Annotated in this window: 51 protein-coding genes, 1 tRNA gene and 2 pseudogenes (2 of these 54 only partly in view); 33 read left to right on the top strand and 21 right to left on the bottom strand. The window is 70.0% G+C overall.

Annotated elements, in window-relative coordinates; all coding sequences use genetic code 11:
• From ACFLIM_RS22815 to ACFLIM_RS22805, 3 genes are all read left to right on the top strand, one after another.
• On the top strand, positions 1–373 hold the 3' portion of the coding sequence (locus tag ACFLIM_RS22815) for a DUF3224 domain-containing protein (RefSeq protein WP_393168509.1). The gene continues 20 nt to the left of window position 1, outside the view; 373 of the gene's 393 nt are visible here — the last part of the coding sequence; its start codon lies off the left edge, out of view; it ends in the stop codon at positions 371–373.
• Positions 374–494: 121 nt separating this feature from the next.
• Positions 495–1,121: a TetR/AcrR family transcriptional regulator gene (locus tag ACFLIM_RS22810; RefSeq protein ID WP_393168507.1), complete on the top strand. Its 627-nt coding sequence runs from the start codon at positions 495–497 to the stop codon at positions 1,119–1,121.
• A 78-nt stretch (positions 1,122–1,199) separates the two neighbouring features.
• The gene (locus tag ACFLIM_RS22805; RefSeq protein ID WP_393168505.1) at positions 1,200–1,967 is read left to right on the top strand and encodes an SDR family NAD(P)-dependent oxidoreductase; all 768 of its coding nucleotides are present in this window, start codon (positions 1,200–1,202) and stop codon (positions 1,965–1,967) included.
• Between the two features lie 9 nt (positions 1,968–1,976).
• On the opposite strand, the gene ACFLIM_RS22800 is transcribed toward ACFLIM_RS22805, so the two are convergent.
• Positions 1,977–2,717: a DUF2071 domain-containing protein gene (locus tag ACFLIM_RS22800; RefSeq protein WP_393168503.1), complete on the bottom strand. Its 741-nt coding sequence runs from the start codon at positions 2,715–2,717 to the stop codon at positions 1,977–1,979.
• A gap of 87 nt (positions 2,718–2,804) precedes the next feature.
• Here ACFLIM_RS22800 and ACFLIM_RS22795 point away from each other — a divergent pair, with 87 nt between their 5' ends.
• Positions 2,805–3,893: a methyltransferase gene (locus ACFLIM_RS22795; protein ID WP_393168501.1), complete on the top strand. Its 1,089-nt coding sequence runs from the start codon at positions 2,805–2,807 to the stop codon at positions 3,891–3,893.
• Here ACFLIM_RS22795 and ACFLIM_RS22790 read toward each other — a convergent pair.
• Positions 3,883–4,854, bottom strand: a complete 972-nt coding sequence (locus tag ACFLIM_RS22790; RefSeq protein ID WP_393168499.1) for a helix-turn-helix domain-containing protein — start codon at positions 4,852–4,854, stop codon at positions 3,883–3,885. The two genes, ACFLIM_RS22795 and ACFLIM_RS22790, sit on opposite strands and share 11 nt — an antisense overlap.
• A 6-nt stretch (positions 4,855–4,860) precedes the next feature.
• Between ACFLIM_RS22790 and ACFLIM_RS22785 the strand changes: the two genes are divergently transcribed.
• From ACFLIM_RS22785 to ACFLIM_RS22770, 4 genes are all read left to right on the top strand, one after another.
• Positions 4,861–5,916 carry a type III polyketide synthase gene (locus ACFLIM_RS22785; RefSeq protein WP_393168497.1) on the top strand — a complete coding sequence of 352 codons (1,056 nt, stop codon included), beginning with the start codon at positions 4,861–4,863 and terminating at the stop codon, positions 5,914–5,916.
• On the top strand, positions 5,913–6,431 hold the full coding sequence (locus ACFLIM_RS22780) for an isoprenylcysteine carboxyl methyltransferase family protein (protein ID WP_393168495.1): 519 nt from the start codon (positions 5,913–5,915) through the stop codon (positions 6,429–6,431). Before ACFLIM_RS22785 ends, ACFLIM_RS22780 begins: the two co-directional genes overlap by 4 nt.
• A gap of 141 nt (positions 6,432–6,572) precedes the next feature.
• Positions 6,573–8,066: a vWA domain-containing protein gene (locus tag ACFLIM_RS22775; RefSeq protein WP_393168493.1), complete on the top strand. Its 1,494-nt coding sequence runs from the start codon at positions 6,573–6,575 to the stop codon at positions 8,064–8,066.
• A gap of 114 nt (positions 8,067–8,180) precedes the next feature.
• Positions 8,181–8,253: transfer RNA gene (locus tag ACFLIM_RS22770), tRNA-Ala, on the top strand.
• Between the two features lie 57 nt (positions 8,254–8,310).
• On the opposite strand, the gene ACFLIM_RS22765 is transcribed toward ACFLIM_RS22770, so the two are convergent.
• Positions 8,311–10,497, bottom strand: coding sequence for a DEAD/DEAH box helicase (locus tag ACFLIM_RS22765; protein WP_393168491.1), 2,187 nt, complete (start codon positions 10,495–10,497; stop codon positions 8,311–8,313).
• Positions 10,498–10,645: 148 nt separating this feature from the next.
• Between ACFLIM_RS22765 and ACFLIM_RS22760 the strand changes: the two genes are divergently transcribed.
• The 3 genes from ACFLIM_RS22760 to ACFLIM_RS22750 all read left to right on the top strand — a co-directional run bounded on the left by ACFLIM_RS22760 (position 10,646) and on the right by ACFLIM_RS22750 (position 15,107).
• Complete coding sequence (locus ACFLIM_RS22760; RefSeq protein WP_393168489.1) at positions 10,646–11,545, top strand: bifunctional helix-turn-helix transcriptional regulator/GNAT family N-acetyltransferase; 900 nt, start codon at positions 10,646–10,648, stop codon at positions 11,543–11,545.
• A gap of 96 nt (positions 11,546–11,641) precedes the next feature.
• The gene (locus ACFLIM_RS22755; protein ID WP_393168487.1) at positions 11,642–14,320 is read left to right on the top strand and encodes a caspase family protein; all 2,679 of its coding nucleotides are present in this window, start codon (positions 11,642–11,644) and stop codon (positions 14,318–14,320) included.
• Positions 14,283–15,107: a class II aldolase/adducin family protein gene (locus tag ACFLIM_RS22750; RefSeq protein WP_393168660.1), complete on the top strand. Its 825-nt coding sequence runs from the start codon at positions 14,283–14,285 to the stop codon at positions 15,105–15,107. The genes ACFLIM_RS22755 and ACFLIM_RS22750 overlap by 38 nt, the downstream gene beginning before the upstream one ends.
• Positions 15,108–15,171: 64 nt before the next feature.
• On the opposite strand, the gene ACFLIM_RS22745 is transcribed toward ACFLIM_RS22750, so the two are convergent.
• Positions 15,172–16,122, bottom strand: a complete 951-nt coding sequence (locus tag ACFLIM_RS22745; RefSeq protein WP_393168485.1) for a GlxA family transcriptional regulator — start codon at positions 16,120–16,122, stop codon at positions 15,172–15,174.
• A 71-nt stretch (positions 16,123–16,193) separates the two neighbouring features.
• Between ACFLIM_RS22745 and ACFLIM_RS22740 the strand changes: the two genes are divergently transcribed.
• Both ACFLIM_RS22740 and ACFLIM_RS22735 read left to right on the top strand, forming a co-directional pair.
• Complete coding sequence (locus ACFLIM_RS22740) at positions 16,194–17,456, top strand: MFS transporter (protein ID WP_393168483.1); 1,263 nt, start codon at positions 16,194–16,196, stop codon at positions 17,454–17,456.
• Positions 17,453–18,124 carry a peptidyl-tRNA hydrolase gene (locus tag ACFLIM_RS22735; protein WP_393168481.1) on the top strand — a complete coding sequence of 224 codons (672 nt, stop codon included), beginning with the start codon at positions 17,453–17,455 and terminating at the stop codon, positions 18,122–18,124. The genes ACFLIM_RS22740 and ACFLIM_RS22735 overlap by 4 nt, the downstream gene beginning before the upstream one ends.
• Here ACFLIM_RS22735 and ACFLIM_RS22730 read toward each other — a convergent pair.
• The gene (locus tag ACFLIM_RS22730; RefSeq protein WP_393168479.1) at positions 18,114–19,097 is read right to left on the bottom strand and encodes a DUF3616 domain-containing protein; all 984 of its coding nucleotides are present in this window, start codon (positions 19,095–19,097) and stop codon (positions 18,114–18,116) included. The genes ACFLIM_RS22735 and ACFLIM_RS22730 overlap by 11 nt on opposite strands.
• Positions 19,098–19,259: 162 nt before the next feature.
• On the opposite strand from ACFLIM_RS22730, the gene ACFLIM_RS22725 reads away from it, so the two are divergent.
• From ACFLIM_RS22725 to ACFLIM_RS22700, 6 genes are all read left to right on the top strand, one after another.
• Entirely contained in the window at positions 19,260–20,003 is a 744-nt protein-coding gene (locus ACFLIM_RS22725) for a hypothetical protein (protein ID WP_393168477.1), read from the top strand.
• 24 nt (positions 20,004–20,027) lie between these two features.
• The gene (ftsH, locus tag ACFLIM_RS22720) at positions 20,028–22,001 is read left to right on the top strand and encodes an ATP-dependent zinc metalloprotease FtsH (protein ID WP_393168475.1); all 1,974 of its coding nucleotides are present in this window, start codon (positions 20,028–20,030) and stop codon (positions 21,999–22,001) included.
• Between the two features lie 69 nt (positions 22,002–22,070).
• Positions 22,071–22,685, top strand: a complete 615-nt coding sequence (locus tag ACFLIM_RS22715) for a DUF937 domain-containing protein (protein ID WP_393168473.1) — start codon at positions 22,071–22,073, stop codon at positions 22,683–22,685.
• Positions 22,686–22,701: 16 nt separating this feature from the next.
• Complete coding sequence (locus tag ACFLIM_RS22710; protein WP_393168471.1) at positions 22,702–23,283, top strand: Maf family protein; 582 nt, start codon at positions 22,702–22,704, stop codon at positions 23,281–23,283.
• 10 nt (positions 23,284–23,293) lie between these two features.
• Complete coding sequence (locus ACFLIM_RS22705) at positions 23,294–24,028, top strand: EI24 domain-containing protein (protein ID WP_393168469.1); 735 nt, start codon at positions 23,294–23,296, stop codon at positions 24,026–24,028.
• Positions 24,029–24,144: 116 nt separating this feature from the next.
• Positions 24,145–25,269 (top strand): DUF4192 domain-containing protein, encoded by a 1,125-nt coding sequence (locus tag ACFLIM_RS22700; RefSeq protein ID WP_393168467.1) that lies wholly within the window; start codon positions 24,145–24,147, stop codon positions 25,267–25,269.
• 183 nt (positions 25,270–25,452) lie between these two features.
• Here ACFLIM_RS22700 and ACFLIM_RS22695 read toward each other — a convergent pair whose 3' ends face one another.
• A complete protein-coding gene (locus tag ACFLIM_RS22695; protein WP_393168465.1) occupies positions 25,453–25,797 on the bottom strand; it encodes a hypothetical protein in 345 nt (114 codons plus the stop codon).
• Between the two features lie 133 nt (positions 25,798–25,930).
• Here ACFLIM_RS22695 and ACFLIM_RS22690 point away from each other — a divergent pair, with 133 nt between their 5' ends.
• The gene (locus ACFLIM_RS22690) at positions 25,931–26,524 is read left to right on the top strand and encodes a DUF1707 and DUF4870 domain-containing protein (RefSeq protein WP_393168463.1); all 594 of its coding nucleotides are present in this window, start codon (positions 25,931–25,933) and stop codon (positions 26,522–26,524) included.
• A gap of 193 nt (positions 26,525–26,717) precedes the next feature.
• Here ACFLIM_RS22690 and ACFLIM_RS22685 read toward each other — a convergent pair whose 3' ends face one another.
• The 3 genes from ACFLIM_RS22685 to ACFLIM_RS22675 form a co-directional block, all read right to left on the bottom strand.
• A complete protein-coding gene (locus ACFLIM_RS22685) occupies positions 26,718–27,368 on the bottom strand; it encodes a septal ring lytic transglycosylase RlpA family protein (protein WP_393168461.1) in 651 nt (216 codons plus the stop codon).
• Positions 27,369–27,709: 341 nt separating this feature from the next.
• Positions 27,710–29,233 (bottom strand): ATP-dependent DNA ligase, encoded by a 1,524-nt coding sequence (locus tag ACFLIM_RS22680; protein WP_393168460.1) that lies wholly within the window; start codon positions 29,231–29,233, stop codon positions 27,710–27,712.
• A 134-nt stretch (positions 29,234–29,367) separates the two neighbouring features.
• Complete coding sequence (locus ACFLIM_RS22675) at positions 29,368–29,742, bottom strand: FKBP-type peptidyl-prolyl cis-trans isomerase (RefSeq protein ID WP_393168458.1); 375 nt, start codon at positions 29,740–29,742, stop codon at positions 29,368–29,370.
• Between the two features lie 67 nt (positions 29,743–29,809).
• On the opposite strand from ACFLIM_RS22675, the gene ACFLIM_RS22670 reads away from it, so the two are divergent.
• Positions 29,810–30,565, top strand: coding sequence for an SDR family NAD(P)-dependent oxidoreductase (locus ACFLIM_RS22670; RefSeq protein ID WP_393168456.1), 756 nt, complete (start codon positions 29,810–29,812; stop codon positions 30,563–30,565).
• Between the two features lie 3 nt (positions 30,566–30,568).
• On the opposite strand, the gene ACFLIM_RS22665 is transcribed toward ACFLIM_RS22670, so the two are convergent.
• Complete coding sequence (locus ACFLIM_RS22665) at positions 30,569–32,008, bottom strand: GuaB1 family IMP dehydrogenase-related protein (protein WP_393168455.1); 1,440 nt, start codon at positions 32,006–32,008, stop codon at positions 30,569–30,571.
• A 98-nt stretch (positions 32,009–32,106) separates the two neighbouring features.
• Here ACFLIM_RS22665 and ACFLIM_RS22660 point away from each other — a divergent pair, with 98 nt between their 5' ends.
• A complete protein-coding gene (locus ACFLIM_RS22660; RefSeq protein ID WP_393168453.1) occupies positions 32,107–32,559 on the top strand; it encodes a GyrI-like domain-containing protein in 453 nt (150 codons plus the stop codon).
• On the opposite strand, the gene ACFLIM_RS22655 is transcribed toward ACFLIM_RS22660, so the two are convergent.
• Complete coding sequence (locus ACFLIM_RS22655; RefSeq protein WP_393168452.1) at positions 32,556–33,077, bottom strand: TetR/AcrR family transcriptional regulator; 522 nt, start codon at positions 33,075–33,077, stop codon at positions 32,556–32,558. The two genes, ACFLIM_RS22660 and ACFLIM_RS22655, sit on opposite strands and share 4 nt — an antisense overlap.
• 78 nt (positions 33,078–33,155) lie before the next feature.
• Here ACFLIM_RS22655 and ACFLIM_RS22650 point away from each other — a divergent pair, with 78 nt between their 5' ends.
• On the top strand, positions 33,156–34,421 hold the full coding sequence (locus ACFLIM_RS22650) for an FAD-dependent monooxygenase (protein WP_393168450.1): 1,266 nt from the start codon (positions 33,156–33,158) through the stop codon (positions 34,419–34,421).
• Here ACFLIM_RS22650 and ACFLIM_RS22645 read toward each other — a convergent pair.
• Positions 34,348–35,469, bottom strand: coding sequence for a CaiB/BaiF CoA transferase family protein (locus ACFLIM_RS22645; RefSeq protein ID WP_393168449.1), 1,122 nt, complete (start codon positions 35,467–35,469; stop codon positions 34,348–34,350). The two genes, ACFLIM_RS22650 and ACFLIM_RS22645, sit on opposite strands and share 74 nt — an antisense overlap.
• Positions 35,470–35,588: 119 nt before the next feature.
• Here ACFLIM_RS22645 and ACFLIM_RS22640 point away from each other — a divergent pair, with 119 nt between their 5' ends.
• From ACFLIM_RS22640 to ACFLIM_RS22625, 4 genes are all read left to right on the top strand, one after another.
• Positions 35,589–37,124, top strand: coding sequence for a serine/threonine-protein kinase (locus ACFLIM_RS22640; protein ID WP_393168447.1), 1,536 nt, complete (start codon positions 35,589–35,591; stop codon positions 37,122–37,124).
• Positions 37,121–38,104 carry an NAD(P)-dependent oxidoreductase gene (locus ACFLIM_RS22635; protein ID WP_393168445.1) on the top strand — a complete coding sequence of 328 codons (984 nt, stop codon included), beginning with the start codon at positions 37,121–37,123 and terminating at the stop codon, positions 38,102–38,104. The genes ACFLIM_RS22640 and ACFLIM_RS22635 overlap by 4 nt, the downstream gene beginning before the upstream one ends.
• Positions 38,105–38,309: 205 nt before the next feature.
• Positions 38,310–39,659, top strand: coding sequence for an FAD-binding oxidoreductase (locus ACFLIM_RS22630; protein WP_393168659.1), 1,350 nt, complete (start codon positions 38,310–38,312; stop codon positions 39,657–39,659).
• A 6-nt stretch (positions 39,660–39,665) separates the two neighbouring features.
• On the top strand, positions 39,666–40,925 hold the full coding sequence (locus ACFLIM_RS22625) for a class I SAM-dependent methyltransferase (RefSeq protein ID WP_393168443.1): 1,260 nt from the start codon (positions 39,666–39,668) through the stop codon (positions 40,923–40,925).
• A gap of 244 nt (positions 40,926–41,169) precedes the next feature.
• On the opposite strand, the pseudogene ACFLIM_RS22620 reads toward ACFLIM_RS22625, so the two are convergent.
• A pseudogene (locus ACFLIM_RS22620) lies at positions 41,170–41,319 on the bottom strand (methyltransferase domain-containing protein); the annotation flags it as partial.
• Positions 41,320–41,838: 519 nt separating this feature from the next.
• A complete protein-coding gene (locus tag ACFLIM_RS22615; RefSeq protein WP_393168442.1) occupies positions 41,839–41,970 on the bottom strand; it encodes a hypothetical protein in 132 nt (43 codons plus the stop codon).
• A gap of 84 nt (positions 41,971–42,054) precedes the next feature.
• Here ACFLIM_RS22615 and ACFLIM_RS22610 point away from each other — a divergent pair.
• Positions 42,055–42,243 (top strand): annotated as a pseudogene (locus tag ACFLIM_RS22610) (zinc-binding dehydrogenase); the annotation flags it as partial.
• A gap of 27 nt (positions 42,244–42,270) precedes the next feature.
• Here the strand turns inward: ACFLIM_RS22610 and ACFLIM_RS22605 are convergent.
• The 4 genes from ACFLIM_RS22605 to ACFLIM_RS22590 all read right to left on the bottom strand — a co-directional run bounded on the left by ACFLIM_RS22605 (position 42,271) and on the right by ACFLIM_RS22590 (position 46,105).
• On the bottom strand, positions 42,271–43,566 hold the full coding sequence (locus ACFLIM_RS22605) for an extracellular catalytic domain type 1 short-chain-length polyhydroxyalkanoate depolymerase (protein WP_393168440.1): 1,296 nt from the start codon (positions 43,564–43,566) through the stop codon (positions 42,271–42,273).
• 151 nt (positions 43,567–43,717) lie between these two features.
• Complete coding sequence (locus ACFLIM_RS22600; protein ID WP_393168439.1) at positions 43,718–44,533, bottom strand: aminoglycoside phosphotransferase family protein; 816 nt, start codon at positions 44,531–44,533, stop codon at positions 43,718–43,720.
• Positions 44,534–44,607: 74 nt separating this feature from the next.
• Positions 44,608–45,552 carry a phosphotransferase family protein gene (locus ACFLIM_RS22595; RefSeq protein ID WP_393168437.1) on the bottom strand — a complete coding sequence of 315 codons (945 nt, stop codon included), beginning with the start codon at positions 45,550–45,552 and terminating at the stop codon, positions 44,608–44,610.
• 103 nt (positions 45,553–45,655) lie between these two features.
• A complete protein-coding gene (locus tag ACFLIM_RS22590; RefSeq protein WP_393168435.1) occupies positions 45,656–46,105 on the bottom strand; it encodes a MarR family winged helix-turn-helix transcriptional regulator in 450 nt (149 codons plus the stop codon).
• A 94-nt stretch (positions 46,106–46,199) separates the two neighbouring features.
• Here ACFLIM_RS22590 and ACFLIM_RS22585 point away from each other — a divergent pair, with 94 nt between their 5' ends.
• Complete coding sequence (locus ACFLIM_RS22585) at positions 46,200–46,640, top strand: SgcJ/EcaC family oxidoreductase (RefSeq protein WP_393168433.1); 441 nt, start codon at positions 46,200–46,202, stop codon at positions 46,638–46,640.
• A gap of 26 nt (positions 46,641–46,666) precedes the next feature.
• Here ACFLIM_RS22585 and ACFLIM_RS22580 read toward each other — a convergent pair whose 3' ends face one another.
• Positions 46,667–48,202 carry a long-chain-fatty-acid--CoA ligase gene (locus tag ACFLIM_RS22580; protein WP_393168431.1) on the bottom strand — a complete coding sequence of 512 codons (1,536 nt, stop codon included), beginning with the start codon at positions 48,200–48,202 and terminating at the stop codon, positions 46,667–46,669.
• A gap of 196 nt (positions 48,203–48,398) precedes the next feature.
• On the opposite strand from ACFLIM_RS22580, the gene ACFLIM_RS22575 reads away from it, so the two are divergent.
• From ACFLIM_RS22575 to ACFLIM_RS22565, 3 genes are all read left to right on the top strand, one after another.
• Positions 48,399–49,940, top strand: a complete 1,542-nt coding sequence (locus ACFLIM_RS22575) for a GMC family oxidoreductase (protein WP_393168429.1) — start codon at positions 48,399–48,401, stop codon at positions 49,938–49,940.
• A 33-nt stretch (positions 49,941–49,973) separates the two neighbouring features.
• Positions 49,974–51,227: a cytochrome P450 gene (locus tag ACFLIM_RS22570; RefSeq protein WP_393168427.1), complete on the top strand. Its 1,254-nt coding sequence runs from the start codon at positions 49,974–49,976 to the stop codon at positions 51,225–51,227.
• A gap of 100 nt (positions 51,228–51,327) precedes the next feature.
• Complete coding sequence (locus ACFLIM_RS22565; RefSeq protein ID WP_393168425.1) at positions 51,328–52,167, top strand: alpha/beta fold hydrolase; 840 nt, start codon at positions 51,328–51,330, stop codon at positions 52,165–52,167.
• Here ACFLIM_RS22565 and ACFLIM_RS22560 read toward each other — a convergent pair.
• Positions 52,136–53,266, bottom strand: coding sequence for a TRM11 family SAM-dependent methyltransferase (locus tag ACFLIM_RS22560; RefSeq protein WP_393168423.1), 1,131 nt, complete (start codon positions 53,264–53,266; stop codon positions 52,136–52,138). The genes ACFLIM_RS22565 and ACFLIM_RS22560 overlap by 32 nt on opposite strands.
• 228 nt (positions 53,267–53,494) lie before the next feature.
• Between ACFLIM_RS22560 and ACFLIM_RS22555 the strand changes: the two genes are divergently transcribed.
• A complete protein-coding gene (locus tag ACFLIM_RS22555) occupies positions 53,495–54,736 on the top strand; it encodes a cytochrome P450 (protein WP_393168421.1) in 1,242 nt (413 codons plus the stop codon).
• Between the two features lie 6 nt (positions 54,737–54,742).
• Here ACFLIM_RS22555 and ACFLIM_RS22550 read toward each other — a convergent pair whose 3' ends face one another.
• Positions 54,743–54,982, bottom strand: the 3' end of a protein-coding gene (locus ACFLIM_RS22550) for a hypothetical protein (protein ID WP_393168419.1). Its footprint extends 1,146 nt past the window's final position; only the last 240 of its 1,386 coding nucleotides appear in the window; the start codon falls outside the window, past its right edge; it ends in the stop codon at positions 54,743–54,745.

The following is a 54,982-nucleotide window of genomic DNA, read 5'->3' as shown; positions in this document are numbered from 1 at the left end:
CGACACCGCTGACTGGGACGCCCGACCGCCCTTCGACGACCGCGATGGCGTCTCGCTCGGGCTCGTGACCATGTCCAAGACCTTCCACGGGGATCTGGCGGGGACCAGCGTCGTGCATCTGCTGGTGGCCTCCACGCCGGTGGAGACCTCGCGCTCGTACGTGGCCCTGGAACGCATCGAAGGGACCCTGCACGGGCGTTCGGGGAGCTTCGTCGTACAGCACAACGCGATGAGCGACGGCGGGGAGCAGTCGTTGCGGGTCACGGTCGTGGCGGACTCGGCGACGGGGGAGTTGCGCGGCCTCAGGGGCGACATGGACATCCTCATCGCCCCTGACGGCGGCCACTCCTACACCTTCGAGTACCGGCTCTGACCACCCCGCCCCTGGACCCTGAGAGCATTCCCAACCCGGGGTGCTGGTCTGAACTGGGATTCACATCCCATAATCGGCTGAAGTATGGGATGTGCATCCCAATGCTTGGTATCGTGTTGCCATGGCCGATGTGAAGACGCCACGGCTGACGAGCAAGGGGCGGGCGACTCGTGCGCGCATCCTCGGCGTGGCCGCCGACCTGATCGCGAAGCGCGGGATCGCGGGTACGCAGATCGACGACGTCCGCAGGGCGGCCGGGGTCAGCGGGTCGCAGATGACCCACTACTTCAAGGACAAGCGCACGCTCATCAAGGCCGTCATCGCGTGGCAGGCGCAGTCCACGCTGGACACCCACACGCGGCCCGAGCTGGGCCATCTCGACAGCTTCGAGGCGCTGCGCCGGTGGGCTGGCAGCACGGTCGAGCGGCAGCGGGAGCGCGCGTTCGAGGGCGGCTGCCAGTTCGGCTCGCTCGCGGGGCAACTCGTGGAGTCCGACGCCGAGACCCGCGCGGATCTGGCCGCGGGATTCGAGCAATGGCTGGAGTTGTTCCGCAAGGGGCTCCTGGCCATGCGCGACCGGGGCGACCTGCGCAGGGAGGCCGACCCTGAAGCGCTCGCGTACGCGCTGCTCGGCGCCATGCAGGGCGGACTGCTCCTGAGTCAGACCCTGCGCCGCGTCGAGCCCCTCCGCGACTCGCTCAACGCGGCCATCGCGCACGTCGAGTCCTTGGCGACTTCCAACCCCTAACCTTGCCATATTGGGATCTACACCCCAATTTTGAGCGGCTAATGGTTGGGATGTACAACCCAGAGGGAGGATGCCGCCATGACCGCTCCAGTCGTGCTCATCACCGGCGCGCTCACCGGAATCGGCCGGGCCACGGCTCTGGCCTACGCCCGCGAGGGCGCGCACATCGTGGTCTCCGGCCGCCACCAGGACGCCGGCGACCTGCTAGTCAAGGAGCTGGGCTCGCTCGGCGCCCAGGCCGAATTTGTACGGGCCGACGTCCGCTTCGACGACGACGTGAGGTACCTCGTCGATCGTGCCGTCGAGCGTTTCCGGCGGATCGACGTCGCCTTCAACAACGCCGGCACCGAGGGCTGGCGCGGTTCGATCACGGACGTGACCGACGAGAGCTATGAGGCAACGTTCGACACGAATGTCAAAGGCACGCTGCTGAGCTTGAAACACGAGTTCCGTGCCATGCGGGGGACCGGCGGCGGGAGCATCGTCAACGTCAGCTCCATCCTGGGCCTGATGGCCTTTCCCGAGTCGGCCCTCTACGCCGGTAGCAAGCATGCCGTCATCGGCATCACCAAGGCGGCCGCACTGGAAGGCGCGCGCCACGGCATCCGGGTCAACGTCATCGCCCCCGGCTTCACCCAGACGGCCATGTACGAGCGGTCGACCGGTAACGCCTACAACCGCGACTACATCAACTCCGTCCTGCCCATGCACCGGCCCGGCACCCCTGAGGAGATCGCCGAGGCCGTGCTCTACCTGGGGTCCGACAAGGCCGGCTACATCACCGGGCAGACCCTGACGATCGACGGGGGTCTCATGTCCGGCTGGCCCCTGACGCCCGCCGCCTGACCTGCGTGTTCACGCGCGGAAGCGGCGGGGCGGGGTGTGGATGTCGAAGTGCAGCCCCCGCTGCGCCAGGACCGAGTGCGGCGGCGTCTCCGGCGTGATCAGGCCGAGGCGTTCGAACACGGGAAAGCGCGCGAATTCCGCGACGAGGTAGCGGGGCCGCATCACCGGGTGCCAGATGCTGTAGATGCCCACTTTCCCGTCCCGTCGCCGGTACCAGCCCTCGGTGGGATGGGTGAGCCGTTCCAGCCAGTCCGACTCACCGGCGAACCCGTCCAGCAGGGTGAGCGGCAGCGACGACTCGGCCGCCTCGCAACGGGCCTCCCCGGCTTCCAGCCGCCAGCGGGCCGGGGTGCCGTCCCAGTCGGCCTCGATCCGGATGCGGTCGCGCCGCCACGGCATGCCCCAGAGGTGCTGCGGGATCGCCACGACGGGATGGTCCAGGCTGGTGCCGAAGAACCAGACACCCGGCCGGCCGTACGCGGTGACGTAGGCCCGGTAGTTGATCTGCCCGCACGCGATCGACACCTGGGGAAGAAACCGGAAGTGGAAGTCCCGGTCCCGGAAGGCGACGGCGGAGACCAGGGCTCCAGGACCGTCGTCGAAGGTCATCTCCATCGGGGCGAACCCCTCGGGCAACTGCCGCGCGAGCGCGCCGGGGTCCACCCGGTAGCTGACGATCGCGAAGTCGTCGAGCTCCGTCTGGGCGTGATACCAGCGCGGACGAGGACGCGGGGTGCCGTCGAAGCTCATGCCCAAACAGTACGATCATCCAACGCGGGCGTGGTGCAAGCGCCGTCGGCGTAAACCGGTTGCCTGAGGAGGTACCGTCGAGGTCTGATGATCCGGTGGACCGAGGCGGGGCAGGAGCGGTCGGCGGTCTGGCGTTCGGCGCTGGGCGTGCCGCCCCCCGCACGTGTGGTGGTCGCCGACGACCGCATGACGGCCGCCACCGCATACCGGCTGGCCTGCGAGGGCACCGCCCTGCTGTGGCGGGGCGACTTCCAGAACGCCCGGCAGTTGCTGACGGCCATGGGACGAAGGTGCAAGCCCGCCGCCCCCGACGCCGGGTTCCACCGCTACCGCCAGGCCAGGTCCCAGCGGGCCAGGACGCTCGGCATGCTGCTCATCCCGTACGAAGAAGACCACGTGATCCCGCTGCGCAGGGCGCCGGACGTACGCGAGGCGTGCGCCGAGGTCTACGGCCCAGAGGCCCCGCCGGCGGTGGGCCAGCTACGCGAGCTGCTCGGCCTGATCGGGGCGCACGAATGGCGCAGGCAGGGCGTGCCCGTTCCCGCGCTCGGCGGCGCCCGCATCCATCCCCACTACGGCGTGTTCTCCCCGGTCAGAGGCGAGTACGTCGATCTGGTCGCCGAGGCGCCGCTGCCCGGCGACCGGCTGGCGTTCGACATCGGCACGGGCACGGGGGTGCTGGCCGCCGTGCTCGCCAAGCGGGGCGTCCGGCACGTCGTGGCCACCGATCTGGACCAGCGGGCCGTGGAGTGTGCCAGGGACAACGTGACCCGTCTGGGGCTGGACGACCGGGTGGAGATCGTGCGGGCCGACCTGTTCCCGCCCGGTCGCGCGCCGCTCGTCGTGTGCAACCCGCCGTGGTTGCCCGCCAAGCCGGCCTCGCCCCTCGACCAGGCCGTCTACGATCCGGGCGGGCGGATGTTGCACGGCTTTCTCAGCGGTCTCGCCGAGCATCTGGAGCCGGACGGCGAAGGCTGGCTCATCCTGTCCGACCTGGCCGAGCACCTCGGCCTGCGCACCCGCGCCGAGTTGCTGGCCGCGTTCGAGGAGGCCGGGCTGCGCGTGGCCGGCCGCATGGACGCCGCGCCGCGGCACCAGCGCCCGAAGGACGAGGAAGACCCGCTGCACGCGGCCCGCGCCGCCGAGGTGACCTCCCTCTGGAGACTCACGAGCTGAAGGCCCGCCGGTACGCCGAAGGCGATGTACTCATGGCCCGCGCGAAATGGTGCCGGAACGTCACCGGGCTCTCGAACCCGACCGCCGCCCCGATCTCCTCCACCGGCGCCTCCGTCGACTCCAGCATCGGCAGGCTGGCCGCCACCCGCTGCGAGATCACCCACCGCAACGGGCTGGTCCCGGTCTGCCGCTTGAAATGCCGGATGAACGAGCGCTCCGACATGTGCGCCACCCCGGCGAGGTCCGCCACGCTGATCGGCCCGGCCAGGTGCTCCAGGGCCCACGACATCGCCCTGGCCACGGCGTCGTCGTCCGTCACCGGCGTTACCGCGGCCTCGATGAACTGCGCCTGACCGCCCTCCCGGTGCGGCGGTATGACCAGCCGGCGGGCGACGGCGTTGGCCACGTTCGGGCCGTGGTCGTTGCGCACCAGGTGGACCAGCAGGTCCAGCCCGGCGGCGCTGCCCGCGCTGGTCAGCACGTCGCCGCCGTCCACGTACAGGACCGAGGGGTTGACCTCGACGGCGGGGAAGCGCTCCTGGAGCAGACCGGCGTACCTCCAGTGGGTGGTCGCCGCGCGCCCGTCGAGCAGGCCGGCCGCGGCGAGCGCGAACGCGCCCGAGCAGATCGACACCATCCGGGCGCCGCGCGAGTGCGCGAGCCGCAGCGCCGCGACCAGCTCCGGGGAGACCGTCCCGCGCACGTCCGCCACCCCGGGGACGATCACCGTGTCGGCCGCGGCCAGCACGTCGAGCCTGTGCGCCGCCTGCATGGTGAAGCCGCCCACCACCCTGAGCGGCTCCAGGGTCTGCGCGCACACGGTGAGGTCGTACCAGGGGACGTCCAGTTCGGGCCGGGGCAGCCCGAAGAACTCGACGACGCACCCGAGCTCGAACGGCGCCATGCCGTCGAACGCCAGTACGGCCACCCGGTGCGGCCTGGAGAGGAGCGGCAGGAGCATGAACGCATGTTAGCCAGGGCCTCTCAGCGGCAGGGGGGATATATGCATATTTCGGGTGTGCAGACCGTTTTGCCCGATCATCGCTACGAGCAGGCGGAGATCACCGAGGCGTTCTCCCGGCTGACCGACTGCGACGAGGAGCTGCTGAGACGATTCCACGCGGCCACCGGGGTGCGCGGCCGTAATCTCGCGCTCCCGCTGGCCGACTACCCCAAGCTCGACTCCTTCGCCCGCGCGAACGACGCGTACGTCGAAATAGCCCTCGAACTAGGCGAGCAGGCACTGAGAGGCGCGCTCAGGAAGGCCGACGTGCGCCCGGAAAAGGTCGACCTCCTGCTGTACTGCTCGACCACAGGCGTTGCCACGCCCTCGCTCGACGCGAAGCTGGCCCAGCGGGCGGGGTTGCGGCCGGACATCAAGCGGGTGCCGGTGTTCGGGCTCGGCTGCGCGGCCGGGGCGTCCGGTCTGGCGCGGCTGCACGACTACCTGCGCGGCTGGCCCGACCACGTCGCGGTGCTGGTGTGCGTGGAGCTGTGCTCGCTGACGATCCAGCGGGACGACACCTCGATCGCGAACCTGGTGGCCAGCGGCCTGTTCGGCGACGGCGCGGCGGCCGTCGTGGCGACCGGGCGCGGGCCGGGCCCCGAGGTCGTCGCCACCCGCAGCAGGCTCTACCCCGGCACCGAGCACCTCATGGGCTGGGACGTGGGCGACCACGGCTTCCGCATCGTGCTGGACGCCGATCTGACGGACTTCGTGGAGCAGGTGCTGGCCGCCGACATCAAGGCGTTCCTCGCCGACTACGGCCTGACCCCCGAGCAGGTGGCCACCTGGGTCTGCCACCCCGGCGGCCCGAAGGTCATCGACAAGATCGTGGAGACCCTCGGCCTCGCGCCCAGGGCGCTCGATGTGACCTGGCGCTCGCTGCGCGAGTACGGCAACCTGTCGTCGGTCTCCGTGCTCCACGTGCTGCAGGAGACGCGCGGCCGGTCCGGCGCGCCCGCCGTGCTCCTCGCGCTGGGTCCCGGCTTCTCCGCCGAGCTGCTCCTGCTGCACTGGTGAGCGCGTACCTCGTCCTGATCGGCCTGGTCGTGCTCGAACGGCTGGCCGAGCTCGCGGTCGCCCGCCGCAACCTGGCCTGGGCCAGGTTGCGGGGCGGCGTCGAGTACGGCAGGCGGCATTACCCCTGGATCGTCCTGGCCCACGTGGCCCTCCTGGTGGCGGCGCCGACCGAGGTGTGGCTGCTCGGCCGCCCCTTCGTGCCCGCGCTCGGCTGGCCGATGCTCGCCGTCGTGGTCCTGGCCCAGGGGCTGCGCTGGTGGTGCATCGGCACGCTCGGCAGGCGGTGGAACACCCGCGTCGTCGTGGTGCCCGGGATGCCTCTGGTGCGCAGGGGGCCGTACCGGTGGTTCGGGCACCCGAACTACGTGGCGGTCGTGGCGGAGGGCCTCGCGCTGCCGCTGGTGCACACGGCCTGGCTGACCGCGCTGGGCTTCACGGCGGCCAACGCGGTGCTGCTCACCGTGCGCGTACGCGTCGAGAACGCCGCCCTGGCGACCACGGCGTCAAGGCGCTGATCACCCCCCGGAGTGGGGCGCCTCCGTCAAATGGCCCATTCGTCACACCTGATCACGTGTCGATCGCGGTTTGCGCTCGCTTGAGTCACCGGCTCGGCCATTGCCGGCGAAGTTCCGTCGTACGACCAGGAGGTGGTTGCGATGAAATTTCGTCCTTTAGCCGTCGGTGTCGGAATCGTTGCGCTCCTGGGTCTCGCCGCGTGCGGCGGCGCGGGAAGCTCGACCGCCGGCGAGAGAGCACCCCAGTCCACCAGCGAAAACCAGCGGGTCGTCCCGCAGAAGTCGCCCGCCCAAGCCCAGCCGACCAGCGACACCCAGGAGGAGAGCGAGAAGGACACGACCACGGCGCAGATCTCCACGTTCGCCCTGGACGTGGACACCGCCTCGTACGGTTACGCCCGCCGTACCCTCCAGGAAGACCGCTGGCCCGCGCCCGGGGAGATCCGTCCCGAGGAGTGGGTCAACGCGTTCCGGCAGGACTACGCGCAGCCGCCGGACGACGGGTTCACCGTGCACGTGGACGGCGCGAAGCTGCCGTCGCGCGACGAGGCCGTGCTGCGCGTCGGCCTGCAGACGCGGGCGTCCGACGCGGCCGCCCGGCGGCCCGCGAACCTCACGTTCGTGGTCGACGTGTCCGGCTCCATGGGCGAGCCCGGGCGGCTTGACCTGGTCAAGTCGGCGCTGCTGAAGCTGCTCGACCAGCTCGCGCCCGGCGACCAGGTGTCGATCGTGGCGTTCAGCGACGAGGCGGACGTGCTCGCGTCGATGACCCCGCTCACCGCCAGGGGCGAGTTGCAGAGCGCGGTGAACGAGCTGACCATCGCGGGCGGCACGAACCTGGAGGCCGGGCTGGTCACCGGCTACCAGGAGGCGTCCAAGGCGTTCCGCCCCGCCGCCACGAACCGGGTCATCCTGCTCTCCGACGGCCTGGCCAACCAGGGCAGCACCGAGTGGCAGACCATCCTCGACCGGGTCAAGGAGTACGCGGGCCAGCAGGTCACGCTCCTCACCGTCGGCGTCGGCCGGGATTACGGCGACGAGCTGATGGAGCAGCTCGCCGACAACGGCGACGGCATGGCCGTGTACGTCAGCACCGAGGAGGAGGCCGCCAAGCTCTTCGCCACGCAACTGCCCGCCACCATCGAGCTGCGGGCGCGCGACGCCAAGGCGCAGGTGGTGTTCAACCCGTCGGTGGTGGAGAGCTACCAGCTCATCGGGTACGAGAACCGCGCCCTGTCCACCGAGGAGTTCCGCGACGACAACCGAGACGGCGGCGAGATCGGCCCGGGCCACTCCGTCACCGCGCTGTACTCGCTGAGCCTCAAGCCGGGCGCCACCGGGCAACTCGCCCAGGCGACCGTACGCTGGCAGGACCCCGACACCAGGACCGCCTCGGAGGCGAGCAGGTCGCTGCAGGCCGCCGACCTGGCCGGGTCCGTGTGGGACAAGGCTCCGGTCAGGCTCCAGGTGGACGTGGTCGTGGCGGCGTTCGCGGTGTACCTGCGGGACAAGAAGGCGTTCGGCCTGGACCTGCCCACGCTCGGGGAGCACGCCACGCGGCTGGCCGGGGCCTCGGAGGACCCGATGGTGACCGAACTGGCCACGCTCATCGAAAAGGCCCGGTCGGTGGGATAGCGGGCTCCTGACGCCGGTCGTGCTCTGCCCGGGGGCGGGCACGAGCCGGCGGCCGGGGGCCTTCGCGAGCGTGCTTCGGGAGTCGCGGAGTCGGCTAGACTTGTAGGCGACAAAGGGGCTATGGCGCAGTTGGTAGCGCGCCTCCATGGCATGGAGGAGGTCTGGGGTTCGAATCCCCATAGCTCCACTGCCAACGAGAAGCGGCGGTGCCTGTTCGGGCGTCGCCGCTTTCCCGTTGGGTGGTTCAACCGCGGTCGTCCGATCGTGCCGGGCCGCTGATGCCGGCGTCCTGCGGGGTGGCGAGTCGTTCCTGTTCCTCCTTGACGATCTGGTGGGCCAGCGCCTGGTCGGAGATGTCGATCGCCTCAGGCGTGGACTCGGCCAGGTCGCTGCGCCTGGCGTACGCGTCGAACAGCTTGGTCTTGGCGTGCAGGATCCGCAACATGCGTTCGTCTACGCTGCCGGGCGTGAGCAGGCGGTGCACCTGCACGCGGCGCACCTGCCCCATGCGGTGGGCACGGGCCACGGCCTGGCTCTCCATGGTGGGTTTGACCTGTGGTTCGCAGATGATCACGACGGAGGCCGCCTGCAGGTTGAGTGCCACCCCGCCCGCCTGCATCTGCGCGAGCAAGACCGCATGGCCCGGTGCCGCCGTGAACGCGTCCACCACGTGCTGGCGGTGTTCGGGCGAGAGGTCGCCGGAGAGCGGCCCGTGGACCGACGAGCCGAGTGACTCGCCGACGGTGGCGAGCACGTCGCGGAAGTAGGAGAACACGAGCACCTTGAGCCCGGTGAGGGCCGCTTCCTCGACCAGCTCGCGCAACCGCTCCAGTTTGGCCGACTTCTCCGGCACAGCGTAGGCCGCCCGGCGCATCGCCATGAACCGGCCAGACTCCACCGCTTCCCGGTAGGCGTCGGCGTCGGCCGTACTGAACTCCTCCCACTCGTCCACGTGTACCAGGTCGGGCAGTTCTGTGAGCACGTCCTCCTGGTTGCGGCGCAGGTAGACGGGTGCGACGGCGCGGCGGAACGGCTGCGCCCCGGCCGCCGCGTCACTCCGCCTGACCTTGGCGAGCAGCCGGGGCTGGAGGTAGCCGACCAGGCTGCGGAACTCCTCCACCCGGTTCTCCATCGGTGTGCCGGTCATGAACAGCACCCTGCCGACCTGGCGGCACCACCCGGCCACGGCCTTGGACCGGCGGGCCTCCGGGTTCTTCACGTAGTGAGCCTCGTCCACGATGAGCATCCCCACCTGTGGCAGGGGATCCAGCCGGTGCAGCCCGTCGAACGTGGTCACCGCGACCCCGCCGCGATCGAGCCAGGCCGCCTGCGCCAGGGCGCGCTCGCCGCCGTGCAGTCGATAGGCCCCGAGCGTGCTGCGGGTCTCGACCTCCCGCACCCAGTTGATCAGGGCGCTCGCGGGACAGACCACCAGGGAGTGCGTCGTGCCCCTGGCGTGCAGGTGAGCGAGAACGGCGATGGCCTGGATCGTCTTGCCCAGCCCCATCTCGTCACCGAGGATCACCCGCCGCTGGACGATCGAGAACCGGGCGCCGAACGCCTGGTAGCCGCGCAGCGAGACCCGCCGGTGGGTGTCGTCCAGCTCCTGGTCCCTAACCCGCTCGGCCAGCTCGTCGGGCAGGAACCCTTCGGCGGCGACCCGGTCCGGCGGCGCCATGGCGGACAGCTCCGCCAGCAGGTTGTAGTAGTCGGCCGCGCGGACCTCGAAGTCGATCCACGCCTCCATCGCGTCCGGCGGCGAGCGCAGCAGGTCCGTGGTGGTCTGCGCGAGGAGCAGGCGCGTCTCGGTCTCGCCGGCGAGCAGGCCCGCGATCTGCTCCGCGGCCTGCGCGGCGCGAGCGCGGCGCCGCTCTCCGGACAGCAGCCTGCGCCACCAGCTGCCCATGGCCCGGGCGTCGGGGATCAGCCCCTTGAGCCGCTGCTCGACCGTTTCGGCCGTACGGCGGGCCTGCGACAGTTCGGGACCGGCGGTCACCAGCCGATGCAGGGCGACGAGCAGCCGCGTGGTCTCGGCGTCCTGATGTTCGACGTCGATGTGGACGGTGCCGGACTCCCGCGCGGCCCGCGCGATCTGTTTGGCGGCGCTCTGCGCCTGCCACCGGGTCTTCGGCCCGACGCCGGGCAACTTCTGCAACTCGTACGGCGTCGCCTCCAGCACGCTGAGCACCGTGGTGTACCCGGACTCCTCCAGCGCCCCGAGCCGCAGCCCGCCGCCGGTGACATCCTTCAGCCGGGACACTGGAATGGCGCCCAGCTCGGCCCTGGCCTGCCGCTCGCGCAGCGGTTCGAGGGCGGAACGCACCTCGGCCAGCGACCTCTCGTGCTCGGCGACGAGGCCTCGCGCGTCGCCGAGCAGCCGCGCGGCCCGCCGTAAGAGGTGCCGGACGTCCCTGGCGGACGGTGTTTCCATGCGGCAGAAAGTACCGCCTCGGTCCGACATCCGGCAGCGCTGGTTCAGCTGGGGGAGATGTGCACTGACGAGGAGAAAACCTTCAACACATCAGACAGCGACGTCCAAGCCGTGGAACGGCGACGATTGTCTGACTATGGTCAGAGAAATGGACGCTACGGCAATCGGGCAGGTGCGGCGGTTCCAGCGGACCGTGACGCAGCGGATCGGGGCGCTGAGCGACAGGTTCCTGGCCAGGAACCGCCCGCTCGGGCAGGCCCGGCTGCTCTGGGAGATCGGGGCTCACGGCAGCGAGATCCGCGCGCTGCGGGCGCGGCTGGAGCTCGACTCCGGATACGTGAGCAGGTTGTTGCGGTCGCTGGAGGCCGACGGGCTGGTCGTCGTCGACGACGGCGGTTCCGACGGGCGGGTGCGCACGGCCCGGCTCACGGCCGCGGGGGTCGCCGAACGGGAGGAGCTGGATCGCCGGTCCGACGAAGTGGCCGCCTCGATCCTCGAGCCGCTGTCCGTCACGCAGCGCGATCGCCTGGTGGCCGCCATGTCCGAGGTCGAACGCCTGCTCCTCGCCTCGATGGTCAGCATCGACGTGCTCGACCCACGCCACCCCAGCGCGCGGCACTGCGTCCAGGCGTACGTCGGCGAGCTGGCCCGCCGGTTCGACGGCGGCTTCGATCCGGCTCGCAGCATCTCCGCCGACGATCACGAGCTGCGGTTGCCCGCCGGGATGTTGCTGGTCGCCGCGCTGCACGCCGAGCCGGTCGGGTGCGTGGCGCTGAAGCTGCATCCGGAGAGCGCCGCTGCGGAGATCAAGCGGATGTGGGTGGATCCGTCCGTACGCGGGCTGGGGCTGGGGCGCCGCCTGCTCGCCGAGGCGGAGGGGCGGGCGGTCGCGAACGGCGCCCGTACGTTGCGGCTGGAGACCAACAAGGCACTCACCGAAGCCATCGCTCTCTACCGGGCGGCCGGATATCGGGAGGTCGAGGCGTTCAACGACGAGCCCTACGCGCACCACTGGTTCGAGAAACGGCACGGCCCGGCCGGGCCGTGAAAAATGCCGCTGCCCCGCGATCGCTCTGGTGCTTACAATGCGATCGCGACGCCGTCCTCCAGGTGTCTCCCCGCTCTCCCCTTAGGGGTGGCCATTGTGAGTGAGACAACCCGGCTGCGGGTGCGGGTGGTCGACGCCGCCGCCGATCCGCAGGACCTGGACGAGGCCACGGCCCGGCTCCGCGCCGAGCTGCTCGAGCTGGACGTCGTGGTGAGCGCGGCCGAGGCGGGGGAGGCCCCGGAGGGCACGAGGGCGGTTCTGTCGTTCACGCTCGGCGGCCTGGTGATCGCGCTGGCCGGGACGGAGCTGCTCGGCGCGATCGTGAACGCGGTCACCGCCTGGCTCACCCGCAACCAGCACCGGTCGGTCAAGCTGGACATCGAGGGCGACGTGCTGGAGCTGACCGGCATCCGGGCCAAGGAGCAGCGCGAGCTCACCGAGGTGTGGTTACGCCGCCGGCAGGTAGAGGCGTCCCCGCAGGTGGGCAGGCGGATGGCGCTGATCGTGGCCAACGACGAATACCGCGATCCCGGGCTGCGGCGGTTGCGGGCGCCGGCGCTGGACGCCGAGGCGCTGGCCAGGGTGCTGGGGAACGAGGCCATCGGCGGGTTCGAGGTGAGCGCGATGCTCAACGAGCCCACCGCCGTGATCAACGAGGCCGTGGAGGAGTTCTTCGCCGACCGGCGCCCCGATGACCTGCTCCTGCTGCACTTCTCCGGCCACGGGGTCAAGGACGACAGCGGTGAGCTCTACTTCGCCACCCCCAACACCAAGCTCAACCGGCTCGGCGCCACCGCCGTCTCCGCCGAGTTCGTCAACCGGCGGATGGGCCGCAGCCGGTGCCGGAGCATCGTGCTGCTGCTCGACTGCTGCTACGCGGGCGCCTTCGCGCGCGGCGCGCTGCCTCGGGCGGGGGCGGACATCCACGTCGAGGAGCAGTTCGGCGGGCGCGGCCGGGTCGTCATCACCGCTTCCAACGCCCTGGAGTACGCCTTCGACGGGCCCGACCTGGCCGACGCGCAGGAGAAGTCGCCTTCGGTGTTCACCAGCGCGCTGGTGGAGGGGCTGGAGACGGGCGAGGCCGACCGCGACCAGGACGGCTACGTGGGCATTCACGAGCTGTACGACTACATCTTCGACAAGGTCAGGACCGTCACGCCCAACCAGACGCCGGGCAAGTGGACGTTCGACGTACAGGGGGAGCTGGTCATCGCGCGGCGCAGCCGGCCGGTCGATCGGCCCGCCCCGCTGCCGACCGAGTTGCAGGAGGCGATCGACCACCCGATCGCCAAGATCAGGGCCGGCACGGTCGAGGAGCTCGAACGGCTGCGGCACAGCAAGCACGCCGGACTCGCCCTGGCGGCCCGGCTGGCCCTGGAGGGGCTGGCCCAAGACGACAGCCGCATGGTCTCGGCCGCCGCCACCCGCACCCTCAGCCCCGACACCCCGGCCCCCGCCCCCGGCCCGGCCGCGGTCCCGCAGGTCGCCCCGTCGCAGGCTGCGGTCCCTCAGGCGGCCCCAATGCCGGCCGCGGTCCGGCAGGCTACCCCCGGGCGGGTCGCCCCCGTGCGGCCCGCCGCTGCGCGGGTGGCGGATGCGCCGGTCGTCGAAGGGCGCGCCGTGCCGATCCCGGCACCGTCCGCCCAGCCCGAAGCCCCGGAGGCCGCGCCCCTGGCGGCCGCACACCAGGGACCCACGCCTCAGCCCGTGACGCGTACGCCCGAGCAGGCGTCGACGGCCGCACCCGAGCCGCCGCCTGTGCCGCCGTCCGAGTCACAGCCCGTAGTCCCTGGGCCGGAGTCCGTGACACCCACGCCGGGAGGCCCGCCGACGTCGGCGGCTCGGGGCACGGCGGCGCCCGCCGCGGAACCGGCGGTCCGAGATTGGGCGGCTCGGGTGCCGCGTGTGCTGGCGCTGTTGTCGGCGCTGCTCCTGATCGCCGCCCCGGGGGTAGGCGGCCTTCCCCCGCTGCGCTTCGTCGACCGACTGCAGGTCGACTACCTGATCTGGTTGTGGCTGCTGATCGCGGCGGCGGTGGCGGTCGGATTGGTCCGGGAAACCCGCGCCCGCCAGGCCAGCCTGGGAGCCGCCGCCGGCTTGGCCGGACTCCACCTGGGCGCGTTCGCGAACCCTGAGCGGATGCAAGCGGTATGGAGTCTGGCGATCATCATCGCGGGCTGTGCGCTCGTCCTCGTGGCCGTGTTCATGGAGACGGCCCTGGCCCAGGCGCGTGGGTGGCGGGCCGTCGGAGCCGTCGCGGGAGTGCTCACGCTGCTGATGATCTACATCGACCTGAGCAGAGCCACGGACGTGGAGGAAGAACCCGGCGAAACCGTCCCCTGGATCGCGGTCTTCGGGCTCGCCGGGATCCTCGCCGTCACCCTCATCGTGCGGGTGATCCGGCAGCGCGGAGCGGGCCGGATCCGGGCATCGACGGTGCTGAGCACGGCGGCCACGCTCCTCGTCGCCGTGGCCGTCTCCAGCGTCTATATCTCCGGCAACTCCGACTTCCCCGAGATCCCCCACTGGATGCCCGCCCTGCTGGTGCTGCTCCTGCTGGCCGCGCAAGCCGGATGGGAACGGCCGGAGCTGCTGGCCGGAGCGCAACTCACGGTCATCGCGGGGCTCCTGCACAACCTCGCGTGGGTCAGGACCGAGCCGCCGTTCGTGGTGTTGTCGTTCCTCGCGGCGGTCTGCGCGGCCACTGCGGCCTACCTGAGCAGGGCCGCGGAACCGCATTCGCGCCCGGCAGGCGCTAACCTGCCATCAGAATGAGATTCTGGACGCGAGGAGAGCCATGCCGGACAACCTCATCTTCCGCCTGCCCCCGACGTTCGAGACCGTCGAGGAAGAGCGGAAGCACCGCAAGGAGCGGCTGGCGGCGGCGCTGCGGATCTTCGGCAAGCTCGGCTTCGAGGAGGGCGTCGCCGGGCACATCACCGCCCGCGACCCCGAGCTGACCGACCACTTCTGGGTCAACCCGTTCGGCCTGTCGTTCAAGCACATCAGGGTCAGCGACCTCATCCTGGTCGACCACGGGGGCAAGGTCGTGGAGGGCCGCTACCCGGTCAACGAGGCGGCGTTCGCCATCCACTCCCAGGTGCACCAGGCCCGGCCCGGCGTGGTCGCCGCCGCGCACAGCCACTCCGTGTACGGCCGCGCGCTGTCGGCCCTCGGCCAGGTCATCGAGCCCATCACCCAGGACGCGTGCGCCTTCTACCAGGACTGCGGCCTGTTCGACGACTACACGGGCGTGGTGACCGACCTGGAGGAGGGCAAGCGCATCGCCGCGGCGCTGGGCGGCAACAAGGCCGTCGTGCTGCGCAACCACGGCCTGCTGACGGTCGGCGACACGGTGGACGCGGCCGCCTGGTGGTTCATCACGATGGAGCGCTCGGCCCAGGTCCAGCTCGTCGCCAAGGCCGCGGGCCAGGTCGTGCCCATCGAGCCGGACAACGCCACGCTCACCCATCAGCAGATCGGCAACGACCTGGTCGGCTGGATCAACTACCAGCCGCTGCACGACCAGATCGTCCGGGAGCAGCCCGACCTGTTCGAATAGCGCCGACTCCGGCGAGGATGCCGGACTTTTGCGCCGATTGTATGGCGAACCGGGACAGTCGCGATCAGGCGCGCCGGAACGTGTGCCGGTAGGCCAGCGGCGCCACCCCGACCGCCGCGTGCAGGTGCTGGCGCAGCGAGACGGCGGTGCCGAAGCCCGCCCGCCTGGCCACCTCCTCGACGCCGAGATCCGTCGTCTCCAGCAGCTGCCTGGCGTGCTGCACCCGCTGGACGTTCAGCCACCTGGCCGGGCTCACGCCGGTCTCCTCGCGGAAGCGCCTGGTGAACGTGCGCACGCTCATCCTGGCGTGCTCGGCCAGCCCGTTGAGGTCGATCGGGCGGTCCAGATGGGCGAGCATCCACTCGCGGGTGGCCGCCGTGCCGCCGCTCTCGACGTACGGCAGGTGGCGGTCGATGTACTGGGCCTGGCCGCCCTCCCGCCACGGCGGCATGACGCATCGGCGGGCCGCGCGGTTGGCCACCTCGCTGCCGTGGTCGCGCCTGATCACGTGCAGGCACAGGTCCAGCCCCGCCGCCACCCCGGCCGAGGTCAGCACGTCGCCGTCGTCCACGAACAACACGTCGGGATCCAGCTTCACCTGCGGGAACAGCGCAGCGAACCCGGCGGACTCGCGCCAGTGCGTGGTGGCCGGGCGGCCGTCGAGCAGGCCCGCCGCCGCCAGCACGAACGCTCCCGTGCAGATCGACATCGTCCGCGGCCGCCCCTGCAGGGCCTCGTACAGCGTGTCCGAGATCGTGCCGTCCTTCAGCGCCCGCCCCGCGTGGATGCCGGGCACCAGCACCGTGTCGGCCGTGTCGAGCACGTCGAGGTCGTGGTCGGGCAGGACGCTGTAGCCCGCCGTACAACGTACCGGCCGGCGGTCTTCGGAGCAGGTCACCACCTCGTACAGCTTCTCGCCGTCCGGCGTCTCCGCCGTCAAGAACACCTGGCCCGGCACGCCGAGGTCGAGCGTGGCGAAATGGTTGAGCACGACGACCGCGATCCGATGAGTCATGGCCTGATTCTTTCACATATTGGCTTTCCGGCCACTCGTGGCCAAGTACGGCGATAAATCAGGATTGGCGCATGACGCTGAGCACCACCCCCACCCGTCGCGGGCTGCACCGGGCCTGGTTCGTGGCGGCCGTCGCCTTCGTGGCGATCCTGGGCGCCGCCGGGTTCCGCGCCACCCCCGGCGTGCTGATCACTCCGCTCCATGAGGAGTTCGGCTGGTCGGCCGGTACGATCTCGCTGGCCGTGTCGATCAACCTGGTGCTCTACGGCCTGACCGCCCCCTTCGCCGCCGCCCTGATGGACCGCTTCGGCATGCGCCGCGTGGTCGCGATCGCGCTGCTGTTGATCGCCGCGGGCAGCGGGCTCACGGTGCTGATGACCGCGAGCTGGCAGCTCCTGCTGTTCTGGGGTGTGCTCGTGGGGCTCGGGACCGGCTCGATGGCGCTGGTGTTCGCCGCGACAGTGGTGGACCGCTGGTTCGTCCGGCACCGCGGCCTGGTCACCGGCGTGCTCACCGCGGCCGGCGCCACCGGGCAGCTGATCTTCCTGCCCGTCCTGGCCCAGCTCGCGGAGGGTCCGGGGTGGCGGTTCGCCTCGCTGACCGTGGCCGCCGCGGCGCTGTTAGTGGTGCCGTTCGTGTGGTGGTTGCTGCGCGACCATCCGCGGGACGTGGGCACGACGGCGCTCGGCGCGGAGCCGGGCGCCGTGCTTACCGAGCCGAGCAAGATGAACGCGGCCGTCAGGGCGGTCACCGTGCTGGCCGCTGCGGCGAAGACGCGGCCGTTCTGGCTGCTCGCGGGCGGTTTCGCGATCTGCGGCGCCAGCACGAACGGCCTGGTCGGCACCCACTTCATCCCCGCCGCGCACGACCACGGCATGGCCGAGCCGATGGCGGCGGGACTGCTGGCGATCATCGGGATCTTCGACATCGCGGGCACGATCGCGTCCGGCTGGCTCAGCGACAAGATCGACCCCAAGGTGCTGCTCGGCGTCTACTACGCGCTGCGCGGGCTCTCGCTGATGGTGTTGCCCAGCCTGTTCGCGGCCACGACCGAGCCCAGCATGCTGATCTTCATCGTGTTCTACGGCCTGGACTGGGTGGCGACCGTGCCGCCCACGGTGGCGCTGTGCCGACGGATCTACGGGGCCGACGGGTCCGTGGTGTTCGGCTGGGTGTTCGGCTCGCACCAGGTCGGGGCCGCGTTCGCCGTCGTCGGTGCCGGGCTCACCCGCGACCACCTGGGCGCCTACGACCTCGCCTGGTACGTCGCCGGCGCACTCTGCCTCCTCGCCGCCGGCATGTCGCTGGCCATCGGGCATGCTAGAGGGCGATGAACGCTGATCTGTACGTCCTGCCCCTCGTCGTCAGGATCGAGCGGGCGACCCTGACGACTGGTCCTCCCGAGCGCACCGACGCGATGGAGGCCGCCGCCATGGCCGTGCTCAGCCTGCTGGACGACCCGGGGGAGTGGTCCGCCGAGCTGCACGCCTGGCAGTCCACCGGCAAGATCCGCAAGGTCGTGCGCCGGGCCAGGGGCGCCGAGTGGCGCAGGGCGGTCGCGCTGCCGGGCCGCACCATCGAGCACCGCACGGCCGAAGTCCGCGTGCACCCGCCCGTGCCGCTCGACGGCTGGCCGCGGGACCTGGCGCGGCTGCAGGTGGGGGGCACCGAGCTGACCGACACCGCCGAGCCGGCGCCCGCCGAGCCGCCGATCCTGTGGGCCAACCCGGAGCTGGCCATGTCGGCGGGCAAGGCCATGGCCCAGGCCGGGCACGCCGCCCAGCTCGCCTGGTGGGCCAGCGACGAGGACGAGCGGGCGGCCTGGCGGGCGCGCGGGCTGGCGGTGTCCGTGCGCACCGCCGCCTCCCAGAGCGACTTCCAGGCCCTGGTCGCCGCCGGGCTGCCGGTCGTGCGCGACGCCGGGTTCACCGAGATCGAGCCGGGCTCATGCACGTTCGTCGCGGACGCGCCCTGGCTCCTCGGCCGCGTCGCTAAATCGTGAACACGTCGGCCAGCACGCCGCCCGCCGTGGTGATCCGGGCCGGCGACGGGCTGTCGTACACGACCATCAGCCGTCCGTCGGCCAGCAGCGCCAGCCCTTCGGGGTGGTCGCAGCCGACGCCGTAGGGCAGTTCCAGCACCGTCTCCAGCTCGTCCTCCGGGACGACCCCCTGCCGCTTCGGGCCGAGCCGCCAGCGCACTACGCGGACCGGCCCGTCGAGGTCCATGGTCGGCCCGGCGAGCAGCAGCAGCGAGTCGCCGTCGGGGCACAGGTCCCGCACGCCGAGCCCGCCCAGGTCCAGGAAATGCTTGCGGTACGGCTCCCGCAGCCGCAACCGCCCCTTGCCCGCGTCGTCCAGCCGCAGCTCCAGCACCACCGCCCAGCCCCGCAACACGGGACCGCGCAGCCCCAGATAGACGCGCTCGGACACGACCGCGATGCCCTCGACGTCGAACCCGTTGTCCTTGCCCGGCAACGCCAGGAACGGTCCCAGGTGCCGGTCCTCGCGCAGGTACGTGGTGAGGCTGTGCGAACCCGCCAGGATCGACCCCTCCTCCGGGGTCTCCGCGCGAGCTCCGTCGCGGAGCGGCAGGCGTACCAGGATGAAGCGGTTCTCCTCCCTGACCACCGTGGCCAGCCGGTCGGCGGCCTTGTCGGGGTCCTTCGACTTGACGCGCTTGCGCTTGAGGCTGTGCGAGCCGACCAGCCAGAGGTGGCCGTCCGACCGGGCCAGGCCCTCGATGTCGGCCTCGTCCTTCGGGCCCGCGGGGAGGTTGACGTAGTCGGTCAGGGGGAACGTGCGCTGGGCGCCGAAGTGGTCGCCCGTCCACGTCAGATGCTCGAAGGTCGCGGTCTCGTCGCCGGCCACCCAGAGGCCCGCGGCGCTCTGCCGGATCGCCGAGAGGTTCGTGTGCGTTTGGTACGCCTGCGAGGCGTGATCGAATCGCAGCTCAACCTGTTCCACGAAGACCATGATTGCACTTCGGTTGCTTCATGGGCGTAATGGCGGGATATGTCGTACGCTCCCGTCGTGCTCGATGGGGAAGATGTGATCAAGGGTTCCGGAGTGAGAACCGCGACCAGAGCTGGAACCCGTCCTTCTCCGCCCAAACGCTCCCGCATCGGGGATATCCGCATGCGGGTGGTGTACCGGGGGCTCGCCGCGGCCGTCGTCGTCGTGGCCGTGGCCGCGGCGCTGACCGTGGTGCTCCCGTCAGGGCCGGACGAGGTCGCGGCGGGGCCGGTAACCGCGCCGCCGGCCGCACCGTCCTCGTCCGGCCCCGCACCCACTCCCACTCTGGAGCCCACTCCAGAGCCGTCTCCGGGCTCGAAGCTCGCGCCCGGCTACACGGCCATGGAGGCCCTGCACGCCGACCCGCGCGTCCCCAAGCTGACCAGCGGGGTCAAGGGCATGGCCCTGAGCTCTCCGGGCAAGCAGGTCGTCGAGGACAAGCGCACGGGACTGGCGGTGCCGAGGCTCGGCCGGCCGTGGAAGCGCTACGGGGCGGCGCCGTTCACCTCCAAGCAGGTGTTGCCCAGGCCGCGCGGCACGAGCCTGCGCGGGACGTTCGTCAGCTGCCCGCTCCCGATCATGGAGCAGGAGTCCCCGCGTGACACGGCGCTGCTGGCCGCCCGCTGGACGCTCAACCTCCACCCCAAGGGCTCCAAGATCAGCTGGATCGCTTCGCAACCGGTCAAGCGCGGCTGGATGCTCGTTTATCGCGTCAAATACGGAAAAAAGGCGTCTCGGGCGGCCGTCGTGGTCGTGGACGGGGGAATGAGCAAGCCGGGACTGGCGTTCGTCACAGTGCCTGACTCGCAGCGGAAGCAGTGGCGTGACATCGGCCGCGTGGTCTCAGGGGTGCGTGTTCTAGGCTAGAAGATCATGTGGGGGAGTGACGCCGTGGAACGCTCTGGACCGCCGCAGGCGCCGAACAAGGGCAAGGGCAAACCGCCCTGGCGCTCGGAGGGCCTGCCCGGGACACCCGGAGGCAGGCCCAAGATCAACTGGTGGCGCTTCGTCGTCACCCTGCTCGTGGTGTACGCGGCATTCTTCGTGGTGTCGTCGTTCGTCGACAGCGAATCCGTCGAGACGATCTCGTACACCGAGTTCACCAAGCAGGTGAACGCCAAGAACGTCAAGGACATCTACGCCCAGGGCCTGTCCGTCGAGGGCGACCTGCGGGGCTCGGCGAAGAACCCCGAGAGCAACGAGAACTACACCAGGTTCCAGACCGAGATCCCGGCCTTCGCCAACACCGACCAGCTCGACCAGCAGCTCGCCAACGGCCAGGTGGAGATCACCTCACAGCCGATCACCCGCAGTTTCCTGTCCAACCTGCTGCTGTCGCTGCTGCCCGTGCTGCTGCTCGCCGGGTTGTGGATCTGGATGATGCGGCGCGGCGCCAGCATGATGGGCGGCGGGCTGGGCGGGCTCGGCAAGTCCAAGGCGGCCAAGCCGGTCGACGCGGGGCAGGTGCGGGTCACGTTCGAGGACGTCGCGGGCATCGACGAGGTCGAGAACGAGCTCGTCGAGATCGTCGACTACCTCAAGGACCCCGGCAAATACCGCAGGCTCGGCGCGAAGCTGCCCAAGGGCGTGCTGCTCGCGGGCCCGCCGGGCACCGGCAAGACGCTGCTGGCCAGGGCGGTCGCGGGCGAGGCCAAGGTGCCGTACTTCTCGGCCAGCGCCTCCGAGTTCATCGAGATGATCGTCGGCGTGGGCGCCTCGCGGGTGCGCGACCTGTTCGAGGAGGCGCGCAAGGTGGCGCCGTCGATCGTGTTCATCGACGAGATCGACGCCATCGGCCGGGCCCGCGGCGGCGCGGGCGGCCTCGGCGGCCACGACGAGCGCGAGCAGACGCTCAACCAGATCCTCACCGAGATGGACGGCTTCTCGGGGGCCGAGGGCGTGATCGTCATCGGGGCCACGAACCGTCCCGAGATCCTCGACCCGGCGCTGCTGCGTCCCGGGCGCTTCGACCGTACCGTGCAGGTGGGGTTGCCGGACGCGGCGGGACGCACCGCGATCCTGGGGGTCCACTCGCGCAGCGTGCCGCTGGACGGCGAGGTCAGCCTCGACCAGCTCGCCAAGACCACCCCCGGCATGACCGGCGCCGACCTGGCCAACCTGGTCAACGAGGCCGCCCTGCTCGCCGCCAAGCGCGGCAAGGAGAAGGTCATGATGATCGACTTCGCGGACGCGCTGGAGAAGCTGCAACTCGGCGCGGCCCGCAGCATCGTGATGCCGGAGGAGGAGCGCACCAGGACCGCCTTCCACGAGGCCGGGCACGCGCTGCTCGGGATGCTCCAGCCGGGTGCCGACCCGGTCAGGAAGATCTCGATCATCCCCCGCGGCCGGGCGCTCGGCGTCACTCTGTCCACCCCCGACACCGACCGCTACGCCTACGACGAGCAGTATCTGCGCGGGCGTATCACCGGCGCGCTCGGCGGGATGGCGGCCGAGCAGGTCGTGTACGGCGTCATCACCACCGGCGCCGAGAACGACCTCGAACAGGTCACCATGATCGCCCGCGGCATGGTCGGCCGGTGGGGCATGTCGGAGAAGGTCGGCCCGCTGACCATCCTGCCCAACGACGGCCAGCAGCCGCAGGCCTCGCCCGCCACGCTCGCCACCGTGGACGAGGAGACGCGGCGGATCGTGGACGAGTGCTACGAACGCGCCATCCAGGTGCTCACGGACAACCGGGAGAAGCTGGAGGGGATCGTGGCCGCCCTGCTGGAGCACGAGACGCTGGACGAGGCCGGAGCGTATGCGGCGGCGGGCCTGATCAGCTCCTCCACCGTGGGCTCGGCAAGCCTTTCCGAGGCCGCGCGAGGCGTGCCCGAGCCCTCGGGCAGCTTTTCCGATAATTAGGACAATCCGGGCGTTGGCTCGATCCCGGTAGGGGAACGTCTCCCGCGAGAACGATCGGGGGGACTAGCCGTGACACTGCATGACGAGCTTCTCGCCCAGCTCGGAGACTCAGGACTGGAACAGATCGCCGGAATGCTCGGCACGGACACGGCCACGGCCCGCAACGTGGTCCAGGCCGTGTCGGGCACCATCGTCGGCGGCCTGGCGCGCAACGCCGCCGACCCGGACGGCGCCGAGGCCCTGCGGGGGGCGCTGGACGAGCATGTGGACGCCGATCCGTTCAGCGGCGACGTGGCCTCCCTGATCCGCGACGGGCACAGCATCCTCGGCCACGTGCTGGGCGGCCAGGGGACGGAGCAGGCCGCGGCCGAGTTGTCGCAGTTCGCCGGGATCAGCTCGGGGACCCTCAAGAAGTTGCTGCCCCTGATCGCCCCCATGATCATGTCGTTGCTCGCCAACCGGGCCGCGAACGCGGACATGGACGCGGAGGCCGTGGCCGACGACCTGGACAAGGAGCAGTCGGCCCTGCCGGGCGGGCTCGGGGATCTGCTCGGGGGACTGCTGGGGAGCATCTTCGGCGGCGCCGTACCGCCGCAAGGAGGGCCGTACGAGCCTCAGGAAGGCACGGCGGGGGCTCGGGACCAGCGGGAGGCGGCACCTGGGACCTCGAACCCCGACTGGTGACCGGTAGGCTGAGGCAGTGATCGTTCTGGCCTCAGCCTCCCCCGCCCGCCTGACTCTCCTGCGCAACGCCGGTCTCGACCCCAAGGTGATCGTCAGCGGGGTCGACGAGGAGGCCTTCACCGCATACTCTCCGGCGGCGCTCAGTCTGGTGCTGGCCAGGGCGAAGGCCGAGGCGGTCGCGAGCGGGCTCGACGAGGGGCTGGTGATCGGCTGCGACTCGATTCTCGAGCTCGACGGCCGCCCCTACGGCAAGCCCGCCACCGAGGAGGAGGCCGCAGAGCGGTGGCGGATCATGCGGGGCCGCACCGCCCGCCTGGTGACGGGCCACTGCGTGATCGACGTCGCCGCGGGCCGGCAGGTGGCGGAGGTGGCCACCACCGTGGTGCACTTCGGCCAGCCGTCGGAGGAGGAGATCGCCACCTACGTGGCCACCGGCGAGCCGCTCGGCCTGGCCGGGGCGTTCAGCATCGAGGGGCGCGGCGGTTGGTTCGTGGAGGGCATCGAGGGCGATCACGGCAACGTGCTCGGCCTCTCGCTGCCGCTGCTTCGCGACCTGTTCGCGGAGCTGGGCTACGCGGTGACGTCGTTCTGGCGTTAGCCTGCCGGGCATGCGATCACTGCGCGACTTCACGTCCGGCGTCGGCTTCTTCTTCCAGGGGTGGGGATGGGTCGCCAGGAACGGTCGGTGGTGGCTGTTCGGGCTGATCCCGGCGCTGATCGCGTTCGCCGTCTACGTGGTGGCGCTGGTCTTCCTCGGCACCAATGCCGCTGACTTGGCCGAGTTCCTGACGCCGTTCGCGGATTCGTGGGGCTGGCGGGAGTTGTTCCGCACGCTGGTGGGCATCGCCCTGGTCCTCGGGGGGCTGGCGGTGGCGGTGCTGACGTTCGCCGCGCTCACGCTGGCGATCGGGGAGCCGTTCTACGAGCGGTTGTCGGCGGCGGTGGACGTGCTTCCGTCGGCGGAGGAGCAGCCGTGGTGGCGTACGTTGCCGCGCTCGATCAGGGACAGCCTGGTCACGCTCTGCTACGTGCTGCTTTTCACGATGCCGCTGTTCATCCTGGGCTTCGTGCCGGTGGTGGGGCAGACGGTGGTGCCCGTGATCGGGGCTGCCGTGTCCGGATTTTTCCTGACAGTAGAGCTCACCACCCTGGCCCTGGAACGACGCGGGATGGCCCGCAAGGAGCGGTTCGCGCTCCTGCGCGCCAACAAGGCCGCCGCGCTGGGGTTCGGGGTGGTGGTGTTCCTGCTGTTCCTGGTGCCGTTCGTGGCGGTCATCGCGATGCCGGCCGCCGTAGCGGGCGCCGCCCTCCTCGTACGTACGCGCCTGGCTCCCACCCCGTAGCCCCTCCACCTTGCCTGACAGCGGTTATCCACAACCTCGACCAGCGCAACCTCCCCCATCCCCAGAATCGCGTTCGGCGCGCTGCGACTATCACCGCCCCGGCACCCTAAGTGCCCATGACGACCAATACCTCCGCCCCCACCCCGGACTCGACTCCCGCCATTGGCGCGACCCCAGGCGCCGACCCCTGCCTCACCCTGACCAGCCCTGCCGACATCCTGGCCGCCGTGCCCTACCTCGTCGGCTTCCATCCCCACCACAGCCTCATCGTGATCGGACTCGATCACGGCCAGGCCAAGGTGGTGGCCAGGTGGAACCTGCCGCTCCCACCCGAGACCCTCGCCCCCTTGGCCCTCCTCTTCGACAGGGAGGGCGTCACCGAGATCGTCATCGTCGGCTACGGCCCCGGTGAGCTCGTCACGCCGGCGGTGGACGAGGCCAGGCTCCTGGCCACCAAGACCGAGGTCCACGTCGGCGAGGCGTTGCGGGCCCACGAGGGCCGCTACTGGTCATATGTGTGCGACGTCCCGATGTGCTGCCCGGCGGAAGGCACCCCATATGACCCGTCCACCAGTCAGATCGCCGCAGAGGCGACCGTGCGCGGCCTGGTCGCTCTCCCGGACCGGGAAGCCCTCGAACGCACGATAGCCCCGCTCACGGGTCCCGTACGGATGGCGATGCGCCGCGCCACAGCCGACGCGATCACAGACGTCCGAGCCAGACTCACAGCAGCCACAGACCTGGACACCTTCGCCCAGGACTTCATAGCCCAGGGCCTGGCGAGAGTGCGATCAGCCCTGCAGACCCACACCGAAGGCGGCCGCCTGGAAGACGCCGAAGCGGCAAGGCTGGGCCTGGATCTGACGATCACCAGAGTCCGCGACGAGGCGTGGACCCTCATGGACGAGTCCCACGCTCTCCTGTGGAAGGACCTGACCCGCAGACTGGAGCCGCGCTTCACGCCACCGGCCGCATCCCTCCTGGCCATGGCCGCCTGGCGAGCGGGAAACAGCGTGCAGGCCACCATCGCCGTCGAACGCGCCCTGACCATCGACCCCGGCTACTCGATGGCCAACCTCCTCATGCACGCCCTTCAAAACCTGCTCTCCCCAAGCATCATCCGAGGCCGCCTCCCCAGCCCCGGCGAACTCGACGCCGCCATGGGCCCCACACACGGAGCCTGGCTACTCCCGTTGGTCAACCTGCTCGACGAGGAAGACCCCCAAGACCTACCCGGCTAACCACTCACCAAGCCGGGTGCGGAACCACGAGGAAGCCACGCATCACAGCCCGCGAACAAGCCGCACGCCAGCACCGCCCGGCACCCCGCAACCCGCAACCCGACCAGTGAAATGACCGACCAGCTACCTGGCTCATGCGCCACATGGGCAGCGCGGTCGGTCACCCGGAGGCGATCGGTTCGGTTACTGGGGGTCTTCCTCGCGGCGGCGGCGCTCGTTGTAAGCGCGCATGCGCTGCGGATACCCGGTGAGCTGAACGTCGTACACCGGCAGGGCAAGATCGCGAGCGACCTTGTGGATCACTGCGGGCGAGCCGACCCTGCGCCTGGTCCACTCGCCGTCGTCGGCCACCGCCACAGCGGTCGTGTCGGTGGCGAATGTCTCTGGCTCGACGTAGAACTCGACGCCACGCCGCGAACGGGCAAAGGCGATAAGCGCTTCGATGTCGGCGTCTGTCGCCTCACGGTCGAACTTCGCAACTTTGGGGCCGCGCAGCCGACGAATGCCGTAGCGGTCTCGCCATCTCATGAATCCTTTTTATACCGTCTGGAGCCCATGCGTCGGGGATGATCTAGGGGATACATCGGGGATTCTCCCGATAGCACCTCCGGCTCCGGCGACGCAGTATGAGAGGTGACTGCCCATTTCCCTAAGGAGAGGCATGACGATTATGGCTGGGGTACCGCAAACCCCCGGGCCGGGACAGGTGCCGCCAGCTCATCTGCGCGTCACCGACCAGGACCGCGAGCACGTGGTCGAGCACGTCAAAGCCGCCTACGCGGAAGGCCGCTTCGACAAGCTCGAGTTCGACGACCGGCTGGAGCGCGCGATGACGGCGCGCACGCACGGTGACCTGATGCCCATCATGACGGAGCTGTACGGCACCCGAGCCGTATCCCAGCTCAGCCCGTTGCCGCCGCCGGTCCGCCCTGAGCGCGCGCCGGAGAGCAACGAGCGCCTCGGCGCCGCCGCCGCCCACTTGCTGATGGTCATCGGAATCCCGATCGTCGGTCCCCTGATCCTGCTGCTCACCGGGGCCAAGACCTCGCCCTACATCCGCAGGCATGCGCTGGAGGCACTCAACTTCCAGATCACGGTGGTGGGCGCGACGGTCCTCCTGCCGTTCACGATCGTCGGGGTCGTGCTCCTGCCGTTCATCTGGGTCGCGGCCGTTGTCCTCGCCATCGTCGGTGGCGTCTCCGCCTTGACGGAGGGCGCCTTCCGCTACCCCATGACGATCCGCCTGGTGAAGTAACCCGCCACCCAAGAACCCTCACCACCGCCGCCAACTCCCCCACGGAGGCCCGCCTCGGGTGTCCGTCTGTCATCGGCTGATCATCTTGGGGGTCTGTCCGTCGCCAGGTGACCGCCTCGGGGTCCTATCTCCAGGTGACCGTGATAGGTGAGGGCGGCGGCTTGGACCGTACCGTGGTGCTGGGTTTGGCTGCTCAGCGGGACAGGACCTCGTACTTGACTCGCATCACTCCCGAGCTGACGTTCCCGATGGCGGCGAAGGCGGCTTCGGAGAGGTCGAGGCAGCGCCCGCCGACGTACGGGCCGCGGTCGTTGATGCGGACCGTGACCGAGTCGCCGTTGTTCGGGTTCGTGACGCGGACCTTGCTGCCCAGCGGGAGGGTCTTGTGGGCGGCGGTCATGGCCGAGGGGTTGAAGCGTTCGCCGCTGGCGGTCATCTGGGGTTCGCCGTAGAACGAGGCGCCGCAGGCGCCGGTCGAGAGGACGCGGCTCCTGGGCTTCGTGGCCTCCGTCTTGGCCTCGGGCTCAGCAGACTTGGTGGGTTTCGGGTGGACGGCCGCCGGGGGCTTGGGGGCTGGTGACCTCGTGTCCGAGGGTGACGTTGTGTCCGCAGGCTCGGGCGATGTCGTTTCCGGGGTGGGTTGGCGGGCGGCTTCGTTCGGGGTCGTGGCCTGGTCGGGGGACGGCTTGGCCACTGGTGTCGTGGCGGCGGTGCGTTTGGGGGAGTCGTTTCCGATGGCCGCCCAAGCGGTGGTCGAGGCGGCGGCTACGACGACGGCCCCGGCTGCGATGGCGGCCCAGCGGTGGGAGCGCCTAGGGGACGGCTTGTAGGAGTGCTGGCCCAAGGTAAACCACGGTCCTAGCTAGGGGATAGGGAAGGGAAAGGCCAGGTCAAGGGGGTGTAGGGCACGTAAGGTGGCCGATCCGCAGGCGGGATGGGGGATCCCGCACGTGCGGACGAACATATGCGACAAACAACAGGTAAAGGCAACTTAATGGGACATCCAGTGACATATCTCACTTAGGTCACAGGAGTGCCTAGAACGCTGAGAGTGCGCCGCCGATCTTCGGGTGCCGGGGTACGCGAAAGACGCGGCTTGGCCGACCGTGCTGCCTGTGGACCGGCGGCTCCGCCAGGCCCGATGCGGGACTCAGGAGCCCTCAGCGTGCTCCGCTGGAAGGCGCGTCACAGCATGAGCGAGCGCACGGTCTCCACCGTGTCGGCGTCTTCGACCCGCTTGTCCGGGCGGTAACGCAGCACCCGGGCGAACCGGAGGGCCATGCCGCCGGGATAGCGCGGCGAGCGCTGGACCCCGTCGAAGGCGATCTCCACCACCAGCTCGGGCCTGAGTGTGACCGTCCACGAGTCGGTCGGGCCCGCGGCCAGCTCGAGGAAGCGCTCGGTCTGCCAGGCCAGCAGCTCGTCCGTCAGCCCCTTGAAGGTCTTGCCGAGCATCACGAACCCGCCCTCCGGGTCGCGGGCGCCCAGATGGAGGTTGGAGAGCTTGCCCTCGCGGCGGCCGTGGCCCCACTCGGCCGCGAGGACCACCAGGTCGAGGGTGTGGCGCGGCTTGACCTTGATCCAGCCCGCGCCCCGCCGACCGGCCGCGTAAGGGGAGGCCAGGGACTTGACCACCAGGCCCTCGTGACCGGCCCTCACCACGTCGGTGAAGAACTTCTCCGCCTCCGCCACATCCCCCGTGATCAGCCGCGGCGTCAGCAGGCCCTGCGGGACCGTACGGACCAGGGCTTTCTGGCGTTGCGAATAGGGCAGATCGAGCAGATCGGCGCCGTCGACCCGCAGGGCGTCGAAGAAGAACACGCTCAGCGGCGTCCGCTCGCGCAGCTGGGCGACGTTGGTCTTGCTGGTCACCCGGCTCGCCGTGACCTGGAACGGATGCGGGCGCCCGTCGGGACGCAGCGCGAGCACCTCCCCGTCCAGCACCAGATCCTCGGACGGCATCTCGAGCACCGCCTCGACCAGCTCGGGAACCTGCGGCGTGATGTCGTCGAGCGTGCGGGTGAAGACCTTCACCGCACCGCCGGAGCGGTGGGCCTGCACGCGGACACCGTCGAGTTTCCACTCCAGCGCCGCCGGGTTGCCCGCCTTCTCCAGGGCGGTGGCGACGTTGGGCGCGCTGCCCGCCAGCATGGGCGAGACCGCCTGGCCCACCTCCAGCCGGAACGCGTGCAGCGCCGCCACCCCGCCGGTCAGCGCCGCGGCCCCCACGGCGGGCAGCCAGCCGCGCAAGGTGAGCGCCCGCCGCACGTCGGCCGACGGCGCGCCTGACGCCTTGGCCACCGCCTCGATCATGACGCCGTCGAGCGCGCCCTGCCGCAGCTCGCCGAACAGCAACCTGCTCATGAACTGCTGCTCCTGGCTCGTCAGCCCCGCGAACAGCTCCGCCACCAGGGCCTTGCGCGCCGCCTGCGAGCCCTGCCCGGAAACCGCCTTGATCCTGCTCAACAGCTCGTCGACCGTGGTCAGCGTGGCGGTGGCGGCCAGCTTGGGCTGGGGCAGGTCCTCCAGCGTGCGCCAGCCCACGCCGACCTGCCGCTGGGGCAGCTCGCCCGAGAGGTAGGAGATCGCGGTCTCCGCCTCGTCGGGGCCGACCCGGCCAAGCAGCTCCGCCAGCAGGCTGATCTTGCCGAGTCTGGCGGACGTGCGCGTCACCGCCTCGGACACCCGGACCACGTCGATCAGAAGCACACGCCTATGGTGCCTCACGCCAGTGACATTTCCCCACTCGGAATTGGCTGAGAGTGTCGGAACGCCGACAAGCGCCCGGAATACAAACGACAGGGGCGGGCCGCCGATACGGCGACCCGCCCCCGCGCGGCCCGCTAGCTGACGCCGAGCAGGTCGACGACGAAGATGAGCGTCTCGTTCGGCTTGATGCGGGCGCCCGCGCCGCGGCTGCCGTAGCCGAGGTGCGGCGGGATGACCAGCTTGCGCCGGCCGCCGACCTTCATGCCCGCGACTCCCTGGTCCCAGCCGGCGATGACGCGTCCGCCGCCGAGGGGGAACGAGAACGCCTCGCCGCGGTTCCACGACGCGTCGAACTCCTCCCCGGTCGAGAACGCGACGCCCACGTAATGAACGCGTACGTTGTGGCCGGGCTTGGCCTCCGGGCCGTCGCCCACGGTCAGGTCGACGATCTCCAGGTCAGCGGGCGGGTTGCCCTCCGGGAAGTCGATCTCGGGCTTTTCGAGTGCCACGAAGTGCTCCTGTTGACGATGAGAATGGACCCGACGACTCTATGCGGTCGGGATATCGTCATCGTTCATGGCCGTCCTTTCTCCCGATGCGATCCTGCTCACCGGGCGCGTGGCCGTCGTCACCGGGGCGGCCAGGGGCATCGGGCTGGCGATCGCCGAGGCGTTCGCCGCGTTCGGAGCCCACGTCGCCGTCTGCGACCGCGACAAGCCGCACGCGGAGCTGGCGATGACGCTCGACGTGCGCGATCACGTGGCGGTGGAGGTGTTCGTCCAGGCCGTACGCGAGCGCTGGGGCCGCGTCGACGTGCTGGTCAACAACGCGGGCGGCACCTTCCACGCCGCGTTCGCGGACACGTCGGCCCGCGGCGAGCAGATCCTGATCGAGGAGAACTTCACGCAGGTCACCGGCATGATCCGGCGCCTGCTGCCGATGATGCCCGCGGGCGCGTCGATCATCAACGTGACCTCCAGCGAGGCGCACCAGGCCGCGCCGGGGTTCGCGGTGTACGCGGCGATGAAGGCCGGGCTGGAGAGCCTGACGAAGTCCCTGGCGCTGGAGCTGGCCCCCAGGGGCATCAGGGTGAACGCGATCGCGCCCGACGCCCTGCGCACCGAGGGCGAGGCGGGCGTGCGGGAGCGCATGCTGGCCCGCCCCCTGCCCTACGACCCGGTACGCGTCCCGCCGCTCGGCCACCTCGGCGACCCGGGGGACGCGGCGGGGGCGGCCGTGTTCCTGGCCGGCGACCTTGCCAGGTTCGTCACGGGGACGACGGTGCACGTGGACGGCGGCATCAACGCGGCGGGCGGCTGGCGCCGTACCTAGGGATCACCAGCTCTGGTGCAACGGCATGCCCTCGGCGTACCCGGACGAGCTCTGGATCCCCACGACCGCCTGCGCGTGGAACTCCTCCAGGTTCGACGCCCCCGCGTACGTGCACGCGGACCGCAACCCCGCCACGATCGCGTCGATCTGGTCCTCCACGCTCGGCCGCTTCGGATCCAGGTACATCCTGGACGTCGAGATCCCCTCCTCGAACAGCGCCTTCCTGGCCCGCTCGAACGCCGAGTCCTCGGCCGCCCTGAGCCGCACGGCCCGCGCCGAGGCCATGCCGAAGTTCTCCTTGTACTTGCGCCCGTTGGCGTCGGTGCGGGTGTCGCCGGGAGACTCGTACGTCCCGGCGAACCAGGACCCGATCATCACATTGGCGGCCCCCGCGGCCAGCGCCAGCGCCACGTCGCGCGGGTGCCGGACGCCGCCGTCGGCCCACACGTGCCGCCCCAGCCGCCGGGCCTCGGCGGAGCACTCCAGCACGGCCGAGAACTGCGGCCGCCCCACCCCGGTCATCATCCGCGTCGTGCACATGGCGCCGGGCCCCACCCCGACCTTGAGGATGTCGGCCCCGGCGTTCGCCAGATCGCGCACGCCGGCCGTCGTGACCACGTTGCCCGCCGCGACGGGCACGCCGGGGTCGAGCGCCTTGACCGTGCGCAGGGCGGCGACCATCTTCTCCTGGTGCCCGTGCGCGGTGTCCACGACCAGGCAGTCGATCCCGGTCTCCAGCAACTCCTTGGCCTTGGCGGCCACGTCGCCGTTCACGCCGACCGCCGCCGCGACGCGCAACCGGCCCTGGGCGTCGACCGCGGGCTGGTAGAGGGTGGCGCGCAGGGCGCCCGTGCGGGTGAGGATGCCCACCAGCCGCCCGCTCGCGTCCACGATGGGCGCCAGCCGGTGCCGGCCCTCGTGCAGCCGCTCGAACGCGCCACGGGGCCCGAGCCCGGCCGGCAGCGTGAGCAGCTCGCTCGACATGACCTGCGAGAGCTGGGTGAACATGTCCACGCCCTCGCAGTCGGCCTCGGTCACGACGCCGACGGGCCGGTTGTCCCAGTCCACCACGATGACCGCGCCGTGCGCCCGCTTGGGCAGCAGCCGCAGCGCCTCGCCGACGGTGTCGTGCGAGGTGAGAGTCAGGGGCGTGTCGTGTACGAGATCGCGTTTCTTGACCCAGTCGACGACGTTCGAGATGACGTCCAGCGGTATGTCCTGCGGGATCACGGTGATGCCACCCCGCCGCGCCACGGTCTCGGCCATGCGACGGCCCGCGACCGCGGTCATGTTGGCAACGACGATGGGAATGGTGGTGCCCGTGCCGTCGTGCGTGGAAAGGTCGACTGCGAGCCGGGAACCGATCGAGGACCGCGACGGCACCATGAACACGTCGCTATAGGTCAAATCGTGGTGAGGCTCGAGGTCATTAAGAAATTTCACGTTCATCCATCTTATGTGGTGACAGGTTCATCCTTGAGTTTTCCCCTTTCGTGGGGGCTTATGATCGGCCGGGACACTTTTGGGGGAGGGGAGGGCCTGTGGATGTCACTGATCGGGCCGAGCTGGTCGTGGTCGGCTTCGCCGTACGCACCACTAATGCCGACGAGCTGGATCCGGCGCGGGCCAAGCTGCCCACGCTGTGGCAGCGGGCGGGCGCGCCGGGGGCTTTCGCGCACGTGCCGGGACGCGCCGACGAGAACCTCTACGCCGTGCTGACCGACTACGAGAGCGACCACAACGGGGCCTACACGCAGATCGTCGGCATCGGCGTGCGGACCGTGCCGCGGCTGCCCGAGGGGATGGTGGCCGTACGCGTGCCGGCCGCCCCGTCGCTGAAGCTGGAGGCCCGCGGCCCGATGCCGCAGGCCCTCGTCGAGGCGTGGCAGCAGGTGTGGAAGCACACCGAGTCGGGCGGCACGCCGTCGCGGGCGTTCACGACGGATCTCGAGGTGCACCACCCGGACGGCGCGGACCTCTACATCGGCGTCTAAGGGAGTCCGAGCGCGGCGGCCGCCGCTTCGACGGCCGTCGGCTTGACCTCGTCGATCGGCAGGCCGGCGTATTCCACCGCGCAGTCGGACATCCCGCCGAGCGCGACCGTCGCCCTGATGTGCTGCGCCCGCGTGAGCTCGGGCCCGAGCAGCAGGGTGATCACCTGACGCCGCCAGTCGAACATGCGCGCGCCCAGGTCGAGCACGTCCAGCGTGTGCAGCTCCCGCACCATCATGACGATCACCTCGCGGTGCCGCCAGATCAGCTCGAAGTAGTCGTCGAGCAGCCTCAGGGGGTCGCCCGGCTCCCGTGTGGCGGCGAACCGCTCCATGTCCTCCACCAGCGGCTGCACGATGCTGCGTACGAGGTCGTCGCGCGAGGCGAAGTGGTAGTAGAGCGCGGGCTTGGTGATGCCCAGCCGATCGGCGATCTGGCGCAGGCTGGTGTTCCGCACGCCCTGCTCGACGAACAGCTCGCGGGCCACCGCCTGGATGCGGGACTTGGTGTCACTGGGCATGGCCCCAAGAATATCCCTTACCTATCGTTAAGTAAGGTGCTAGCCTCCTACTTACCTTCCGTTAAGTAAGGAGCGGTCATGCGGATCCTCATCTCGGGGGCGAGCGTCGCGGGCCCGGCTCTCGCGTACTGGCTCACCAGGTACGGCTTCACCGTCACCGTCGTGGAACAGGCCCCGGCGCTGCGCAAGACGGGCGGCCACGCGATCGACCTGTTCAGGCCGGCGATGGACATCGTCGAGCAGATGGGCGTGCTGGAGCAGGTCCAGGCGAAGAAGACCGGCATAGAGTGGCTCACGATGCGCAGGGAGGGCCGGGAAAGGCCCCTGGAGCTGGAGCTGCGCCGGGTCATGACCGCCGTCTCCGACCGGCACGTCGAGATCATGCGTGACGACCTGAGCGAGATCTTCTACGACGCCACCCGCCACGACGTGGACTACGTCTTCGGCGACTCCATCGCCTCGATCTCCGACGGTGGCGAGGTGACGTTCGACAGCGGCAGGGCGGCGGAGTTCGACCTGGTGGTCGGCGCCGACGGCCTGCACTCCAACGTGCGCCGCCTGGTCTTCGGCCCCGAGTCCGACTTCACCACGTGGATCGGCGCCTACCTGGCCGTCTTCTCGATGCCCAACTACCCGGGTCTCGACGGCCGCATGGAGGCCATCGCGGGGGTGGGCAGGATGGCCGGCTACGGGGCGGTGCATATGGACGACGCGCGGGCGGTGTTCCTGTTCAGGACGCCGGAGCAGCTCGACTACCACCACCGGGACGTGGCCAGGCAGAAGGAGCTGCTGCGCGAGCGCTTCGCCGGTATGGGCTGGGAGGTGCCGAGGCTGCTGGCGGAGCTGGACCGCACGCCCGCGTTCTACTTCGACTCGATCACGCAGCTCCGCCTGGACACCTGGTCGAAGGGCCGGGTGACGCTGGTGGGCGACGCCGGTTACTGCCCGGGTCCCGCCGTCGGGGGCAGCACGAGCCTCGCGGTCGTGGGGGCGTACATCCTGGCGGGGGAGCTCGCCACCTACGGCGGCGACCACACGCGCGCCTTCCCGTCCTACGAGTCCGAGATAGGCGAGTACGTACGCCGCAGCCGTACGTTCGCCATCGGCGCGGCCAAGCGCATCGTGCCCGGCAGCCGGTTCGACCTGTGGGCGCTCACCCAAGGTGTCAGGCTGATCAACCACCTGCCCGCCGCGCTCACCAAGGCCGCGACCAAGATCGGCAGCAAGGGTGTGCGCCTGCACGACTCGATCGCGCTGAAGGACTACTCGCTCATGCGAGCACCCCTTGACCGCGCAGCTTCTCCGCTTCCTCCTGAGAAAGCCCCCAGCCCGAGAGGTCGGTGAGCCGGGTCGCCGGGGAGAGATCGGGCTCGGCGACGCCGAGCAGGCGCGGCGCGGGCACGGGCTGGGTGACGCCGCCGACCTGGACGAAGGAGCCGCGGGCGGCGTTGTGCGGATGGGAGGCGGCCTCGGACATGGACAACACGGGCGACACACACGCGTCAGAGCCCTCGAACAGCGCCTCCCATTCGGCCCGCGTCCTGCTCCTGAACTCCTCGGCCAGCCGGGCCTTCAACGCCGGCCACTGGGCCCTGTCGTTCCTGTCGGGCAGGCCGGTCAGCCCCATCAGGCTCACCATGGCGTCCCAGAACTGCGGCTCCAGCGCTCCCACCGCCACGTACTCGCCGTCGGCGGTCTCGTAGGTGTCGTACTGCGGCGCCCCGGTGTCCAGCAGGTTCGTCCCCCGAGGTCCCCAGTGACCGCTCTGCACGGCCTGGTAGAACATCGAGAACAGGATCGCCGCCCCGTCCACCATGGCCGCGTCGATCACCCGCCCCTTCCCGGTCCGCTCCCGCTCGAACAGGGCCAGCAGCACCCCGTACGCGAGCATGAGCCCGCCACCGGCGAAGTCGCCGAGGATGTTGATCGGCGGCGTCGGCTGATCCCCGTCCCTGCCGAGCATCGACAGGATGCCGGAGACGGCGATGTAGTCGATGTCGTGCCCGGCGGTGGAGGCGAGCGGCCCGTCCTGGCCCCACCCGGTCATCCGCCCGTAGACCAGCCGCTCGTTCACCGCGTGCAGATCATCGGGGCCGATCCCGAGCCGTTCCGCCACGCCCGGCCGGAACACCTCGATCACCACGTCGGCGTGCCGGACCAGCTCCTTGAACGCCGCCACGCCCTCGGGAGCCTTCAGATCCAGCCCGATCGTGCGCTTGCCGCGATCCATGACATCCGTACGCGGCCGGTCGGAAACGGCCTTGACCCGATCGACCCGCAGCACGTCGGCACCATGGTCGGCCAGCATCATCCCCGCGAACGGCCCGGGGGCGAGCCCCGCGAGCTCCAGCACGCGCACCCCGGCCAGCGGACCTCTGCGAAGTTCAGGCATCTCCACAGTAGAACAACATTCGGTGATCTATCGCAAGCCGCAGCCCCGACCTCCCGGCGAAGGCGTGGGAGGTATGGGAAACTTGCCCACTATGTTCGGGTGGTCTACAGGGGTTGGACATGGTTTCGGATAGCAACCGGCTCATCGCAGGGCGCTACCAGTTATTGCGCGAGCTGGGTCGCGGGGGCATGGGCGTGGTCTGGGAAGGCGGCGACACACTGCTCAACCGGCAGGTCGCCATCAAGGAAGTGCTGCTGCCCGACGGGTTGTCGCCGGGCGACCAGGAACGCCAGCTCCTGCGTACCGCGCGCGAGGCCCGCATGGCGGCCAAGCTGAACCATCCGTCCGTCGTCGCCGTCTACGACGTGGTCGAGGAGGGCGGCCGCCCGTGGATCGTGATGGAGCTGCTGCGCCATCCCTCGGTCGAGGAGGTCGTGCTCACCACGGGCGCCCTGCCGGTGCGGCAGGCGGCGGACGTGGGCCGGCAGGTGCTGTCCGCGCTGAATGCGGCCCACCAGGCGGGGATCCTGCACCGGGACGTCAAACCCAGCAACATCCTGCTGGCCGACGACGGCCGGGCCGTGCTCACCGACTTCGGCATCGCCACGGCCGAGGGCGACGCGTCGCTCACCAAGACCGGCATGGTCACCGGCTCGCCGAGCTTCCTGGCCCCGGAACGGGTGCGTGCCGCCGAGGCGGGACCGGCCTCCGACCTGTGGTCGCTGGGCGCCACGCTGTACGCCTGCATGGTGGGGCGCTCGCCGTTCGAACGGGGCGACCCCATGGCGACGCTCAACGCGCTGCTCAGCGAGGAGCCGGACTACCGCAGGATCCCGCCGATCATGCACCCGGTCCTGCGCGGCCTGCTGCGCAAGGAGCCGGAGGACCGCGTGGCCGCCGAGGAGGCCGACCGGCTGCTCGCGGCCATCGCCGCCAGCAGGCCCGCGCACGCGGACCGGGACGTGCCCGAGCGGAAGCGGAGCGGCGGCCGCGGCCGGGCCCTGCTGGCGGCGGGCGCGGCGGCGGTGCTGGTGGTGGTGGCGGGTGGCGCGATCGCCTACTTCCGGCTCGCGTCGCCGGCCGAGGGCACCCCGAAGGCCATCACCCAGCCGGCCGCCGCGACCAGCCCGCTCACGCCACCCACCACGCCGGCGCCGAGCGCCACGCCCACCCCGACGCCCAGCGCGACCAGGATCGTCCCGGCCGCACGGGTGTGGAAGTCGCGGGACGGCTGGTCGATCATGCGGCCGACCGGCTGGAAGGGCGCGCTCGCCGAGGCGTACACCGAGTGGACCCGCAGGGACGGGAACGCCCATCTCGGCGTCGAGGCCATCTACTCCAACAGCGACCCGAACCAGGCCCTGCGCGACTCGGAGGAGGCCCTCAAGAGCACCGCCCAGGACGTCGTGAACCGCGGCCGCAGGACGGCCGTGCACCAGGGCGTCAAGGCCGTGGAGTGGGAGTTCTCCTGGACCGCGGGCGCGGGCGCCGACCCGCGCTGGGCCACGCCGGGCACGCGCTACCACGAGGTACGCCGGGCGCTGACGATCGGCGACACCGCCTACATCGTGTCCTGGACGGTCACCGAGGCTCAGTGGCTGCGTAACAGGGGGCTTATGCGGCAGGTGATCAGCAGCTTTACTGTGGGGGCATGAGCCCCTGGAACCTGCTCGCCCTGCCCCCGCTCCCCGAGGAGCTGATGCGCCGCCTGCTGGCCCCGCTCGGCGACCGCGTGGAGGTGCGCGTGCCCGCGGCCCGCGACAGGGAGGCGCTGCTGGCCGCGCTGCCGGAGGCGGAGATCGTGCTCGGCGACTGGACGGGCACGCTCGCGCTGGACGCCGAGGCCGTCAGGGCGGCGCCCCGGCTGTCGTTCGTGCAGCAGCCCTCCGTGGGCGTGGACGGCCACGACCTGGACGCCCTGGCCGCGGCCGGGGTGCCGCTGGCCAACACGCCCGGGGTCAGCGCCGTCGCGGTCTCGGAGTGGTGCCTGGCCGCCACCTTGTCGTTGTCGCGCAAGCTCGCCGCCGCCGACGCCGCCGTACGCGCCGGCGAATGGCCCCAGCAGGGCCTGCAGCCGCACGAGTTGCGCGGCCGGCGCGTGGGTGTCGTCGGGTACGGCCCGATCGGCGTCACCTGCGCGGAGATGTTCCGCGCCCTGGGCTGCCACGTGTCCTACTGGACCCGCACGCCCCGGAAGGACCCCGGCTTCGAGGACCTCGACTCGCTCGTGTCGTCGAGCGACGTCGTGGTCGTGGTGATCGCCCTGTCGGACGAGACCCGCGCCCTCGTCGACCCCCGCGGGATGAAGGAGGGCGCGCTGCTCGTGAACGCGGCCAGAGGCGGCGTCGTGGACCAGCGGGCGCTGGTGGACGCGTTGCGTGCGGGACGCCTGGGCGGGGCGGCGCTGGACGTGTTCGAGGTGGAGCCCCTGCCTTCTGACGACCCGCTGCGCGAGCTCCCGAACGTCCTGCTGTCCCCGCACGTCGCGGGCGTCACACCCGAGGCCACCAGCCGCCTGCTCACGGCCACGCTGGACAACCTCGCCGCGGCCGTCGACGGCCGCGAGGTGGACGGCGTGCTCAACGGCGTATCATCGACGATCTACAGGAAGTTTACTCAATCGCCTACCACGTAGGTGTTTCACCTGGCACGATGAAGAGTTTTCGTGTCTTTAACGACCCCGGTCTGTTCCGAGTCGCTCGCGGGAGATACCGTCTTACGGACGATCTCTGCCAGCTCAAAGGGGGGTGCTTCGTGAACGAGCGTAGCGAGCGAACAAATCAAACGCAGCACGACTTTGTCGTCGCGGCCCCGACGAAGGAGGGGCCGTGACGACGACGATGTCGACACACCGACGGGCAGTAGAGCAGATCCGGCAGTCGTACGCCGAGATCCCGGGTGGCGCCGCGCCCCGGCTGGCCAAGTCCACGTCCAACCTGTTCAGGTTCCGCGACCCGGGCCGGACGGCCAAGCTCTCGGCCAGGGATCTCGACGAGGTCATCAGCGTCGACCCGGAGACCATGACGGCCGAGGTCCAGGGCATGACCACGTACGAGCACCTGGTGGACGCCACGCTACGGCACGGGCTCATGCCGTACGTGGTGCCGCAGCTCAAGACCATCACGCTGGGCGGGGCCGTGACGGGGCTCGGCATCGAGTCCACCAGCTTCAGGGACGGCCTGCCGCACGAGTCGGTCGAGGAGCTCGAGATCCTCACCGGTGACGGGCGCGTCGTCGTGGCCCGCGACGACAACGAGCACCGCGACCTGTTCCGCGCGTTCCCCAACTCCTACGGCACGCTCGGCTACGCGCTGCGCATCAGGATCAAGCTGCGCAAGGTGCAGCCGTACGTGCATCTCACGCACGTCAAGTTCACGGACGCGGACAAGTGCATGCTGGCCATGCAGGAGATCTGCGACAACATGGTGCACGACGGCGAGAACGTCGACTTCGTGGACGGCGTCTTCTTCCACCCGGGGGAGATGTACATCACGATCGGCCGCTTCGCCGAGCGGGCCCCCTACGTGTCCGACTACACCGGGATGCGGATCTACTACCAGTCGATCACGCAGCGCAACCGCGACTGGCTGACGATCCGCGACTACCTGTGGCGCTGGGACACCGACTGGTTCTGGTGCTCGCGCGCCTTCGGCGTACAGCAGCCGGTGGTCCGCTCGCTGATGCCGCGCCGCTGGATGCGCTCCGACGTCTACCGCCGCCTGGTGTCGCTCGACCGGAAATACGGCCTGACCGCCCGCATCGACAGGTGGCGCGACCAGCCGGTGCAGGAGTCGGTCATCCAGGACGTGGAGACTCCGGTCGAACGAGGGGCCGAGTTCCTGGCGTTCTTCCATGACAAGGTGGGCATGACCCCGGTGTGGATGTGCCCGCTGCGGGCCTCCTCCCGCTGGCCGATCTACCCGCTGGAGCCCGGCAAGCTCTACGTCAACTTCGGTTTCTGGGGAATGGTGCCGCTGCCACGGGGTCAGTTCGACGGTTACTACAACCAGCTCATCGAGAACTCGGTGCACGAGCTGGACGGCCACAAGTCGCTCTACTCGACCTCCTTCTACGCCCGTGAGCAGTTCTGGCAGCTGTACAACGGCGATGCTTATTGGCCGGTCAAGCGGGAATACGACCCGAACGGTCGCCTGCTGGACCTGTACGAAAAGTGTGTACGGGGAAGGTGAGAGCAGATGGCGCTGGCAACCATCTTTGAGAAGATCGTCGGCACGGACGCGAACATCGCGTTCATGGCCTACGACGGCAGCAAGGCAGGACCGGACGGTGCCGACCTGGCCATCGAGGTCAAGTCCCCGATCGCGGTCGCCTACCTGGCCCAGGCACCGGGCGAACTGGGCCTGGCCAGGGCGTACATCTCCGGCCACATCGATGTGCACGGCGACATGTACGCATTGCTCGACCGCATGTGGAACATCACCACCAACGACCTGACAACGTCAGAGAAGCTGGCCGCCGTCCGCTCGCTGGGCGTCAAACCCCTGCTGATGCGCGTGCCGCCGCCCCCGCAGGAGATGCGGCAGAGCGCTCTGGCCCGGCTCGGCTCCCGCCACGCCAAGCAGCGTGACGCGGAGGCCATCCACCACCACTACGACGTCTCCAACCGCTTCTACGAGTGGGTCCTCGGGCCTTCGATGGCGTACACGTGCGCGGTCTTCCCGTCTCAGGATTCGACGCTGGAGGAGGCCCAGTACGCCAAGTTCGACCTGGTGGCCCGCAAGCTCGACCTGAAGCCCGGGATGCGCCTGCTCGACGTGGGCTGCGGCTGGGGCGGCATGGTCATGCACGCCGCCAAGCACTACGGCGTCAAGGCGCTCGGGGTGACCCTGAGCCAGCAGCAGGCCGAATGGGCTCAGCGGGCCATCGCGGAGGCGGGCCTGGAGGACCTGGCGGAAGTCCGCTTCATGGACTACCGAGACGTCCCGGAAACCGGCTTCGACGCGGTCAGCTCGATCGGCCTGACGGAGCACATAGGAAAGGCGAACGTGCCCTCCTATTTCGAGTTCCTGTACGGCAAGCTGAAGCCGGAAGGCCGGATCCTCAACCACTGCATCACCCGGCCGACCGGCAAGGAGAAGACGTTCAACAAGGGCGGCTTCATCAACCGGTACGTTTTCCCGGACGGGGAGCTGGAGTCGGTGGGCTGGCTGGTCCGGCAAATGGAGGACCTGGGCTTCGAAATCCGCCACGAGGAGAACCTCCGCGAACACTACGCGCAGACCCTCCGCTACTGGTGCGACAACCTGGACGCGAACTGGGAGGCCGCGGTCCAGGAGGTCGGCATGGGCACGGCGCGGGTGTGGGCCCTTTACATGGCAGGCTGCATAGTGGGCTTCGAACGCAACAAGGTCCAACTCCACCAGGTCCTGGGCGTAAAACTGGACGAGAGCGGCCACTCAGGCGTTCAACTCCGCCCCTCCCTCGACTGGCCCTGACCGGGTAATACGGCAACCGCTCCCGTTGCCCGATTGCAGTGTGGGCAACGGGAGCCCGGGCCAAAGGGCTTCGGAGGTGGTGCTTGTCCTCGGGGCCGCGCGCCGGTCGGTCAGCCGGCCTTCGCTGGGATCGCATGATCATGTACGAGGCGAAGCCAGGGAAGCGGCCGTGCGCGGTCCTGTCCGGCATGACCACGAGCCGCAGGGCGTGGTTGGTGCCGAACCCGGGACAGTACGGCAAGACGATCACGGCGCCGGGCCGGGATTGCTCGATCCACGAGTACGGGACGACGCGGATGCCACAGGTGACATGCACCCGGTCGAACGGCGCCCGTTCCGCGCACCCATCCGCGCCGTCCCCGACGACCAGGTTGGGGTGGATCAACAGTGGCATCACGCTGGCGGCTGGTGTCGCCGAGGGCGCGGTATCTCACTTCGTCACAGACGTGACGGCGGGAATGGTGACGGCCATCGCAGGATCCTTCGAGGGCCTAGTCGAGACCGAAGGAGTACAGTGCGATGGCCGCACACAACAGTCTGGCGCATCGGCAACGGCCGTCGAGGCAGTTTGAGACCGGGAACCCCGACTTCTGCACCAACAGCTTGTGCAGCGCTCGGCTGCGCCGTTCAGTCAGCACACAACGACTTACGTGCCGCGTCGTACAACAACTGATAGGCGCCGATCGCATCCGACTCCATCGCCAGACGGGCCGTCGCCACATGCTTTCCGGCCTGATCAAGCAGGTCTTCAGCTGGTGAATGACTTGCTGCGAAGTGTTCGTCAGATTACTGGCTGACCTCGACGGTGCGTGCGTCCCCGACGACGACAGCCGGCCGCGCTTTCCCGTCAAACCAGGCCTGGAGCGAACCGAGGGGATCAGGGGCGACGTGGGTGTCGCCCCCGGACCACCCGTTACTTCTCGTCCTTCGCCGCGACGGCGGCGGCGTGCTTGCCGCGGCTGGCGTGGTTTTCTTCCTGGTCGGCCCCTTCCTGGGGCTCAGCTGGCTGATCCTTGGGACTATGGGGCTTCGCGTGCCTGCCCACGTGCTCTCCTTTGCCTCTCAAACAGCTTAGGGTGACCGTAAGGCTACGACCCGCATACGAGCAAGCGGTTAGCCGACGGACACGCTGTGCAACTGGTGCAGGTCAAGCGGGGGCGGCGGTGCGCGGTGGGTGAGGTTCTTCAGCGGGAACCCCACCCACCGGCTCATCGCCGACCTGAACCGTTACGTGGAGAGCGGGAGGGTCAGGCCGGTCGTGGACACGGTGTTCCCGCTCGCCGACATCGCCAAGGCGCATCGGGCGCTGGATGTGGGCGGCGTTCGCGGAAACACGTCGTACGGGTCAGCCAGCGGTGCAGGCGGTTCCGTTGAGGGTGAAGGCGGCGGGTTTGGCGGTGTTCCCGTTGTGGGCGGCCTGGAATCCGAACGAGGCGGACGCGCCAGGTGCGATGGTGGCGTTGTAGGTGACGTTCCTGGCCGTGACCTGGCCGCTGGCCGGAGAGACCGTGGCGTTCCAGGCGGACGTGACCGTCTGACCGCTGGGCAGCGCGAAGGCCAGGGCCCACGAGGAGACCTGGGTGGCGCTCGTGTTGGTGATCGTCACGGCGGCCGTGAAGCCCGTGTTCCAGGTGTTCATGGTGTACGTGACCCCGCACGCGCCGGTCGGCGGAGTCGGTGACGTCGGGGGAGTCGGTGTGGTCGTGCCACCGCCGCCTCCTGACGACAGGCCGAAGAAGTCGATGACGGCGGCGGCCATCCCGCCCATCGGAAGGCTGTGTCCCACGCCCTGGATGCTGATGGCCTCGACGGGGGCGGTGGTGCCGGTGCTTCCGTACCGCGTCCTGGTCCAGTTGGACTGGGGCCGGTCGGTGAGGCTGGGCGTCTGGCTCAGTCCGTGGACGTTGGTCCACTGCTTGATCTCCTCCTGGAAGTTCGGGTAGCGCAGTGTGGTGTCCTCGGTGCCGTGCCACACCTGCATGCGCGGCCGGGCGCCGCTGTATCCGGGGTAGGCCGCGCGTACCAGGTCGCCCCACTGCTGCGGCGTCTTGGTGATCTGGCCGTTGGCGCAGGCGCTGTTCCAGCTGGAGCCGTCGGTGGTGGCGAAGCAGCCGAACGGCACGCCCATGAATGCCGCTCCCGCCTTGAACACGTCGGGGTAGTCGCCCAGCAGGACGTTGGTCATCATGCCGCCGGACGAGGCCCCGGTCACGTACGTACGGTCCGGGTCGGCGTTGTAGCGTTGCTGGACGTACCTGACCATGGAGATGATGCCCACCGGGTCGCTGCCGCCGTCGTGCCGCAGGGCCTGCGGCGAGGAGACGTCGAAGCAGGAGCCGCTCCTGGTCGCGGAGGGATAGATGACCACGAACTTGTACCGGTCGGCCAGCGAGGCGAACTCCGTCCCGGAGTAGAACGCGGGGCCGGACCCGGTGCAGTAGTGCACCGCCACCAGGACGGCGGGGCGTGCCGCGACGCCGTCGGGGACGTACAGGTGCATGCGGAGGTTGGTGGGGTTCGTGCCGAAGCCTGTCACCTCGGTCAGTTGCGCCGACGCGGCTGGTGGCGCCCTGATCAGGCCCGCGACGACCAACGTGGCCGCGGCGATCACGGCGCCTGCTATCCGGGCTTTCAGGTTCATTGCGTTCCTCTCGCCAGACATCAGGCTGAAACATTGCGAGTGTGGACAGAAACTTTCGTCCTGGCAATGTGCCTGGTGTATGCCGTTCGAGGGATGATGATTGAGCTGGGACTAGGAAGCGGTAAGGCGCTCGGGCGCATGAAAGTTTCTGCTAGAGAAGCTTCAGCACCCGTTCGGCCTGGCGTTCCAGGGCGCCGGGCGGGTTGCGGTGGGCGGTGGGCCCGTTCGGGCCGAGCATGAGGAGCCAGCCGAGCGCGATCAGCCGCCGGAACTCCCGTACGCGAGCGGCTTCCACCGGCGTCAGATCGAGCTGGGCCAGCAGCAGGTCGCTGTCGAGGTGGCCGTCGACGTGGGAGATGTGCTCGCCCACCTCGGCCAGTTCGAAGGCGCGGTCGGCGCGGCCGGAGTCCTCCCAGTCGAGGATGTGCACCTGGCCGGTGCCGGCGTCCCACAGGTAGTTGGCGAGGTTGCCGTCGGCCTGCCCGAGCACGGGCGGGAGCGGGTCGGCGACCAGCCGGTCGAGCGCCTGGCCGGCCAGCCAGGCGGTCCCGTCGGCGACGGCTCGTGCGACGCGGGGATCGTCGCCGAGGTCGGGCTTCTTGCCGGCCCAGGCGCGTACGTGTGCCAGCGCCGCGGCCGGATTCCACGCGGCGACCTGGAGCGACTCCCCGATGGGCACGCTGTGGTGGAGGCGCGTGAGGGCGGCGGCCAGCGCGCCGACCACCTCGGGGCCGGCCTGCCGGCCGCGCAGCGGGACGCCGGGCAGGCGGCTCATGACCACGGTGGGCGGGGTGGCGTCGAGGTCGGCCGTGATGGGGAGGGGGGCGAGGCCGGGGGCGTGCTCGGCCAGCAGGTTGAGCGCGGCCCATTCGCACTGCGGTTCGAGCCTGTCCCACGACCGGTACCGCTTGATCACGATTTCGTCGCGGAGGTCGATCTCGTGCGTGCTCGACTGCCGGACCGTCACGCGCCCCGCCCTTCTGCCGTGCCGTCACCTCGCCTGGCAATGGTCGAGGATAATGCCAAGATCGCGCCGCCCGATCAATCAGCCAGCTCTTCGAGAGTGCCGGCCAGGGCATCCCAGCTCTGCTCGGCATCCGGTGTACGCCCATGCGGTGACCGGAACCACTGCACGAACTCCGTCACGTCATCAAGAGCCCACCGCAACCGATAGAGCGCCAGAGCGGCAGGGTCGGGGGTACGGCCGGTGGCGTCGGCGTACCTGGCGAGGTCGTCGGGCTCCCTGGCGACCAGCCACAGGTCGCGCTCGGGCACGGCCAAGCCGACCGTGTCCCAGTCGATCAGCAGCAGCCGCTCGCCCACCCGCAGCAGGTTGCCCGGATGCGGCTCGCCGTGGGTCAGGACGGGCTCGCCCGCCTTCCCGGCCATCTCGTCGAACTCGCCCAGCCTGCGCCGCAGCATCCCCGCGTGGGCCGAGATCAGCTCCCTGGCGGGCTCGGCGAACGGCCCGCCCAGCCAGGGGAGGTCCGACTCCTGGAGGGCCTGCTCCAGCGCGGCCCGTCCCGAGAGCTCCAGCGGGCGCCGGGGAGTCGTGTACGGAGGCGGTGTGGCGTGCAGCGCGGCCAGCAGGTCGATGATCAGGCCGCGGTCGTGTGCCGGCTGCTCCTGGCCGAAATGCCCGGCGACCCCGTCCTCGAACGGAAAGACGCTCATGGCGTAACGGTGGCGGTCGAGCCTCCGGAGCGTCGTTCCGTCGAAAGCGCGCAGCGGCGCCACGACGAAGTCCAGCCTCGCCTCCTCGCGCAGGGTCGCCGCCGTGTCCAAGGCCAGCCGGAGCCCGTTGAACGCCTTCCGCCGCACGTCGGCGACCGTGACGAACCACCGCCGCCCACCCCCGTCGCCCGCGATCCAGTGGTAGTCGCCGAACCCGACCCGCGCGTAGTCGAGCGTGACGGCGTCGATCCCCCACTCGCTCAGCGCGGGTCGCAGCAGCCCTTCGTCGAACCCATCCGGCCGATCTCGCATCGGATCACGCTATCGGCCCTCGACGGCCGGCTTCACCCGGATTAACACCTCCACGGCCTGCAGCACATCGGTGACGACATGATCGGAGATCGCCCACCCAGCATCACGTGTTCCTGGCGGCGGCGACGAGTTCGTCGGTGGCGGTGCGGTAGGCCGTCGCGGCGCGCTCGAAATAGTCGAACAACGTGGCCAGCTCAGCCTCCGAATACCCCTGGAACACCTTCGCCAGCCGGTCCCTGGTCCCGGCCAGCACCTCGTCGAGCCCTTCCGGGTTCCCGGCGGACTCGACGATCACCTTGCGCCGGTCGGCGGGGTCCGGCACTCGCCGTACATATCCGCCTTTCTCCAGGCGATCGATGAGGCGCGTGGTGGCGCCGGTGGTCAACCCGGTCTGTACGGCCAGCTCGCCGGAGGTGAGCGGCCCGGTGAGGTCGAGCAGGTTGAGCGCGTAGTAGTCGGTGGCGTTGAGCCCGGCGGCCTCGGCGGCGGCCAGGCTGTTGAGCACCATCGCGCCCAGGTAACGCCGGAAGATCGCACTCGGATCGGTTGACATCCCAACTCCCCTTCCTTAATCTGATATCTGCAATTAAGCAGATAAATACTCAATGCAGACGCTGCGCAATGACAAGCTACCAGAGGGAGCGGAAATGATCAGCACTGAGACGGAACAGGCCATCAACACCCTGTTCGCCGAGTTAGAGGACTCCTGGAACCGGGGCGACGGCGAGGCCTACGGCGCCTGCTTCACGGCCGACGCCAGCTACACGACCTTCGTCGGCACCGTCTACCGAGGCCGCGCTGACCTCGCCGCCGGCCACCAGGCCCTGTTCGACGCGGTGCTCAAGGGCACCAGGATGTACAACGAGATCGTGGAGATCCGCTGCTACGGTCCCGACGCCGCCGTGGTTATCGGCAGGGGAGACGTGGCGAAGAAGCGGCCGAGCCGATTGTCGAAAGTGCAGACGTACACGCTGGTCCGCGAGGCCGACGGCGGGTGGCGCATCGCGTCCTTCCACAACACCCGGCGCAAGCCGCTGATGGAGGCGATCTCGTTCAGGTTCGTCCCGGCCAGTGCCCCGCGCCGATGACGAAAGGCGCGGGGAAACCGGGCCGGTTACCGGAGCTCGCGCTTGAGGATCTTGCCCGTGGCCGTCATCGGCAGGGAGTCGCGGAACTCGATGACCCGGGGGTACTTGTAGGCCGCCATGTTGTCCTTGGACCAGGCGATCAGCTCGTCCTCCGTGACCGTCGAGCCGGGCGTACGGATGATGTACGCCTTGATCTCCTCCCCGTGCGACTCGTGCGCGATCCCCACCACGGCCGCCAGTGACACGGCCTCGTGGGTCATGAGGACCTCTTCGAGCTCGCGCGGATAGACGTTGAACCCGCCGCGGATGATCATGTCCTTGGCCCGGTCGACGATGGAGTAGTAGCCGTCCGCGTCGCGCGTCGCGATGTCGCCCGTGCGGAACCAGCCGTCCCGCATGACCTCCGCCGTCGCCTCAGAACGCCCGTAGTAGCCCTTCATGATGTTGTGGCCGCGGATGGCGATCTCGCCGGGGCCCTCGCCCTCGATGGCCTTCCAGTCGCCGTCGATCAGCTTCATCTCCACGCCCCAGATCGGGGTGCCGATCGTGCCGGGCTTGGTGGGGCGGCCGAGCTGGTTGAAGCTGGCCACCGGCGACGTCTCCGACAGCCCGTACCCCTCCAGGATGCCGATCCCGAACGTCTGCTCGAAGCCCTTGAGCACCTCGACCGGCGACGACGCCCCGCCCGCCACGGCCACGCGCAGGGAGCGGGGCACCTCCGCGCCCTCCGCGTGGAGCTTGGTGAGCAGGCCCCAGTACATCGTGGGCACCCCGGCGAAGAACGTCACGTTCTCCGCGACCATGAGCGAGAGCGCCTGGGCCGGGTCGAAGCGCGGCACCAGGACGACGGTGGCGCCGCGCAGGAAACCCGTGTTCATGACGACGGTCTGGCCGAAGGAGTGGAACAGCGGCAGCACCGCGAGGTACGTGTCCCCGCCGTCGGAACGGGGGAACATCTTGTCGCTGACCATGGCGTTCACCAGCATGTTCTGGTGGCTGAGCTCGGCTCCCTTGGGCTGGCCGGTGGTGCCCGAGGTGTAGAGGATCACCGCGGTGTCGTCGGGCGCCGTCTGCACGGTCTCGAACTCGCTCGCCATCCCGCCGAGGGCGGCCCAGATCGACTCGCCGTACTCCGACTCCGTGGCTAAGGGGGTGGCGGGGAGCACGAAGAAGTGCTCGCAGCCCGGCGCCGCCTCGAACCCCGCCTTGCCGCGCTCGCCCAGCGGCAGCTCCGGCGTGCCCTCGAAGCAGAACAGCGCCTTGGCGTCGCTGTCGTCGAGGTGGTACGCGATCTCCCGCGACTGCAGCAGCACGTTGAGCGGCACCACCGTCGCGCCGGCCTTGAGGATGCCGAAGTAGACGAACGGGAAGTACGGCAGGTTCGGGCACGCCAGCGCGACCTTGTCTCCCTTGCCGATGCCGCGCGTCACCAGCAAGTTCGCCACCTGGTTGGCTACTGTGTCGATCATGGAGTACGGCAGCCGCATGTCGCCGAAGACGATGGCGGTGCCGTCGGGGGTGTTCCTGGCGCTGTCCTCCAGGACGATCGACAGATTGAGCATGACGCCTTCCTCCTCTGAGCGGGCTTCGGCGCCATCCTCGCAGGAGTCCATACCGACCGGTAGGGGCAAAATCCGCACCCTGCTGTGGTCCGCTGAACGCGGCCCACAGTAGGTAACAAAGGTTACAAGTGGATATGGACGCGCTCGCGGGCCTGGAGTAAGCAAGTAGCAAATTTACTCACCCCTTGGAGGGGTCATGGAGTACGACTACGTGATCGTCGGGGCCGGATCCGCGGGGTGTGTACTGGCCAACAGGCTCTCGGCCGATCCGGGGGTCTCGGTGGCACTGGTGGAGGCGGGCGGGCAGGACGACAAGCTCGAGATCCGCATGCCGGCGGGCTTCGCCAAGCTGTTCAAAACGGACTACGACTGGAACTACGCCACGGCCAAGCAGAGCGAGATGTCCGGCCGCGAGCTCTACTGGCCTAGGGGCCGCGTGATCGGCGGCTCGTCCTCGCTCAACGCCCAGATGTGGGTACGCGGCGGCCAGCGGGACTACGACCAGTGGGGCATCCCCGGCTGGTCGTACGATGAGGTCCTGCCGTACTTCACCAGGGCCGAGAACCGCGTCGGCAGCAACCAGGACGGCGTCTACGGCACCTCGGGCCCGCTCTACATCTCCGAGTTGCGCAGCCCCAACGTCACCACCGCCGCGTTCCTCAGGGCCTGCGAGGAACTCGGCTTCGCCCGGCTCGGCGAGCTGAACGGGCGCTCCAACGAGGGCTGCAGCCCCACCCCCGTCACGCAGAGCCGTGGCCGCAGGTGGAGCTCGGCCGACGCCTACCTGCGCCCGGCCAAGGCCAGGCCCAACCTCGAGGTGATCACCGGGGCGACCGTGGACCGGGTGACATTCGAGGGCAGGCGCGCGACGGGGATCGAGCACAGCGGGGGCGCGCAGGTCAGGGCCAGGCGCGAGGTCATCCTGTCCGCCGGAGCGATCGGGTCGCCGTACCTGCTCATGCGCTCCGGCGTGGGCGCGCCCGGCGAGCTGCGCGACGCGGGGATCGCGATCGTGCACGAGCTGCCCGAGGTCGGCAAGAACCTCCAGGACCATCTCTCGACCGGCGTGTACGTCGAGTGCAAGCAACCGGTGACGCTGACCAAGGCCGAGTCGATCGGGAACCTGCTGCGCTACATCGTCCTGCGCTCCGGCATGCTCACCACGAACGTGGGCGAGGCGGTCGCGTTCATCAGGACCTCGGCCGAGGAGCCCGCGCCGGACGTCGAGCTGATCTTCGCTCCAGGCCCGTTCATCGACCACGGGCTCACCCCGCCGACGGGTCACGGGCTCACCGTCGGGGTCGTGCTGCTGCAGCCGGAGAGCCGGGGCAGGATCGGGCTCAGCGGCAGGGACGTGGTCATCGACCCCGGCTACCTGGCCGCGGAAGGCGACGTCAAGCGGCTGGTCGCGGGGCTGAAGACGGCCAAGCAGGTGTTCGCGACGGCCGCGATGAAGCCGTACGCGGGCGGGCCGATGGCGCCGTACTGGGCGCCGGAGAGCGACGACGAGCTCGCCCAGTGGATACGCGAGCGCGGCGAGACCCTCTACCACCCGGCGGGCACCTGTCGCATGGGCGTCGACGACGCCTCGGTGGTGGATCCGGCGTTACGGGTACGCGGCGTCGAAGGGCTCCGAGTCGTGGACGTGTCGATCATGCCGACGCTGAACCGCGGCCACACCCACGCCCCCGCCATCATGATCGGCGAGAAGGGGGCCGATCTGATCGGGAGCTCTTGACGTAAGTGGGCACTTGCAGAAGGCTTGGATGGTATGACGCTGTCCACGGACCTGGACCTGTCGCAGATCCCATTCTGGGGATTGCCGCAGGCCGAGCGCATGGAGGCCTTCCGTAAGCTGCGCCGGCTGGAGCGCCCGGTGTTCGTGCCGGAGCAGACGGTGCCGTTCGTCGGGGGCGGTCCCGGCTTCTACGCCCTCGTCCGCCACGCCGACGTGACCGAGGCCAGCAGGAACGCGGCCGTGTTCAGCAGCGAGCCGTGCTCCAACAGCATCCCCGACATGCCACGCTGGCTGAGCGTCTACTTCGGCTCCATGATCAACATGGACGATCCGCGGCACGCCAGGTTACGGCGGATCGTCTCCAGGGCGTTCACGCCGCGCATCTTGGCGAAGATGGAGGAGGACCTGGCCACGGCGACGGCGGAGATCGTGGATCGGGCGATCGAGGAGGGGCCGGGCGACTTCGTGGCCCAGGTCGCCGCAAGACTCCCCGTACGGGTCATCTGCGACATGATGGGGATTCCGCCGAAATTTCATGACATGGTGTTGCGGCGGACCAACGTCATCCTCGGCAACGCCGACCCCGAGTACACCGGCATCGACCCGAACTTCAGCCGCGTCAACGTCGCCCGCGGCCTGGCCAAGCTGCTGCGCGCCGGGTTCTCGCTCAACCGGCTGGCCGCCCGCCTCGGCGACGAGCGCCGCAAGCGGCCCACGGGCGACCTGGTGAGCCTGCTGGTCAACGGCGACGAACGGCTCACCTCACAGGAGCTGGGCTCGTTCTTCATCCTGCTGGTGGTGGCGGGCAGCGAGACCACCCGCAACGCGGTCGCGTACGGGCTCAAGCTCTTCACCGACCACCCGGACCAGCGGGAGCTGCTGCTGGGCGACTTCGACCGGCACATCGTCACGGCCTGCGATGAGATCGTCCGGTACGCCACGCCGGTGATCCAGTTCCGCCGCACGCTCACGCGGGATCATGAGCTGAACGGCACCGCGTACCAGAAGGGTGACAAGGTGTTGCTCTTCTACAACTCGGCCAACCGCGACGAGGCCGTCTTCACCGACCCGGACATGTTCGACATCACCCGCGACCCCAACCCGCATGTCGGCTTCGGCGGCCCGGGACCGCACTACTGCCTGGGCGCCCACCTGGCACGCAGGGAGATGACCGTGATGTACCGCGAGTTGTTCACCCGGCTGCCGGACATCAGGGCCGTGGGCGAGCCCGACTTCCTGCTGTCCAACTTCATCAACGGCGTCAAGCACCTGCGCTACGCGTTCTGACCCACACCGCCAGCGGCGCGTACGCGTCCATCCCGTCTCATCGAGAGGGCCTCGAAGTAGTGGTATTCCTGGGGCGGGCCGAATGCTAGGTTTCGCAGTCATGGAGATCAGGACTATCCACGCCAATGGGGTGGAGTTCGCGTATCTGACGGTGGGCGAGGGGCCGCTGGCCTTGTGCCTGCACGGCTTCCCCGACACCGCCCACACCTGGCGGCACCTGATGCCCGCGCTGGCCGAGCGCGGCTACCGCGCGGTTGCGCCGTTCATGCGCGGCTACGCGCCCACCGAGATCCCCGCCGACGGCGCGTACGAGGCCGCCGCGCTGGTCGCCGACGTCCGCGCCCTGCACGAGGAGCTCGGCGGCGACGCGGACGCGGTCGTCATCGGTCACGACTGGGGCGCCTACCCCGTCTACCACACCGCCTCCCGCTTCCGCCGCGCCGTGGCGCTCGCGGTGCCGCCGACCGGGGCGCTCGCCGGTGGCTTCCTGGAGTACGAGCAGCTCAAGCGCTCGTTCTACGTCTTCCTCTTCCAGACCGCCGTCGCCGAGGCGGCCGCCGCCCGGCCCGGCTTCCTGGAGAACCTCTGGCACGACTGGTCGCCCGGATACGACGCGAGCGAGGATCTGGAGTTCGTCCGGCGCAGCATCGGCGAGCCCGCCAACCTGAGCGCGGCCATCGGCTACTACCGGGCCATGCTCGGCACCACGCCGCCGTCGGGCCGCTACCCGGCCGTCGAGCCCGGGGTCACGGGCCCGGTCCTCTACCTGCACGGGGCCCAGGACGGCTGCCTGGGCGCCGAGCTGGTCAAGGACGCGCTGAGCCACCTGCCCGCGGGCTCGCGGACCGAACAGGTGGCGGGCGCGGGACACTTCCTCCACCTCGAACGGCCCGGCGAGGTCAACCGGCTCATTCTGGACTGGCTCGGCCCGGCCTCCTGACGTTCGATTTCCGCAGCACCGCGATCACCGGGTGCTGGCCCGACAAGCTCACCCGGACCGCCTCCTCCACCACGAACCCGTGCGGGATCCCGTCGTGGACCAGCGCCACGGCCAGCCCGTCGGCGGCCAGCACCCGCCGCACCTCCCGCCACAACAGGCCGCCGTCCCGGGCGAGCAGCCCTCGCGGCGGCACCTGGCGTCCCCAGGGCGGGTTGACGAGCACCCGGTCCGCCGTGCCGCCAGCGACGGGGATCCGGCCGGCGTCCGCCACGGCCCACCCGAAGGGGCTTTCAACCGCGCCGGCGCCCGCGTGAGCCGTCCGCACGCCGGCGGTGCGCGCGTTGGCGGCGGCGGCTTCGAGCGCGGCCGGGTCGTGGTCGAAGCCCACCAGCCGCAGGTGGGGTGCCAATGCGTGGGCCTCGATCAGCGTGGTGCCCGCGCCGCAGCACGGGTCGAGCACTGTGCGCGCGCCCCCGAGCCGGGCCAGTTCGGCCATGGCGGCGGCCACCGGCGGGTGCAGCGTGCCCCGGATCGAGGCCGTCTTGTACGACCGGCGGTGCAGCGGCCGGTCGGCCAGCCGCACCGCGATGACCGCCTGGTCGCCCTCGATCGTGACCCGCCACGACATCGCCCCCTGCGGCGGCCGCACCCCGTCCCTCCTGGAGTGGTACGGCTGCCGCAACGGCCGGGCCAGCTCGGCCCCGACCGCGTCCTCGATCTCGAACCTGGTGTAGTTGCGCCGCCCGACGAACGACGCCGACACCTCCAGCCCGTCGCCGGACCTCGCCGACCGCCCCACGCCGGATTTCGCCGGCCCGCCCGCGCCCGACCTCGCCAAGAGACCTACGTCGAGCTCCCGGGCAGCTCTGGCCAGGCGGCGCAGGGCTGAGCGGCCGTGGCCGACCCCGTCCACCACGGCGGCTGCCAGCAGCACGTCGTCCGCCGTGCGCAGCCCCAGCAAGTCGGCCCCGGACGAGGCCTCGAACCAGACCTCGCGATGGCGCACCCCACGCACCACACCGAGCCTGGAACGCCGAATCTCCGTGGCCACCAGGGGCTCGATGCCATGCACCGCCCTGGCCACGGCAAAGGTATGCACGTGTCCTTCTCCCACGTCGCGACCCGGGACGGCGGTCGCAGCCGTCCCGCATCGCCGGCGGTGGGTCGTCCGCGACCCGCCGGCGGGTCGCTAACGCAGGAAGAAGAAGGTCATGAAGCACACCCTAGGGCCCGCCAGACGGCACGAGCCACAGGTTTTCCGAGCACGTACGTACGGTGTACGTAACAACCATTGACGTAAGTGGGCTGCTTTTCGAATGATGGCTTCATGAGCGTTCTTGACTTCGACCTGTCCGACCGTGACTTCTGGGCCAGGCCCATGGACGAGCGCGAGGAGGCGTTCGACCGGTTGCGATCGCGTGCGACCCCGTCCTTCTTCGAGGAGCCGGAGGTTTCCTTCGCGCCCAAGGGCCCGGGCTACTACGCGCTGGTCAAGCACGCCGACATCCTCGAGGCCAGCCGCAACCCCGAGGTGTTCTGCTCAGGCGACGGCGGTGCGACGAACATCCCGGACATGCCCGCCGAGTTCGCCGAATACTTCGGCTCGATGATCAACATGGACGACCCGCGCCACGCCAGGCTGCGCAGGATCGTCTCCCGCGCGTTCACGCCCAAGATGATCAAGCAGTTCGAGGCGGACGTGGAGACGGCGGCCGTCGGCATCGTGGACGACCTCCTGGCCAAGGGGCCGGGCTGCGACTTCGTGACCGAGGTCGCCGCGCGGCTCCCGCTGAAGATCATCTGCGACATGATGGGCATCCCCGAGAGCGACTACCAGTTCGTCTTCGAGCGCTCCAACGTCATCCTCGGCGGCTTCGACACCGAATACGCCGGCGACGACCCCGACCAGATGGTCGAACGCTTGCTCAACGCGGGCATGGACCTGCAGCGGCTGGTGCAGGACCTGGCCGCCCACCGCGCCGGCAACCCCACGAACGACCTGACGTCATCCCTGGTCAACGCCAACATCGACGGCGAGAGGCTGACGTCGCAGGAGCTGGGCTCGTTCTTCATCCTGCTGGTCGTGGCGGGCAACGAGACCACGCGGAACGCCATCTCGTACGGCCTGCGCCTGCTCACCGAGAACCCCGGCCAGCGCGCCGTGTGGCTGGAGGACATCGACGGGCGCGCGCCGGGGGCCGTGGAGGAGATCGTCCGGCTGGCCTCTCCGGTGAACTTCATGCGCCGCAAGGTCACCAGGGACTTCGAGATGAACGGGCAGCTCTACCGCAAGGGCGAGAAGGCGGTCCTGTTCTACTGGGCCGCGAACCGGGACGGGGCCGTGTTCGCCGACCCGTACCGCTTCGACATCACCCGCAACCCCAACCCCCACGTCGGGTACGGCGGCCCGGGCCCGCACTTCTGCCTGGGCGCCCATCTGGCCAGGCGGGAGATCACGGTGATGTTCCGCGAGCTGCTGCGCCGCGTGCCGAACATCGAGGGCGGCAAGCCCGACCGCCTGCACTCCGCCTTCATCAACGGCATCAAGCACATGGAGTGCGCCTTCTAGCCGCCCTTAGGACTGCGCGGTGAGCTTGAGCTGGTTCATCACCGTGCGGATGTCGGGCATGAGCTGCTTGCTCTCCGACGGGATCGACATGTACACGATGGCCGGGACCTGGGCGCCGGTGTTCACGGCCATCGTGACGATCGTGGCCTTGTCGGTGCCCGACGTCAGCGAGTACGCGATCAGCCGCCCCGTCGAGTCGCCCACCTTGATGGGCTGCTGGGCGATCTTGCGTACCTTGTTGTCCGC

This window comes from Nonomuraea marmarensis, assembly GCF_043197025.1.
Taxonomy (GTDB): Bacteria; Actinomycetota; Actinomycetes; order Streptosporangiales; family Streptosporangiaceae; genus Nonomuraea; species Nonomuraea marmarensis.
The sequence above is the reverse complement of the archived record's forward strand: the minus strand, read 5'-3'. Positions and strand labels throughout refer to the sequence as shown.

Excerpts from the sequence above, each read along its gene's own strand:
- ACFLIM_RS22785 (WP_393168497.1), top strand. The coding sequence starts at position 4,861 with ATGTTAGCCAGGGCCTCTCAGCGGCAGGGGGGATATATGCATATTTCG.
- ACFLIM_RS22705 (WP_393168469.1), top strand. The coding sequence starts at position 23,294 with ATGCGATCACTGCGCGACTTCACGTCCGGCGTCGGCTTCTTCTTCCAG.
- ACFLIM_RS22790 (WP_393168499.1), bottom strand. The coding sequence starts at position 4,854 with ATGCTCCTGCCGCTCCTCTCCAGGCCGCACCGGGTGGCCGTACTGGCG.
- ACFLIM_RS22650 (WP_393168450.1), top strand. The coding sequence starts at position 33,156 with ATGCGGATCCTCATCTCGGGGGCGAGCGTCGCGGGCCCGGCTCTCGCG.
- ACFLIM_RS22630 (WP_393168659.1), top strand. The coding sequence starts at position 38,310 with ATGTCGACACACCGACGGGCAGTAGAGCAGATCCGGCAGTCGTACGCC.
- ACFLIM_RS22775 (WP_393168493.1), top strand. The coding sequence starts at position 6,573 with ATGAAATTTCGTCCTTTAGCCGTCGGTGTCGGAATCGTTGCGCTCCTG.
- ACFLIM_RS22740 (WP_393168483.1), top strand. The coding sequence starts at position 16,194 with ATGACGCTGAGCACCACCCCCACCCGTCGCGGGCTGCACCGGGCCTGG.
- ACFLIM_RS22590 (WP_393168435.1), bottom strand. The coding sequence starts at position 46,105 with ATGTCAACCGATCCGAGTGCGATCTTCCGGCGTTACCTGGGCGCGATG.
- ACFLIM_RS22730 (WP_393168479.1), bottom strand. The coding sequence starts at position 19,097 with ATGGTCTTCGTGGAACAGGTTGAGCTGCGATTCGATCACGCCTCGCAG.
- ACFLIM_RS22655 (WP_393168452.1), bottom strand. The coding sequence starts at position 33,077 with ATGCCCAGTGACACCAAGTCCCGCATCCAGGCGGTGGCCCGCGAGCTG.
- ACFLIM_RS22565 (WP_393168425.1), top strand. The coding sequence starts at position 51,328 with ATGGAGATCAGGACTATCCACGCCAATGGGGTGGAGTTCGCGTATCTG.
- ACFLIM_RS22645 (WP_393168449.1), bottom strand. The coding sequence starts at position 35,469 with ATGCCTGAACTTCGCAGAGGTCCGCTGGCCGGGGTGCGCGTGCTGGAG.
- ACFLIM_RS22805 (WP_393168505.1), top strand. The coding sequence starts at position 1,200 with ATGACCGCTCCAGTCGTGCTCATCACCGGCGCGCTCACCGGAATCGGC.
- ACFLIM_RS22585 (WP_393168433.1), top strand. The coding sequence starts at position 46,200 with ATGATCAGCACTGAGACGGAACAGGCCATCAACACCCTGTTCGCCGAG.
- ACFLIM_RS22575 (WP_393168429.1), top strand. The coding sequence starts at position 48,399 with ATGGAGTACGACTACGTGATCGTCGGGGCCGGATCCGCGGGGTGTGTA.
- ACFLIM_RS22725 (WP_393168477.1), top strand. The coding sequence starts at position 19,260 with ATGCGGGTGGTGTACCGGGGGCTCGCCGCGGCCGTCGTCGTCGTGGCC.
- ACFLIM_RS22595 (WP_393168437.1), bottom strand. The coding sequence starts at position 45,552 with ATGCGAGATCGGCCGGATGGGTTCGACGAAGGGCTGCTGCGACCCGCG.
- ACFLIM_RS22670 (WP_393168456.1), top strand. The coding sequence starts at position 29,810 with ATGGCCGTCCTTTCTCCCGATGCGATCCTGCTCACCGGGCGCGTGGCC.
- ACFLIM_RS22605 (WP_393168440.1), bottom strand. The coding sequence starts at position 43,566 with ATGAACCTGAAAGCCCGGATAGCAGGCGCCGTGATCGCCGCGGCCACG.
- ACFLIM_RS22640 (WP_393168447.1), top strand. The coding sequence starts at position 35,589 with ATGGTTTCGGATAGCAACCGGCTCATCGCAGGGCGCTACCAGTTATTG.
- ACFLIM_RS22765 (WP_393168491.1), bottom strand. The coding sequence starts at position 10,497 with ATGGAAACACCGTCCGCCAGGGACGTCCGGCACCTCTTACGGCGGGCC.
- ACFLIM_RS22625 (WP_393168443.1), top strand. The coding sequence starts at position 39,666 with ATGGCGCTGGCAACCATCTTTGAGAAGATCGTCGGCACGGACGCGAAC.
- ACFLIM_RS22695 (WP_393168465.1), bottom strand. The coding sequence starts at position 25,797 with ATGAGATGGCGAGACCGCTACGGCATTCGTCGGCTGCGCGGCCCCAAA.
- ACFLIM_RS22795 (WP_393168501.1), top strand. The coding sequence starts at position 2,805 with ATGATCCGGTGGACCGAGGCGGGGCAGGAGCGGTCGGCGGTCTGGCGT.
- ACFLIM_RS22570 (WP_393168427.1), top strand. The coding sequence starts at position 49,974 with ATGACGCTGTCCACGGACCTGGACCTGTCGCAGATCCCATTCTGGGGA.
- ACFLIM_RS22735 (WP_393168481.1), top strand. The coding sequence starts at position 17,453 with ATGAACGCTGATCTGTACGTCCTGCCCCTCGTCGTCAGGATCGAGCGG.
- ACFLIM_RS22690 (WP_393168463.1), top strand. The coding sequence starts at position 25,931 with ATGACGATTATGGCTGGGGTACCGCAAACCCCCGGGCCGGGACAGGTG.
- ACFLIM_RS22810 (WP_393168507.1), top strand. The coding sequence starts at position 495 with ATGGCCGATGTGAAGACGCCACGGCTGACGAGCAAGGGGCGGGCGACT.
- ACFLIM_RS22555 (WP_393168421.1), top strand. The coding sequence starts at position 53,495 with ATGAGCGTTCTTGACTTCGACCTGTCCGACCGTGACTTCTGGGCCAGG.
- ACFLIM_RS22635 (WP_393168445.1), top strand. The coding sequence starts at position 37,121 with ATGAGCCCCTGGAACCTGCTCGCCCTGCCCCCGCTCCCCGAGGAGCTG.
- ACFLIM_RS22800 (WP_393168503.1), bottom strand. The coding sequence starts at position 2,717 with ATGAGCTTCGACGGCACCCCGCGTCCTCGTCCGCGCTGGTATCACGCC.
- ACFLIM_RS22580 (WP_393168431.1), bottom strand. The coding sequence starts at position 48,202 with ATGCTCAATCTGTCGATCGTCCTGGAGGACAGCGCCAGGAACACCCCC.
- ACFLIM_RS22745 (WP_393168485.1), bottom strand. The coding sequence starts at position 16,122 with ATGACTCATCGGATCGCGGTCGTCGTGCTCAACCATTTCGCCACGCTC.
- ACFLIM_RS22700 (WP_393168467.1), top strand. The coding sequence starts at position 24,145 with ATGACGACCAATACCTCCGCCCCCACCCCGGACTCGACTCCCGCCATT.
- ACFLIM_RS22760 (WP_393168489.1), top strand. The coding sequence starts at position 10,646 with ATGGACGCTACGGCAATCGGGCAGGTGCGGCGGTTCCAGCGGACCGTG.